This window comes from Paenibacillus plantiphilus (genome assembly GCF_927798095.1).
Taxonomy (GTDB): domain Bacteria; phylum Bacillota; class Bacilli; order Paenibacillales; family Paenibacillaceae; genus Paenibacillus_Z; species Paenibacillus_Z plantiphilus.
On the sequence record NZ_CAKMMF010000002.1, the window covers coordinates 182,786 to 240,456 of the forward strand.

General features: G+C 51.6%; 48 protein-coding genes, 1 pseudogene and 1 riboswitch (2 of these 50 running past the window's edge). Of the genes and pseudogenes, 10 read left to right on the plus strand and 39 right to left on the minus strand.

The window, feature by feature from the left end; all coding sequences use genetic code 11:
* The 19 genes from L6H65_RS02235 to L6H65_RS02325 form a co-directional block, all read right to left on the minus strand.
* Positions 1 to 51, minus strand: partial view of a TIGR01440 family protein gene (locus tag L6H65_RS02235; RefSeq protein ID WP_236338699.1) — the 5' portion only. 546 nt of this gene lie to the left of the window's left edge; only the first 51 of its 597 coding nucleotides appear in the window; the start codon lies at positions 49 to 51; its stop codon lies beyond the left edge, outside the window.
* A gap of 15 nt (positions 52 to 66) precedes the next feature.
* Positions 67 to 525, minus strand: a complete 459-nt coding sequence (rpiB, locus tag L6H65_RS02240; protein WP_236338701.1) for a ribose 5-phosphate isomerase B — start codon at positions 523 to 525, stop codon at positions 67 to 69.
* Between the two features lie 161 nt (positions 526 to 686).
* Positions 687 to 769: riboswitch (ZMP/ZTP riboswitch) on the minus strand.
* A 197-nt stretch (positions 770 to 966) separates the two neighbouring features.
* Entirely contained in the window at positions 967 to 1,545 is a 579-nt protein-coding gene (locus L6H65_RS02245) for a low molecular weight protein arginine phosphatase (RefSeq protein ID WP_236338703.1), read from the minus strand.
* A gap of 61 nt (positions 1,546 to 1,606) precedes the next feature.
* The gene (locus L6H65_RS02250) at positions 1,607 to 2,167 is read right to left on the minus strand and encodes a manganese efflux pump MntP (protein ID WP_236338705.1); all 561 of its coding nucleotides are present in this window, start codon (positions 2,165 to 2,167) and stop codon (positions 1,607 to 1,609) included.
* A gap of 101 nt (positions 2,168 to 2,268) precedes the next feature.
* The gene (locus L6H65_RS02255; protein WP_236338707.1) at positions 2,269 to 3,489 is read right to left on the minus strand and encodes an L-threonylcarbamoyladenylate synthase; all 1,221 of its coding nucleotides are present in this window, start codon (positions 3,487 to 3,489) and stop codon (positions 2,269 to 2,271) included.
* Between the two features lie 220 nt (positions 3,490 to 3,709).
* Positions 3,710 to 4,432, minus strand: a complete 723-nt coding sequence (gene spoIIR / locus L6H65_RS02260) for a stage II sporulation protein R (RefSeq protein ID WP_236338709.1) — start codon at positions 4,430 to 4,432, stop codon at positions 3,710 to 3,712.
* A gap of 599 nt (positions 4,433 to 5,031) precedes the next feature.
* Entirely contained in the window at positions 5,032 to 6,204 is a 1,173-nt protein-coding gene (locus tag L6H65_RS02265; protein ID WP_236338710.1) for a N5-glutamine methyltransferase family protein, read from the minus strand.
* A gap of 55 nt (positions 6,205 to 6,259) precedes the next feature.
* Positions 6,260 to 7,333: a peptide chain release factor 1 gene (gene prfA, locus L6H65_RS02270; RefSeq protein ID WP_236338712.1), complete on the minus strand. Its 1,074-nt coding sequence runs from the start codon at positions 7,331 to 7,333 to the stop codon at positions 6,260 to 6,262.
* A gap of 566 nt (positions 7,334 to 7,899) precedes the next feature.
* Entirely contained in the window at positions 7,900 to 9,000 is a 1,101-nt protein-coding gene (gene ychF / locus L6H65_RS02275; protein ID WP_236338714.1) for a redox-regulated ATPase YchF, read from the minus strand.
* Positions 9,001 to 9,320: 320 nt separating this feature from the next.
* The gene (locus tag L6H65_RS02280; protein ID WP_236338716.1) at positions 9,321 to 11,318 is read right to left on the minus strand and encodes a copper amine oxidase N-terminal domain-containing protein; all 1,998 of its coding nucleotides are present in this window, start codon (positions 11,316 to 11,318) and stop codon (positions 9,321 to 9,323) included.
* Entirely contained in the window at positions 11,315 to 12,067 is a 753-nt protein-coding gene (locus L6H65_RS02285; RefSeq protein WP_236338718.1) for a DUF2304 domain-containing protein, read from the minus strand. The genes L6H65_RS02280 and L6H65_RS02285 overlap by 4 nt, the downstream gene beginning before the upstream one ends.
* The gene (locus L6H65_RS02290) at positions 12,057 to 12,779 is read right to left on the minus strand and encodes a glycosyltransferase family 2 protein (protein WP_236338719.1); all 723 of its coding nucleotides are present in this window, start codon (positions 12,777 to 12,779) and stop codon (positions 12,057 to 12,059) included. The genes L6H65_RS02285 and L6H65_RS02290 overlap by 11 nt, the downstream gene beginning before the upstream one ends.
* On the minus strand, positions 12,742 to 14,013 hold the full coding sequence (locus L6H65_RS02295) for an ArnT family glycosyltransferase (protein ID WP_236338720.1): 1,272 nt from the start codon (positions 14,011 to 14,013) through the stop codon (positions 12,742 to 12,744). Before L6H65_RS02295 ends, L6H65_RS02290 begins: the two co-directional genes overlap by 38 nt.
* A 186-nt stretch (positions 14,014 to 14,199) precedes the next feature.
* Positions 14,200 to 15,423: a sensor histidine kinase gene (locus L6H65_RS02300; RefSeq protein WP_236338721.1), complete on the minus strand. Its 1,224-nt coding sequence runs from the start codon at positions 15,421 to 15,423 to the stop codon at positions 14,200 to 14,202.
* A 15-nt stretch (positions 15,424 to 15,438) separates the two neighbouring features.
* Entirely contained in the window at positions 15,439 to 16,131 is a 693-nt protein-coding gene (locus L6H65_RS02305; protein ID WP_236338722.1) for a response regulator transcription factor, read from the minus strand.
* A gap of 51 nt (positions 16,132 to 16,182) precedes the next feature.
* Entirely contained in the window at positions 16,183 to 16,656 is a 474-nt protein-coding gene (locus L6H65_RS02310; RefSeq protein ID WP_236338723.1) for a hypothetical protein, read from the minus strand.
* Positions 16,657 to 16,813: 157 nt separating this feature from the next.
* The gene (locus L6H65_RS02315; protein WP_236338724.1) at positions 16,814 to 17,626 is read right to left on the minus strand and encodes a zinc ribbon domain-containing protein; all 813 of its coding nucleotides are present in this window, start codon (positions 17,624 to 17,626) and stop codon (positions 16,814 to 16,816) included.
* 61 nt (positions 17,627 to 17,687) lie between these two features.
* Positions 17,688 to 19,199 carry a zinc ribbon domain-containing protein gene (locus tag L6H65_RS02320; protein ID WP_236338725.1) on the minus strand — a complete coding sequence of 504 codons (1,512 nt, stop codon included), beginning with the start codon at positions 19,197 to 19,199 and terminating at the stop codon, positions 17,688 to 17,690.
* Positions 19,200 to 19,230: 31 nt separating this feature from the next.
* A complete protein-coding gene (locus tag L6H65_RS02325) occupies positions 19,231 to 19,950 on the minus strand; it encodes a hypothetical protein (protein WP_236338726.1) in 720 nt (239 codons plus the stop codon).
* 325 nt (positions 19,951 to 20,275) lie between these two features.
* On the opposite strand from L6H65_RS02325, the gene L6H65_RS02330 reads away from it, so the two are divergent.
* Both L6H65_RS02330 and L6H65_RS02335 read left to right on the plus strand, forming a co-directional pair.
* A complete protein-coding gene (locus L6H65_RS02330; protein WP_236338727.1) occupies positions 20,276 to 20,422 on the plus strand; it encodes a hypothetical protein in 147 nt (48 codons plus the stop codon).
* 316 nt (positions 20,423 to 20,738) lie between these two features.
* On the plus strand, positions 20,739 to 21,650 hold the full coding sequence (locus tag L6H65_RS02335) for a stalk domain-containing protein (RefSeq protein WP_236338728.1): 912 nt from the start codon (positions 20,739 to 20,741) through the stop codon (positions 21,648 to 21,650).
* Between the two features lie 59 nt (positions 21,651 to 21,709).
* Here L6H65_RS02335 and L6H65_RS02340 read toward each other — a convergent pair whose 3' ends face one another.
* The 6 genes and pseudogenes from L6H65_RS02340 to L6H65_RS02365 all read right to left on the minus strand — a co-directional run.
* On the minus strand, positions 21,710 to 24,076 hold the full coding sequence (locus tag L6H65_RS02340) for an S-layer homology domain-containing protein (protein ID WP_236338730.1): 2,367 nt from the start codon (positions 24,074 to 24,076) through the stop codon (positions 21,710 to 21,712).
* 273 nt (positions 24,077 to 24,349) lie between these two features.
* Complete coding sequence (gene trxA / locus L6H65_RS02345; protein WP_236338731.1) at positions 24,350 to 24,661, minus strand: thioredoxin; 312 nt, start codon at positions 24,659 to 24,661, stop codon at positions 24,350 to 24,352.
* 205 nt (positions 24,662 to 24,866) lie between these two features.
* Positions 24,867 to 25,292 (minus strand): RrF2 family transcriptional regulator, encoded by a 426-nt coding sequence (locus L6H65_RS02350; protein WP_236338732.1) that lies wholly within the window; start codon positions 25,290 to 25,292, stop codon positions 24,867 to 24,869.
* 326 nt (positions 25,293 to 25,618) lie between these two features.
* A complete protein-coding gene (locus L6H65_RS02355; protein WP_236338733.1) occupies positions 25,619 to 26,506 on the minus strand; it encodes a DUF72 domain-containing protein in 888 nt (295 codons plus the stop codon).
* Between the two features lie 196 nt (positions 26,507 to 26,702).
* Positions 26,703 to 32,414: a HAMP domain-containing protein gene (locus L6H65_RS02360; protein ID WP_236338734.1), complete on the minus strand. Its 5,712-nt coding sequence runs from the start codon at positions 32,412 to 32,414 to the stop codon at positions 26,703 to 26,705.
* Positions 32,415 to 32,537: 123 nt separating this feature from the next.
* A pseudogene (locus L6H65_RS02365) lies at positions 32,538 to 33,710 on the minus strand (response regulator); the annotation flags it as partial.
* Between the two features lie 311 nt (positions 33,711 to 34,021).
* On the opposite strand from L6H65_RS02365, the gene L6H65_RS02370 reads away from it, so the two are divergent.
* Complete coding sequence (locus tag L6H65_RS02370; protein WP_236338736.1) at positions 34,022 to 34,663, plus strand: DsbA family oxidoreductase; 642 nt, start codon at positions 34,022 to 34,024, stop codon at positions 34,661 to 34,663.
* Positions 34,664 to 34,880: 217 nt separating this feature from the next.
* On the opposite strand, the gene L6H65_RS02375 is transcribed toward L6H65_RS02370, so the two are convergent.
* From L6H65_RS02375 to L6H65_RS02390, 4 genes are all read right to left on the minus strand, one after another.
* Positions 34,881 to 35,546, minus strand: coding sequence for a serine/threonine-protein kinase (locus L6H65_RS02375; protein ID WP_443093978.1), 666 nt, complete (start codon positions 35,544 to 35,546; stop codon positions 34,881 to 34,883).
* 102 nt (positions 35,547 to 35,648) lie between these two features.
* Positions 35,649 to 35,963, minus strand: coding sequence for a DMT family transporter (locus L6H65_RS02380; RefSeq protein WP_236338839.1), 315 nt, complete (start codon positions 35,961 to 35,963; stop codon positions 35,649 to 35,651).
* A gap of 113 nt (positions 35,964 to 36,076) precedes the next feature.
* On the minus strand, positions 36,077 to 36,427 hold the full coding sequence (locus L6H65_RS02385; protein ID WP_236338737.1) for a DMT family transporter: 351 nt from the start codon (positions 36,425 to 36,427) through the stop codon (positions 36,077 to 36,079).
* A gap of 6 nt (positions 36,428 to 36,433) precedes the next feature.
* On the minus strand, positions 36,434 to 37,024 hold the full coding sequence (locus tag L6H65_RS02390) for a TetR/AcrR family transcriptional regulator (protein ID WP_236338738.1): 591 nt from the start codon (positions 37,022 to 37,024) through the stop codon (positions 36,434 to 36,436).
* A gap of 401 nt (positions 37,025 to 37,425) precedes the next feature.
* Between L6H65_RS02390 and L6H65_RS02395 the strand changes: the two genes are divergently transcribed.
* Both L6H65_RS02395 and L6H65_RS02400 read left to right on the plus strand, forming a co-directional pair.
* Positions 37,426 to 39,195, plus strand: coding sequence for a glycoside hydrolase family 13 protein (locus L6H65_RS02395; protein ID WP_236338740.1), 1,770 nt, complete (start codon positions 37,426 to 37,428; stop codon positions 39,193 to 39,195).
* 275 nt (positions 39,196 to 39,470) lie between these two features.
* Positions 39,471 to 40,496 carry a LacI family DNA-binding transcriptional regulator gene (locus L6H65_RS02400; RefSeq protein WP_236338743.1) on the plus strand — a complete coding sequence of 342 codons (1,026 nt, stop codon included), beginning with the start codon at positions 39,471 to 39,473 and terminating at the stop codon, positions 40,494 to 40,496.
* Positions 40,497 to 41,090: 594 nt separating this feature from the next.
* On the opposite strand, the gene L6H65_RS02405 is transcribed toward L6H65_RS02400, so the two are convergent.
* The 9 genes from L6H65_RS02405 to nirB form a co-directional block, all read right to left on the minus strand.
* Positions 41,091 to 42,398 carry a glycoside hydrolase family 3 protein gene (locus L6H65_RS02405; protein ID WP_236338745.1) on the minus strand — a complete coding sequence of 436 codons (1,308 nt, stop codon included), beginning with the start codon at positions 42,396 to 42,398 and terminating at the stop codon, positions 41,091 to 41,093.
* 64 nt (positions 42,399 to 42,462) lie between these two features.
* Entirely contained in the window at positions 42,463 to 43,422 is a 960-nt protein-coding gene (locus L6H65_RS02410) for a cation diffusion facilitator family transporter (protein WP_236338746.1), read from the minus strand.
* A 258-nt stretch (positions 43,423 to 43,680) separates the two neighbouring features.
* Complete coding sequence (locus L6H65_RS02415) at positions 43,681 to 44,505, minus strand: alpha/beta hydrolase family protein (protein WP_236338747.1); 825 nt, start codon at positions 44,503 to 44,505, stop codon at positions 43,681 to 43,683.
* A gap of 97 nt (positions 44,506 to 44,602) precedes the next feature.
* Positions 44,603 to 45,079: a hypothetical protein gene (locus tag L6H65_RS02420; protein ID WP_236338748.1), complete on the minus strand. Its 477-nt coding sequence runs from the start codon at positions 45,077 to 45,079 to the stop codon at positions 44,603 to 44,605.
* Positions 45,080 to 45,140: 61 nt separating this feature from the next.
* A complete protein-coding gene (locus L6H65_RS02425) occupies positions 45,141 to 45,818 on the minus strand; it encodes a DNA alkylation repair protein (protein ID WP_236338749.1) in 678 nt (225 codons plus the stop codon).
* Between the two features lie 365 nt (positions 45,819 to 46,183).
* On the minus strand, positions 46,184 to 46,942 hold the full coding sequence (cobA, locus tag L6H65_RS02430; RefSeq protein ID WP_236338750.1) for a uroporphyrinogen-III C-methyltransferase: 759 nt from the start codon (positions 46,940 to 46,942) through the stop codon (positions 46,184 to 46,186).
* 114 nt (positions 46,943 to 47,056) lie between these two features.
* Positions 47,057 to 47,890 carry a uroporphyrinogen-III synthase gene (locus tag L6H65_RS02435; RefSeq protein WP_236338751.1) on the minus strand — a complete coding sequence of 278 codons (834 nt, stop codon included), beginning with the start codon at positions 47,888 to 47,890 and terminating at the stop codon, positions 47,057 to 47,059.
* 90 nt (positions 47,891 to 47,980) lie between these two features.
* Positions 47,981 to 48,313, minus strand: coding sequence for a nitrite reductase small subunit NirD (nirD, locus tag L6H65_RS02440; RefSeq protein ID WP_236338752.1), 333 nt, complete (start codon positions 48,311 to 48,313; stop codon positions 47,981 to 47,983).
* Positions 48,314 to 48,342: 29 nt separating this feature from the next.
* Positions 48,343 to 50,793 (minus strand): nitrite reductase large subunit NirB, encoded by a 2,451-nt coding sequence (nirB, locus tag L6H65_RS02445; RefSeq protein WP_236338754.1) that lies wholly within the window; start codon positions 50,791 to 50,793, stop codon positions 48,343 to 48,345.
* Positions 50,794 to 51,116: 323 nt separating this feature from the next.
* Here nirB and L6H65_RS02450 point away from each other — a divergent pair, with 323 nt between their 5' ends.
* From L6H65_RS02450 to L6H65_RS02465, 4 genes are all read left to right on the plus strand, one after another.
* A complete protein-coding gene (locus L6H65_RS02450) occupies positions 51,117 to 51,674 on the plus strand; it encodes an ANTAR domain-containing response regulator (protein ID WP_236338755.1) in 558 nt (185 codons plus the stop codon).
* Positions 51,675 to 51,950: 276 nt separating this feature from the next.
* Positions 51,951 to 53,186, plus strand: a complete 1,236-nt coding sequence (locus L6H65_RS02455; protein ID WP_236338840.1) for a nitrate/nitrite transporter — start codon at positions 51,951 to 51,953, stop codon at positions 53,184 to 53,186.
* Between the two features lie 11 nt (positions 53,187 to 53,197).
* On the plus strand, positions 53,198 to 53,356 hold the full coding sequence (locus L6H65_RS02460; RefSeq protein ID WP_236338756.1) for a hypothetical protein: 159 nt from the start codon (positions 53,198 to 53,200) through the stop codon (positions 53,354 to 53,356).
* A gap of 201 nt (positions 53,357 to 53,557) precedes the next feature.
* On the plus strand, positions 53,558 to 55,702 hold the full coding sequence (locus L6H65_RS02465) for a molybdopterin oxidoreductase family protein (RefSeq protein WP_236338758.1): 2,145 nt from the start codon (positions 53,558 to 53,560) through the stop codon (positions 55,700 to 55,702).
* Between the two features lie 679 nt (positions 55,703 to 56,381).
* Here L6H65_RS02465 and mobA read toward each other — a convergent pair.
* Positions 56,382 to 57,035 (minus strand): molybdenum cofactor guanylyltransferase, encoded by a 654-nt coding sequence (mobA, locus tag L6H65_RS02470; RefSeq protein WP_236338760.1) that lies wholly within the window; start codon positions 57,033 to 57,035, stop codon positions 56,382 to 56,384.
* Between the two features lie 119 nt (positions 57,036 to 57,154).
* Between mobA and rocD the strand changes: the two genes are divergently transcribed.
* On the plus strand, positions 57,155 to 57,671 hold the 5' end (the start) of the coding sequence (gene rocD, locus L6H65_RS02475; protein WP_236338761.1) for an ornithine--oxo-acid transaminase. The gene runs 746 nt beyond the window's last position; 517 of the gene's 1,263 nt are visible here — the first part of the coding sequence; it begins with the start codon at positions 57,155 to 57,157; the stop codon falls past the right edge of the window.

Below are 57,671 nucleotides of genomic sequence, written 5' to 3' on the forward strand. Positions count from 1 at the left end.
TTCCACGTCGATAGCAAGTGTTGAAAGCTTAAGTATTTGGTGTTCATTCATCGCAATCTCGCTCCTTTACGGGTGAGAGGCGTATTTCGATTCAATCTGCATCACTTTATTCAGACGGCCGACATGACGCTCGGCCTGAGAGAATGGCGTCTCCAGCCAGATTCGGACGATCTCCTGAGCTAGACCGGGACCAATAACACGTTCGCCCATTGCCAGCACATTGGTATCGTTATGCTCGCGCGTTGCCTTAGCCGAGAACATATCATGCACCAGCGCACAGCGGATGCCCGTGAATTTGTTGGCAGCTATCGACATTCCAATTCCCGTACCGCAGATGAGAATCCCGCGATCAGCCTTGCCCTGTGAAACCAGCTCGCAAACCGGAAGCGCATAATCGGGATAGTCCACCGATTGCTCGCAGCTGCAGCCTACATCTTCAACCTCATGTCCTAGCGACTGAATGAGCGGAACCAGCTCTTCCTTCAGACGGTATCCCCCGTGATCAGCGCCAATGGCGATTTTCATAACGTGCACCCTCCCAAAAGTTTGTGTGCGGCTTTCGCCTCCGTCCCCCCTGATAGCAGGATCGCAGTAAAAAGAAGAAACTTGTCGAATCACAACGCTCTTAGTATACCTGATTCCATGTGAAAAGACGAAAAAAGAGCAACGCGTGTAAGCTACACGCTGCTCTTTGCCCAGGCGACCGGCCGTATGATCCGATGCTCCACCGTGGTTTCATCCACTTTCGTCGCCAGTTACATCGGAAACCTTATTTGTGCTTCTATCATAACGGATTCCACATCAAAAATCAATGCACCACGCGCGGATTCATTCTTCGCATATGCGATGCTTCAGCCAGGCGATTATTCATGCTGTGCATAAATCAGATCAGGATACCACCAGGCGTCTGCTCATGCTGCGCCAAAATCACGATCTAGCCAGGCGTTTGCTCATGCTGCGCCGATGTCATGTTTCAGCCAGCTTATCCAGCAGTCTCAGCAGCATCTGCTCGATTTCGTTGGCGCTCCGCTCATACACTTGAATCGATCCTCCGAAAGGATCTGCGATATCAAAGCTCGGAATTCGCCTCTCCAGCTCCAGCAGCCGGCCTCTTTCCTTGCCATCCAGCTGTTGGCCTAAAGCCTGCTTCATCTGCCACTCCGAGTACAGCGTCTCCAGCTCAGCAATATCAGTAAGCGCAGATTCATCGTTTGCAACGTACTCCACGAGCGTATACACCTTGTCCACCGCTTGCGGGAACCGCTGCAGCAAATTGCGCTTATGTCCCGTTGTCATGGTCAGAATGAGATCTGCCCAGCCAATTGCACCGCCATCAAGCGCCATCGAGCTTCCTGAACAAGGATAATTGCGATTGCGCAATACCGTCTGTGCATGGGTCGATACGGGCAGGCCGTCCATAGTAGAAACGCCCGCTGAACGAACCTCCAGCTGCAGTCCCCGCTTATTTGCCATCTCTCTCAGCATCGCTTCGGCCATAGGTGAACGGCATGTATTGCCTGTGCATACGAATAAGATCCGTTTCAAAGCACTCGCACTCCTTTGATCATGTCATAGATACGAAATCCTTGAAGCACCTGGCTTCTGGTTAGAGAATAAACAGCAGACCAAAAGTAAACAGAATAACACCGCCGCAAGCCTCGCCATATTCGCCAAGACTGGCGCTAATTCTCGTTCCAATCGTTAAACCTATAATAGACATAAGGCCGCCGACAAATCCAATCAGCAGCACAGTCAGTATCACATCAGTGGCAAACATGCCAAGCGAGATGCCCGTTGAGAACGAATCAATACTAACACTCAGCGCAAAAAGCATAACACCGAAACCCGAGCGGGGGTCAATAGCAAGCTCATTCCCACCGCGAAGGGAGCTATAAATCATATGCCCGCCGAGCAGCAGCAGCAGCCCTCCAGCGGCTGCGGTCGTCACATTGCCCAGCAGTGAGCTTACATACTTGCCTGTGAACATTCCCATCAACGGCATCAGAATATGAAACAACGCGATAATGGCACTTAATTTGATGCGATCACGGAACAGAATCCCTCTAAGTCCAATGCCGATGCCGAGTGAAAAAGCATCCATCCCGAGAGCCAATGCAATGATGAAAAGCGTCAGCATCTGCCCAGACTCTATGCCCGCCTCAATCATCCTTACTCCCCCTGTACGTATACTTCTCAACAATCATATGCGGACAAGGGTTGAAAGATGACGGCTTGAAGAGCCTGGAAAGTCATGGCGCACACAGTAACTTAAACGTTGACGACACGGTGCCCTGCAGCTTTGGAGAGCCTATTCATGAGCGCATGGCCGATTCCCGTTTCCGGGCATGTCTCCGCCCAGATGGACTGCACATCGCGGTCGTCGAAGTCGCGGAGCGCGGCATAAAGCCCTTGCGCGGCCTCCTCAAGCCTCAATAAGCTGCCGAGAACAACGATATGCTCCTCGCCCTCGTACAGGGCGGCATGCTCTGCAAATACGAGCACGCCAGTACGTTCGCCGCGAGAGTGCGCTTGACGAACAGCCCTTTGGATATAGCCGGCTACGTCCACGGCATTGGGTCCTTGAACCAGCTCCATTGTCCCACGAGGGGCGTAGTGCGCGTATTTCATCCCTGGCGAACGCGGAGCCTGCCCTGCGTCCGATTGGACGGGCGCCCCACTTTGCAAGGCCGATGAGAGAACCGCAGCGTTTGCGGCCTCGCTATGAGCAGCAATCTGACTCCCGCCGGGAGCAATGATCGGATCGCCGTCAGGAACAGTGATCGTATCCCCGTCGGTAGCGCCTATCGCCCCCCCGCTAGGTATAGCAGTGGAGTCATACTCTACCTTCGCGGCTACCTGCCGCAGCTCTTCGGCGGTCACCCCTCCAGGGCGCAAAATCCTCACCGTATCATCGCCTTCAAGCTGTATGACAGTCGATTCAAGACCTACTCCGGCTGCGCCGCCATCGAGGACCGCATCTATTCGTCCGTTGAGATCATCCATCACATGCCTTGCGGTAGTGGGACTTGGCCGACCAGAGCGATTGGCGCTAGGCGCAGCTATCGGACAGCGCGATGCGGCGATAAGCTGTCTTGCTACTGGATGTGCCGGCATGCGTACCGCTACAGTGTCCAGCCCAGCGGTAACGCGCGGCGACACAGCTCCGGGCTTCACCGGCAGCACAATCGTGAGCGGTCCCGGCCAGAAACGCTCCATCAGCTTATGGGCCAATGGTCCATAGGGCATGATGAGCGCATCCAGTTGATTAATATCAGCTATGTGAACAATTAGCGGATTGTCTGACGGTCTACCTTTGGCGGCAAAAATCCGTCCTACCGCATTCGTATTGCGAGCATCTGCACCAAGACCATACACAGTCTCCGTCGGAAAAGCGACAATACCGCCCTCTCGCAGCAAACGAGCAGCTTCATCATAATGCTCCTCATCCAGCTTATTCGCATCTACTTTCCATAGTTGTGTAACGCTCATCTGTCATTCAATCCTTCATATCATAGAATTACGTCAATTACCACTTATTATACCATACCCGCAGCCCCCACAGCTTCACACAAAAAGATGACGGCAGCTCCGCTAAAATCGGTTATAAACCGTTCATAAACGATCGGAAGATCATTCTGCCTGAGAAGCGGCTTCTGATCCTAGCATCAGAATGAGAAAATGAGAAAAGGCCGCTTATCGCGGCCTGTGCCTATCCGAACAAACTGCCGAAGAAATCTCCAATCGATTCAAAGATTTCCACGAGAAAAAACTTAACTTCCGGCGTTTCTTCTACTTCTGCGGTCCCTTCTGTCACTGCTGTTTCCGGATTAGACGCAGCCTGATCAGCAAATGCGGTCTCTGCAGGTGTTTCCCCGTTGTCGTCCGTTTCCGAGCTTGCAGCAGCGGATGCTTCACCGCTAACCGCATCAACGAAGCATAGCGGCGGGAACAGGACACACCACCAATTCTGTCCTGCGCCACTGCCCAGTGTAATTCTGAGCGCTTCATAATTGCCTGCTGGATACACCTTGCTCCCATAAATTTTTGTCGGAAAAGCAACGACATCCAGCTCTGCTTTAAAGCTGTATGTAAAACCGCGTTCACGCAATTGAGCGGCCACTACCGCTTCAATATCCTTCATATGTCCACGGATGGACTGGCGCGCTTCCTCGATAGTTTGCGTACTTGAGGATTGAATCCAGCTATTAATTTCAGCAACTACAGCCTCACGAACATGGCGCTTGACTGCCTGATCCGAAGCAGAGTCGGAGTTTGCAAGAATACGAAGGCGGATGGATTCCTGGGGAATATCGCCACCGGCGATGGCTGCATCAGCCTTTTGACTCTCCCAGCTCAGAACGAGCAGAATAAGTGCAAGAAACAAGTAGCCATAAGAAGAGCGATAAGGAAAACGGGAATAAGTGCGGATCATATCAACAAGCTCCTTTGCGGCACCCGTCGGTGCACCAGCTTGCGTCCCGGAACGACTATATTTCCAGTATGTCCGACATGACATCTCTCTAAACCTATCGACTCTACTAAAATATCACTACTACTAGAATGTCATTACTACTAAAATGTGTTACTACTAAAATGTCGTTACTACTAAATTCCACACTTGATAAGAGCCGCACCAGTCCATGTATCCGCAACACAGCAAGCCAGCAGCACCCTTTTGTTTCCGCTATACAGCACGTCAGCACCTGCACTTTTTTTATCCGCAGTTCAGCATGTCAGCACCTGCACCTTTTTTATCCGAAATTCAGCATGTCAGTACCTGTGAATGGCTGCAAAAATACAGTTAAATCAACAAAAAGAGGCCCTTTAAGATGATGTTGATGCAAAAATGCAGCAACATTCAAGAGTTGGCCTCAATTTCTCCGAATCAGGTAATAACGACTGTATTTTTGCAGCAAAGTCGATCATAACTACCTTTATATGGATATTCAAATGTATTATTGCAGCAACCACACACGATGCATCGCAAAAATACTGTAGTCAATCCTTATTATCCTACGGAAATCATCGCCTCTACAGATCTACAGCCAGCACATGGCGTTCGATCCCTGCATAGTCGCGAATGATTCGAATATCGCGCCAAACACCGCAGGCGCGAAGCATCTCTGCGACGGCCTCAGCTTGCCCGAGGCCAAGCTCGAACGCTACAATGCGCGGCATCACGGCAAGCTGTGACAGCTGCGCGATCATGCTTCGGTATGGCGCGAGGCCATCCGCGCCACCATCCAGCGCGAGCCGCGGCTCATGCTCGCGCACCTCGCGCTGTAAGCCAGCGATGTCTCCAGCCGGAATATACGGCGGATTGGAGACGAGCACATCGATGCGCAGCCCAGCGGGGCCTTCGGCACCCGCTGCGGCTGCGCCACACTCGCGCCGCTCCGCGAATGGCGCGAGCAGGTCGCCCTGCACGAACGCCATGCGAGCCGCCGCCTCATGGCTGGCGGCGTTCGTGCGGGCGACTGCCAGCGCGTCCGGCGACAGATCGGACGCGCACACACGCCATAGCGGACGCTGCACAGCAAGCGTCACGCCAATGGCGCCACTGCCAGTGCCGACGTCAACGACTGTCGGCACGCAAACGCCAAGCGGGGCGCGGCGAGCTCCCGCCCCGCCATCGAAGACATCGCCATCTCTCTCGACGCCATCGCCACCGCGCATACCATTGCCGCTCTCACCATCACTCTCGGCGATATCACCGACACTCTCGCTGCTATCGCCACCGCGCATATCATTGCCGCTCTCATCAACACGTCCGCAGCGGCTCTCGCCTTCACTTGTGGCCGCTTCCGGCCACAGCAAGTCTGCGGCCGCAATTACGGCCTCGACGAGCAGCTCGGTCTCCGGCCGTGGAATAAGCACGGCTGGCGTCACTGCAAATGGCAAGCCATAGAACCATTGCTCGCCAGTAATGTACTGCACGGGTTCCCCGTCAGCCTTTCGCTCTAGCAGGCGCTCCCACTCAGCTTCCAGATCAGCGGGAAACTCATCCCGCCAATCCCTCAGCAGCTCCGCCCGCTCCAACCGAAGCAAATGCATGAGCAGACGCTCAGCATTTGCACGCGGCTCGCCGACCCCGCTCCCCTCCAAAAACAAAGAAGCCTGCACGCAGGCTTCCCCAATCGTCAACGGCTGCCGGTCTGGACTTCCGTCGCCACCAATACCGTCGCCATTCAACATGCGCTCCATGATCAGCGCCCCTCTCTATATCACGGCTTCTCATCTCAACTTGGCAGCTGGCTCCTTACGCCAAATTCTCCTGCTCCATCAGCTCCGCTTGAGCGGTAAGCGTCAGCGCGTTGATGATCTCTTCCATATCGCCGTTCATAACAGAATCCAGCTTGTGCAGCGTCAAACCGATACGGTGGTCCGTTACCCGGCTTTGTGGATAGTTGTACGTGCGAATCCGCTCACTGCGGTCGCCTGTGCCGACCTTGCTTTTGCGCTCACCGGCATATTTCGCCTCTTCCTCTTGACGGCGAATATCCGATATACGCGCACGAAGCACCTGCAGCGCCTTCGCCTTGTTCTCATTCTGCGACTTCCCGTCCTGACATTGTGCCATAATACCCGTAGGTACATGGAGTACACGTACTGCCGATTTCGTCGTGTTGACCGATTGTCCGCCAGCGCCGCTGGAACAGAAAGTATCTACCCGAATATCTTTATCGAGAATTTCGATCTCAACCTCTTCAACCTCCGGCATAACAGCAACCGTCGATGTAGACGTATGAATCCTTCCGCCCGACTCCGTTACCGGTATACGTTGAACACGGTGCGCACCGCTTTCGAATTTCATTTTGCTATATGCGCCTTTGCCAGTAATCATGAAGATGACCTCTTTGAAGCCGCCCAGATCACTTTCATTGGCTTCCATCAGCTCTATGCGCCACCCTTGGGAATCCGCAAACTTCATGTACATCCGATACAGATCCGATGCGAATAATGCAGCCTCGTCTCCGCCTGCCGCGCCGCGAATCTCCACAATAACATTCTTGTCGTCATTGGGGTCCTTAGGAAGCAGCAGCAGGTGAATCTCCTGCTCCAATTCGTCCCTGCGGCTCGTCAACTCATCCATCTCCATCTTAACCATCTCGCGCATTTCATCATCGAGCTTCTCGCCCTGCATCGCCTTGGCGTCCTCAAGCTGATCAATGACCTGCTTATATTCCGTATATGCCTCATAAACAGGCTGCAAATCCGATTGTTCCTTGGACAAATCGCGCAGCCGCTTAGGATCACTTGCCACATCCGGATCGCACAACAGCTCACTCAACTTATCATACCGATCAGCGAGCGCTTGCAAACGGTCCAACACTGTCATTCACCTCTATAGTCATTAATTTTGTTATCATATCATTCCTATTATTATAACATAACGCAGCACATTCCATAAACGGGACTTTCGGAAAAATAAAGCGAAGCACCACCCAGCCCTCTTAAGGCCATTATCCCCTTCGCTCAGCACCGGCGAGATGCACCCACCATAGAAAAATAGCTTATGAGACACTCAGCTACATCGTTCTTATCCCCATTATCCCCATCGCTCAGTTAGCGATCGACAACTAGTTAGTCGCAGAAGGCACACCCTTAACCCATGCGTCAGCCAGGAGAATGCACCGGATCAATCGAGCAGTCGAGCAGTCGAGCAGTCGAATCAATTCAATCTGAGCGGTGGGGATAGTGGGCAAAAGAAAGAACAGCCCCCTGTCCCTGTCTTGCCCTGTCTTGCCCTGTCTTGCCCTGTCTTGCCCTGTCTTGCCCTGTCTTGTCTTGCCTTGCCTTATCCTGTCCTTGCCCTGTCCTTGCCCTGCTCGGCTTCCCAAGCCTCGCCTTTACGCGCAAAAGAACCCGGTCTCCCGGGTCCTCTTGCAACAACTGCTTCTATACGTTGAAGCGGAAATGCATAACATCGCCGTCTTTCACGACATATTCCTTGCCCTCAAGACGCAGTTGTCCCTTCTCCTTGGCAGCATTCATCGAGCCCGCTGCGACCAGATCATCGTAGGAAACAACCTCGGCGCGTATGAAGCCCCGTTCGAAGTCTGTATGAATAACTCCAGCCGCTTGCGGCGCTTTCATTCCTTTGCGAATGGTCCACGCCCGCACCTCCTGCACACCCGCCGTAAAATATGTGTACAGACCGAGCAGCTTGTATGCAGCGCGGATCAATCGGTTAAGACCAGATTCCGCAAGCCCGAGCTCTTCAAGGAACATATCCTTGTCTTCGCCCTCCAGCTCGGAAATTTCTGCTTCCACTTTCGCGCTGATGGGCACCACTTCCGCGCCTTCCTCCGCAGCGAACTCACGAACCAACTGAACGAAAGGATTTCCGTCTGAATTAGCCGCTTCCGCCTCGCTCACGTTGGCGGCATACAGCACAGGCTTCATCGTCAGCAAATGTAAGTCACGGACGAGCACCCGCTCATCCTCGCTAAGCTCTAAACTGCGAGCCGGCTTATCCGCGTAGAGCGCTTCCTTGATCCGCTCCAGCACTTCAATCTCCTGCACATACTTCTTGTCGCCGCCCTTTAAGTTCTTCCGCGAGCGGTCGATACGCTTCTCGACAGAGTCAAGATCGGCCAGAACAAGCTCCAGATTGATCGTCTGGATATCTCCGATAGGGTCAACTTTACCGGAGACATGTGTAATATTCTCATCCTGGAAGCAGCGCACAACATGCACGATCGCATCCACCTCGCGGATATGGGCCAGAAACTTGTTGCCCAAACCTTCGCCTTTGCTGGCGCCCTTCACAATACCGGCAATGTCGATAAATTCAAACGCTGTCGGCACCGTTTTGTTCGGCGTTACAAGCTCGGTCAATTTATCAAGCCGTTCATCGGGAACCTCTACTACACCGACATTCGGGTCAATTGTACAGAACGGATAGTTTGCGGATTCCGCACCCGCTTGCGTAATTGCATTAAACAAAGTCGATTTGCCTACGTTCGGCAATCCGACGATACCACAGGAGAGTGGCATAGCTATACAACTCCTCTAATTAAATAGTCTCCCGCCATTATAGACGAAGACAACAAACATTGAAAGACCCAGTGTCACCGCCAACCATTCAAGCATCCGTCCGAAAAGGCAGCACCAGCACGAAAAGGACTGTTGCCTGCTAACGTCATTGCACAAATCATCCACGACCTTCTAAGCTAATCTGCACGTGTGGTTCGCACATGCATCGCCGTCCTTCATACCAAAGAATCCGCGAGTCAGACTCACGGATTCTTTGGCGGTCGGCACTTCTTACTTACAGCTGCATCTGGAACATTCCTTCTTCGCGTTTACCGTCCGCCTCACATCTTCTCTTCCGGCAGCGGCATGAACAGCAGACAGAACGGCATATTGCTTCCTGCCGAAGGAGTGATCCAGATTTCGACCGTCTCCACATTATCCCTCGTTCGGTACAGCACGCTCGCCTGATTGGTCGAAATCTCCGTACCGAGATGAGCAAAGCTGACCATATTCCCATTAACGAGCGCAGCTCCCGTATAGGAACCTCCACGCGGGTTGAAAGCAATCAATGTTCTCGGAGCGACATTGCGCAGCACAACCTTGTACAGCATCCCGTAATTGCCCGAATTAGTAGCTGGCGTGCCATTCAAACCGTCCGTCCCTGACATGAACGGATCCGCCGAATTGTCGGTCAACGAGAGCTTCGTCGTCCGATCACCAATGATGCCGGTGTAATCGAATACGCGCGTCGCATCCGCAAAGGTTCCTCTCACAATCGATTGGCGGGGGTCAAGTGCCGGCAGCAGCGGCGCAGCGGCGAGCGGCTCACGCTCAGCGCCTATGAGAAAGGCCGTATAACGAATGCGCGAGCTGCTGTAGACATCCCCGTGAAAAGTTATAATATCATCCTGCAGCATAGCCTTACTGCTTATTTCCTCGAACAGCACCTTGCTCTCCCCCGGCGCCAATACAAGCTCTCTGGAATTGTCGCCCGATGCTGTCGCTTCATAATACCGCGCAAGAGACATACGTCCCGCGAATTCCGGCATCGGCGTTGGCCCGGCTGAACCGCTGGCTCCTACCCATAGACTGGCCGGAGCATCGTCTAAATTTTGCGCGATGAGGTATAGCTTGGCCTTGGCCCCCAGCTTGTTCTTATGATGCAGCATGAAACGGACATCGCCGACTATATCGTCACGATACAATACCCCTTCGGAGTAGACAGATTCGGGACCGCTGCTGCGGAACAGGGTGACAGGCTCCGTTGTGTATGTAAAGGGTATCGCCTCCATATTTTTAACGGACGCGCTGTTAATGCTGAAGTTTTTGCCAATATCCGCGAACAGCTTGTAAAAGTCGTCCTCCGCGTACAGCTTCTCTTCCGTAATGCGGATTGTCCGACTGGATTCCGACGAGGCCCCCCGACCGTCTGTAATGGTAAGACCAATCGTCACCTCGCCCGGTTCAAAATATGCCGGCAACTGATTACTCCACTTCCGATCCACTATATTGTCGTCCGCATCCGTGCTTTCATCCTTCACGATAACAGGCTCGCCCATCCTGTATACCTCTTTATCCGTCGAAAATGAAGCGACAGGAGGCGTATTCGGTGACACGACATGGATCGTCAGCTCATACGGCTCGCTCCATTGTCCGCCGGCATCCGCTGCGTAATATCGCACGGTATAGTCGCCAGGCTCCACGAAGATCTCCTCCCGTCCTTCCCATCGCTCGGAGATTATGGGAAGGCCTCTCGGGGAGTAATTGTTGGTCGTATAGCTTACTATGGTCTCTCCGGCGATAATTTCATCCGACTGAACAGTGAATGAAACGACAGGCTTGATTGCTGCTAGCTTGAGCACTATCGCTTTACCAGTTCCGGACATCGCATAAGGAATGTTCAATGCCTTCGCTATATCGGTGACCGGTATCATCAGCACGTTTCGGTCGGCATACAGAGCTCCCCGCAGCTTCCTCGCTTTGCCATTCACATGCATTACGCTGCTCCCGACTTTCACAACCAGCTCAGTGCCGCCAATCCGCACAACCGTCTCCTTCGTTTTGGCATTGGCGGAGATGCTGCTTCCCTGCAAACGTTCCGCGAACGCGCGCAAGCTAACATACGCAACGCCCTTCTTAACTGTCAGGGGCCGGGCCGCATTATATTTGCGCCCATCCAGTTCTATTACAGTACTGTTTATGTATAAGATCAATTCTCCTGCATGCACAGCACCAGCCAGATCCTGCCCCTGCATCGACTGAGCCAAGAGAGGCGACGGCGATATAGCAATTGCCAATGCCAAGACTGTGATCAAGATAACTTGCCGAATAACGTTCATAGTTCCTCCTGAATGAATGTTTTGTCAGAGGGGACAGCCCCTCCCTTTTCCACCAAGCTACGTCCACTTTCTTGTGTCCGTTCTTCCACCTGAGCCTGCACTTGAGCTTGCATCGTAGCCTCCATCAGCGCTTGTACTTGAGCCTGCATTTGAGTCTCCACCTGCGCCTGTACTTGGGCTTCCACCAGCGCTTCCACTTGCGCCTGCACTTGAGCCCGCATTTGAGCCTCCACCAGCGCTTCCACCTGCGCCTGCACTTGCGCCTGCACTTGAGCCCGCATTTGAGCCTCCACCAGCGCTTCCACTTGCGCCTGCACTTGAGCCCGCACTTGAGCCTCCACCAGCGCTTCCACTTGCGCCTGCACCTGGGCCTGTACTTGAGCTTCCACTCGGGCTTGCAGCTGGACATCGCGTTCCAGCAGCATTTGCTCTTGCAGGGCAACTGTCTGCGTGAGCACAATCGCCTTATTCGTCAATGACGAAACAGCCATCGTCAAATGAAGGAGAATAAACAGAATACCCGCAAGTCCCAACAGATACAGCAGCGAAGGCGCATAGGCAACATGGAATTGCAGCGCGAGCCAGTCAATCATGCCGGGGAATAACGATAGAATCATCATGATAAAGCTGAGCAGCAGCCACAGCAGCGAGTACTGCTCCCTGAGCTTGCGGCCTCTAATGAAGTAGAGAATCGTGCCCATAAAACTGATGCTAATGAGAAAATTAATGAAGAATACGTCAATTTTCATAGCCCATCCGCCACTTTCTTTTTTTCGTTCTAGTAATGAGCACCGCCAGAATCACTTTAACCATGTAATAAACCGATTTAAGGGACGTAATGCTCGACGTTCCAGAGGAACGCTCGTTCATAACCACCGGAACCTCAAGAAAGGAGTACCGGAAATTATCGAGCAGCACAAGCGCCTCCACCTCCGGATAGTCTGTCGGATATTCACATGCGAACAAGGTGATGGCCCTCCTGTTGCAGATGCGGTAACCCGAGGTCGGGTCCGTCACCTTCCGGCCCAGCAGCCCGGTCAGCAGTCCCGATAACAGTCTGATCCCGACCTTCCGTATCGCCGTGGACTGGAAGCCCTGCTTTTCTACGAAACGGGAGCCCACCACCATATCCGCATTCTTCATCCGTGCGGCCTCCAGCATGCGGGCGAAATCCGCCGGATTATGCTGCCCATCCCCGTCCATCTGCGCGGCAAAATTATACCCTCGTGCCGCCGCGTAACGGTAGCCTGTCTGAACCGCTCCCCCGATACCAAGGTTGCAGCTCAGGTTAGCAACCAGCGCGCCTTCGAGCTTGGCCAATGCACCGGTGTTGTCGCTCGAACCATCATTTACGACGAGGATATCCGCATATGGTATAGCCTCTTGAATGTCTGCAATGACCCGGCGAATACCCACCGCTTCGTTATATGCCGGTATGATGATCAAAATCTCTTTGTTCATTTCTTCTTCCTCCCGGTAAGTAGTTCCGCCATTTCATTCGGTACGTGTCTGCAATCCAGCGCAGAAACATCATGCCGCCCAGGCTGCCGATAATGATAAGCAGCGGCATCGCCGTGAAGTTATAACGATATTCCGGCACAAAGGCGAGTCGCGTAACCGTCAAAACCCCCAGCAGCACAACAATCAGCGCAGCGGGCTGTCTCCATTTGCGAAGCAGCACGAGGCAAGAGACGATCCCCATTCCGAGAAGAGCCATATGGAACCATCTGCCGTAAGGGATAACGGGATAATAGGGCTGGTGTCCGCTGCCATAAAACATTTTCGAATAAATATAGTTCAGCTTGCCGACGGTGTACCATTTGGCAAATTCCCAAGGCTTAGTGGAGAATCCGACCTTCAGGCGCTCCATCGCCACCTCCATTTGGGTTTTGCCGTGCCGATCCACCAGCCCGTCTTCGTAATTTTTGTCGGGATACGTGCCCGCTGCAAAAGGATTCACCTGCGTTGACGCGACCACTACCTCATGCAGGGTCACTATATTTCGGATCACCCATGGTGACAGGACGAGCGCTGTCCCTAATAACGCGAACAGCAGCAGCTTGGCGGCGGCACGCGCCGCTTCTCTGCTCCACAGCCAGTAGAACAGATAGCTCACTCCGATCAGGAGAAGAAATTCAGGCCTCGTCAGAACCGTCAGCCCCATTGCTGCTCCGGCAAGCATGGCATGCACTGCTTTCTTCCCATCAAATGCGATCAATTGTAAGTAAAGGTAAAGTGTGAACAATAATGCGGCTTGCGTTTCCGTTAGAATCGCGCCTGTCGTCCATATAAACGATGGATATACAGCGGCAGCCATTGCCGCGATCAACCCTGTCCACAGGCCGCCCAAGCGCCGGGCGATCAGATAGACAATCACGACCATGGCAGTTCCCATCAATACCTGGGCATAACGGATATAAGGAAATGGATCATGCTCTCTGTAATCAACCAGCTTATAGACAGCCGCCATAAAGAGCGGATACCCCGGTGTCACCTGCGCATTCGGCTTTGTATCCTTATAGGCGTAAATTCCTTCCTCCAGCAACTGCCGAACCATAATATCGTAATGAACTGTATCGTGCGAAACACGGTGGTCCACTGAAGCCACGAAATCGACTCTTAACCATGCGGCTAAAACCACAACGACAAACAGCAGCGCCACTGCGGGCCAAGGTCGGATCTTCCAATTGCGCATATATCAGCGGTCTCCTCTCCACCACCTGGCACAGGCGGCTGTTAAGCATATCAATATCAGGAAACGCGAAACAGGGCTGTCCAAGTCTCTCCCCATCTCCCATCACCTGATAGAAGTATAGTAGAGAAATCTTAACAGCCCTGTTCGTGAGTTCTTAACAAACGCTTAAGTTTGTCTTATTAATCATTAAGCCGTATAGAGGGGCAAGGCGGCCTCGAACACCGTCTGCTCCCGGCCGCTCTCCGCTCTGATGACGCCGCCATGCGCCTCAATAATACTCTTGGTGATGGCAAGTCCAAGACCTGTGCCGCCGGTTTCCTTGGACCTGGACTGCTCGACCCGGTAGAAGCGGTCGAACAAGTATGGCAGATCATGCTGCGGGATCGGCTCGCCGTAGTTGATGAAGCGAATCACCGCCTTATTCGCCATGCGGGCAATAACAATATCGACATAACGTCCCTCGTGCCCGTAACGTATTGCATTGGTCAGCAGGTTCTCGAAGCTGCGGACCAGCATATCGCCATCCGCCAATATAATAAGAGATTCCGGCGCTTCCTTGATCCGGCAGGTCATAGAGGCCTTCTCGAAGGTCAGCGAGTATTCCTCCGCCAGCTGACTGACGAAATCGGAGATATCGAGCTCCACTTTGTTGAGCGGAAGACCGCCGGCAATCCGTGTGTATTCGAACAAATCCTCGACAAGCTTCAGTAAGCTTTTCGATTTCTCATACGCAATATTCACATAATGCCTTAGCTCTACTTCATCCTTATAACGATCCTGATCAATAACTTCGAGGAAACCCAATACCGAAGTAAGAGGCGTTCGCAGATCATGCGATACACCTGTAATCAGATCATTTTTAGTTTTCTCCGCATTGCGTTCATCCTCGATGGAACGGCTCAGCTGTGCGGACATCAGATTAATGCTCTTCGCCACCCTGGCCAGCTCACCCGTCCTCACCGGAATCTGGTAATCAAACTGGCCGCCAGCGAGCGCTTCCAGGCCGGAGGTAATCTCTTCAAGAGATTGCTGAAGCTCACTGGAAACGCGGTTAATGCTGCCCGCGATCCGCCCCAGCTCGTCGCCCGAACGGACAGATAGCTTATTGTCCAGCTTTCCTTCGCCCATCTCGTGCAACGTTTCATGAATCTCCTCCATATACCGGATTGTGCTTCCGCTCATCATGAAGAACATTGTGATGAAGCCTGCAATACCGCCCACGACCATTACGGGAGTTGACCCGATCGTGTTGACGATCCAGCTCAGCGGCCGGATAAACGGTGGGTAAGCGATCAGGTAGCGTGCAAGTGTATCGCCTAGATAGAGCGCCAGAGCGGTGGCGGCCGCGCTCGTCATGCCGAAGAAAATAAATTTCCACCGGATTGTATGCAGCCATTTCTGATTCAACATGCCGTCTCCCGTCCGTTACTCATTTTCCATCCTGTACCCGATGCCCCAAACCGTCTTGATATAGCGGGGATTCTGTGAATCCTTCTCGATTTTCTCGCGGAGCTTGCGAATATGAACCATCACCGTGTTCTTGGACACCATGAATGGCTCATTCCATACCTCCTGATAGATCTTATCCATACTGAGAACGATGCCGCGGTTCACGGCAAGCAGCTTCAGAATTCCGAATTCTCTCGGAGTCAGCTTGACTTCCTGACGGTCTACTGTAACCCGGTGGGTGGCGAAGTTAATGACAAGATCATCAATTTCGATCTCATTGTCGGTTCGGGCGCTGCCAAGCCGCTTATGCCGGCGAAGCTGGGATTTGATTCGCGCCATCAGCTCCAACGGATTGAAGGGCTTGGTGACATAATCGTCCGCACCGATGCTGAGGCCGGTAATTTTATCGATATCCTGGCTTTTGGCGGACAACATAATAATGGGAGTATCGTTTTCCTCGCGTATTTTCATGCAAGTCTCAAACCCATCCATGAATGGCATCATGCCATCGAGTATAATCAGGTCCACCTGGTTGGCATTCAGTTGGCTTAACGCTTCAAGACCATTGGAGGCCGTAAGAAGCTGATACCCCTCGTTATTCAAATAAATTTCAATCAGCTTAATAATTTCCGGCTCATCATCGACAAGCAGTATCGTTTCTCTGGGCATTGAAGCCTCCTCCAATCATCCAATCATCCAATTGTTGTCAGAATAACCGCATCAGGGATTATCCAGCATATAATCCGTCTCCCACAGCTCGTACTGGGCTATTAATAATTTGGACACAGCGATTCTTTTCTTCTGCGCCAACGAATAAAACAAAGGCTGCTTATTCTGCTCCATGAGCATGCCGCTAAGCTGTTCCTTCGCATCGTTTAGCATGTACTGGATTTGATATAAAGAAAATTTTTTCGGACGCTCGCCATGGAAAGTGTTGTTCTGGGAGAACACTATTTTCCGGCTGTCCAATGTGAAGTTCACACCAAAATAGCCATCCATTGCCCGCACGGGCATAAAGGTCTGTCCGTCAATGATCACCGCTGTTCCAATCTTTTCCCCGTTCAAATACATCTCCCGTTCGCCCTGTATCCCTTTGCCGATCAGGCTGTCCAGCCTGCCCCCGCTTGCTCCGATCCCGAAGCTGATCAGAACGCCGATCATAATCCCGATGATGACATATACGACTCTCTTCATTTTCCCATCCCTCTTCAAACCATACTTCAACATTAGATTAGACGGGAAAATACAGGAAAAGTTACTCGCCCTATGGTATATTATTCCACGAAAAAAAAACGACCAAGACCGCTTTCCATACAGAAAGCAATCTCAGCCGTTCAACTCCCCATCCTGCCTATTCAGTTGCCGATTCTGAGGAGCCTTTCTTATACTTAAGCGGCATGTCCTTTAACGTTTTTTCGAAGTCCTCTCCCGACAGACGCTCAAGAGTATCTTTTGCTACTCCCTGTATCTCGGCAATAACGTCTTCCTCGAAAAACCCTTCCCCATAGGAATCGATCTCGAAGCCAATTATGAGATCCTTTCCTAGATAGAAGATCATTGCATCCTCATCAGGGATATGTCTCAGGTTGCCTTCCCCATATTTCTTAATGATATCCTTGATCGTGGAGCGGCCGACAACAATCCCATTATCCAGTCGTTGTCCTTCTCCCTCCAGCATAAGCCCTTGAACCTCGTCATTCTGCACGAGAACTTCCACTTCGCCATCTTCAAACGTATACGTTTTCACACCGAAGGGTCCATCGGAATCTTCCATTTCTGAAGCACCAAGCTTCTCCTTCGCTTTATCGAAGCTATCCCCAATCTTAACCCCTTGATAGGCAAAGCTTGTACCGGAATTATTTTGGACAAAATAATAAACGATGGCTGCAATAATGATCACCGCTACTACAGCAACGATAGTCTTGTTCTTGCCTCCTCCACTAATGGGGGCAGGCCCTGGAACAGGGATAGGCGCCGGTGCTGCTTCTAGAGTTGGCGCTGACGTTGGTGCTGGTGGTGACATTGCAGGCGGTGTCCCTTGGATCCCGTCAGTTGCCCGGGCCGGAGCCTGCTTCTCTGGAGCAGAGCCTTGCAGAGAATGACCGCAGCTGCTGCAAAATTTGGACGTTTCCTCATTCTTCGTTCCGCATGCTGTACAATACATGATGATATGCCTCCGCGATTATAATGTTGCGCTTTATGTCGAAGTTTGATTCGTTGTTCACTTATGTTTGTGCTTCTTCTGTGGTTGCTGCTTCTTCTGTGGCCGGAGCTTCTTCTGTAGCTGCCGCTTCTTCTCCAGCCGGCGCTTCCGGAGCAACTACAGCTTCAGCCGGCGGCTTCTCGGCATTCTCCACGATAATGCTCGCCTCATTCTCAAACTGATTGCTGGCAAACCATGATTCATGCAGAGATACGATCCACCACTCATCGCTATTGGGCTGCTTCTGAATGGAGTAGCCATTGTTGCTGACTGCACTCGCTTTGCCCCCGGCATACGTGTATTCCTCAGATCCATCAAACCGAATTTCATCGCCTGATAGAACTATATTCTCAGGATTAACTGCCACTCTTGCCAGATACAGCTTTTCTTCCGATGGCCCTGTTATATTGGCAACAAGCTGCTTATAGGTCCACTCGTCAGGATCGAATCCTGTAATCAAGGAAGCATCCCCCGTATTAGTCGCTTTCGTCCACGACACATTCGCCTTTAGCACTATATCTGCAACAATTTGAGCCACTTCTTTATTAACCACAAGCTTGATCGTATCCGTATCAATGGATGCAGGATCAAGACTTTCCGTCGTCTCGATTGTCTTGCCTAGATAAGATCCGCTAACCTCCAGCTTCATCTCTTTAGGCGCAGGCGAGATATCGATCCACTGCATCGATGAATCCTGATCCTGTCCAAGCTCAACCCCATTCAGCTTGAATGTAATGTCTTTGAACGTAGGAACAGGCACTGAAACATTGCTTTGCACCAAATACTCCAGATTTAGTGTTTCGGCACTGTTATTGATCAGGCTCACTGTGCCTTCCAGCTGCTCTGTGCCGCCATAGGCGTTGGATACCCCAATGCTGTACTTATAAATGGCAGGCCATAGCTCTGAATAGCTTCCTGTATCATTCTTCAACGTGCCCAGGGCGCTCTCAATTTTCCAATTCTCCGGCTTCTCAACCTTAAGCGAGGATACGTTGACCTTGAAGCTCCACTTCGTGCCCCGCCAGCTGCTTTCTTTCACCAGAATGAACGGTCCGTAGAAGCTATTCGGCTCTGCTGCATGGTCATTATCACTGCCAGCATGCCCTGATAGAATAGTTAAATTGGCCGCTTGTTTGAAATAACGTGCATACTCCGCAGCAGTTTCCTCGGTGAAGGCCTGCTTGAACGCCTCCATGGAGGCCGCTTCCTTCAAGCTGTCTTGTGAAGGATCCAGATAGCTTGCCAGTTCATCCACATTGCGTTCCGTAATTGCCTGCTGCACCAATTCATTCAATTTCTCCGGCGTAGCCGGCCCATATGTATAATGGGCAATTCCATATGCGATAGCTGCCAAGCCAACAACACCGATTATGACGCTCGCAAGCACCTTCGCCCTCTTGCTCATCGCAATCTTCGGTACGGTTATCTTTGGCGAGGAGGGCTCTTGAAGCTCTTCTCCGCCCACGGGATTGCCGCAGCCGCCGCAGAAACGAGTTCCTGCGGCGACTTGTGTTCCACATGTTCCACAATACACGCTGTCATCCTCCTAGTCTTTCATTGACAAGCTACATAATAAGAGAAGATAACAGCATAACAACAACCAGATACAGCGCTATGCTCAGACCTACGAATGACAATCGGCGTTCCTTTGACACTTCGAACAAATCAGACGAAGTCATCAGCGCAATAACAAGAGCTGTCAGCAGGTTGATAAACAGCAGCAGAAATCCAAAGCGAAGACTGACTAACGTACACAGGCCTGCCAGAATAAAGCCCGCACCGAACGTGTATTGCAAACCGCCCAAGTAAGTAACAACATCCTTGAACGACAGCGTACGGGCTCCCCGCCAATTGCCGATCAGCCAGATCGTGCCGAATAGCGCTGCCAGCGAGATAAGTCCCAGAAGGAACATTTGCCCGAACATGGAAGACGTCGAAGAGCCTCCGTCAAAGTCGGTGAAATCACTCATCCCGCCGAATCCAAACAGTCCCAGAATGGTATCCTCCAGCTTCTTAGCCATAAGCCAGGCACCGATCATAAATCCGATAAGAGATGCAACAATACCAAGAATACCGTAGATCAAATCCTTGCCCGTATTAAGATTAAGCGCATTCTGCGGATTTTTGAGCAATGCCAGAATGGTATTGCCGTCCACCTGCTTAAGTGTAGATGCAAAATCATTTCCAGCCGATCCTGCAGGGCTTCCTGCTCCCGCCGGGACCGCAGGGCAATGATGTACTTCGCCTTCCGTCATGCGTTGGCCGCATTTTGTGCAAAAAGACATTTTTATTCCTCCTCGATGTTGTTAATCTGTATTCAAGTGCCGTTTCGACATCTTCACCCATCCAAGACACTGATACGTGATGGTAGTTATAAACCGTGGGCACAATTGCTATCATACCAAATTGTCATGTCGAAGTAAGTCGAAATTTGTCATGATAATAAATAAAAAGGGTGAATACTACTATTTTTTAAGGAAATTTTAGAAAGGAAAATAACATTCCACGCCTTTATTATCCTTTATATTCAAACCTTGAGCGCGCATGGAAATACCCTGATACGCGCACACTATTTGCTGGTCTAACTAACTGTCAGTGGAGGTGAATCATTTGGAGAACAATACGCATAGGGGCAATTACAAAGGGAGCACGACGATGAAGGCGGAGAATCAGGATATGGCGTTCGTGAACGATACGATCGAAGACGCAAAGTCCGTCAGCAACTACTCCGAGAAGAAGAAGCGGACAGATAAATAAAGAGCATATTGACGCTATAGTCCATTAGGCTGTCTCGAAGTAGCTAAATTGCGGAGAGACAGCTACTTTGTATTTCTTTATCGCTCAAAACCAAATCAAGCGGTTGACGTGCATCGATGAATATGCCGCCGCTGCGCGGGTTCGGAGGATTCTTCCGACCCTCCGCTGTGTTCACACTTATTCAACCTCTTATTTTGAAACAAGTAACTTTCTCATAATTAATCAAAAATGATATTGATATACTATTTTTGATAGTATAGTATTTATAATTGTTAAATATTTTTTCCATATATATCATTCTAAGGGGCGCAAGGCGATGACAATGAAAAATTTATTCAACAAAAAAGTTTTAACAGTTATTACAGTCGCATCATTATTAACAGCAATCGGAAGCGTTGTTTATGCTGACTCCGCGATCAAGAAAATCAGTGCATTCCAAAACGGCAACATCGCAATCGAAGTAGATGGTCAGAAGATTAATCTCTCTAGCGAGGATGGCATGCTGTACCCAATCGTCTATCAGGGTCGCAGTTATGTACCTGCAAAGTATGTAGCAGAATCGTTAGGCGCCCGTGTAGACTGGGATAACAAAAGACAAGTCATAACAATTGCTAGCGGTACAGGCGACAACAGTGCGGCGCTTCCTCTTAAAGATGGGAATAGCAGCACAACAGGTTCAAATCAACCGAGTTCGAACTCAAATAAAAACGCTAGTTCAAGCTCAACTACTACCTCAAAACCATCAACTTCAACATCTGCAAGTGTGAATGCGAAGAGCTTTTATCCTAAGAATACAACAGCCCAGACCATGTTCAATGATAATAAAGCTGCTGCAAAGGCACTTATCGGCCTATACGCCAAAGCATTGAAGAGCAAGGATTTAACTGAAGTTAATGCTTGGCTTAAAGCCAATATCCAAAAGGATAGATACGATAACGATGCCTATGATCATAGCTCTTCCAGTTTTAAAGATTCTATTGATGATTATAGAAAGTACTATGAGGACGAATATATCTCCTTTGCCGACAATGCTCTTGCAGCTCTCGCAGCCAATAATCTCTCTTCAAAATCCAAAGTAAATATGGATGAAGAACGCACCAAATGGTTTGAATATTATGTAGAAGTTTCAGATAAATATGTAAGCCCTGTTACAATAGGCGTTGATTTTCTCTATAGTATCAATGAGGATACCAATCAATATTATTTTTCCCAAGTCATATTTCACTAAATAAGCAGAAAAAAGATCAGCCAATTCCCGATAAGGAATTCGGCTGATCTTTTTTAAAATCAGTTTCTAAGCGATTCTCCCTGCAGCTCCGCACGAACACTCAGAAAACGGAAGAATGCCGTGGCCGCTTCAGCTCGCGTTACCTCACGATCCGGCACGAAGCTGCCGTTCGTCAGGCTCATAATGCCCAGTCCTACAGCAATCGCAGCCTGGCCCTTCTGCTCCATATTCCCTGCATCCTTGAACGTGATCGCGAACAGCGAGTCATGCTCGGCAAGCGTATTGTAGCCAAGTGCCCGAACAATCAGCTCCGCCATTTCCTCGCGATTCACCTTGCCCTCCGGATTGAACGTTCCGTCGCCGCGGTCAATCAAATTCTGGTCCAGCGCATTTTGAATGTATGGATAGTAATTGGAGCCCGTCCCCACATCATCAAAGGCTGCACTCTCTTTCGTCTGAGCGCTATACATAATCGGCTGTCGGCCGCTGTTCATGGCAAGCACCAGCATCTTGATCAGCTCGCCCCGCGTAACAACCTGATTCGGCCGCACCTTGCCATCCACAATATCGAGCGCCTTGTACGCTGCCATCAGCTCCAGCTCCCGCTGCGCCCAGTGCCCCTCTATGTCTGCCGCCTTCGGTTTCTCCAGTTGGGTCTTGTCTCCGGTTTCACTGTTCCGCCATTCTCCTGTCCCGGCGTCCAGATACACCGATTCATCCAACAATCGCGGCACAAGGCGATAGACCAGCTTGGTCGTCATCTCTTGCTTGCTCTCGCCGGGTTGGATCTCCCCGGCTGCCATCATAACATTATATTTCTCAACAGGAATTGGTGCCCCATTATAGATGTAGGAGGCCTCCACAATATAAGTAAGCTCCATTTTGTAGACCTTCATCCACGCAGCCGCCGCTTCATCACGCGAGATAATCGGAGGTGTTTTCTCCGGGTATTCAAAGGATGACAACTCGCTGTTGTAATTACGTATTTCACCCGTAACCGCATCAATGGCTATATGCACCTGTGTATTCTCCACACGGGCCCCGTCCACTTTGCGCTGGAACGAGAAATTATACTGCCCGCGTTCCGCTTCCTTGCTGATTTGTTCGATTTCCGTGGCACCAGGCTGAACAATATAAAGCTGATGGGTCAGCCAAGGCAGCTGCTGCTCCACGAACTTGACCGCTTTGCTCTTGATCTCCTCATAGGGCAGCTGCTTCGCTGTCGCAGCATCTCTATTTTGCATATCCGTATACGAATAATAGCTGCGAATCTCGCCTGTGCTGCTGTCCACATAAGCGCTGATTGCGCCTTCCTCTCTTCCATTCTTCGTGGACCGCCAGTTCAGCATCCATGCTGCCCTGGTCTCACCTGTAAATTCATCCACATACTCCTGATAATTCGCTTCTTCCTGAATCGCATCCGCTGGAATGGTGAAGGCATCCTTCACAACCTGCACCGCTTGTTCACGACTTAAGCTTTTGCCGCCCTTCGACCTGCTTCCGAGCGGCTTCTCCGTTAACGGTGTCGCTGACGGCATACGTGAATCTCTATAAGAATCCCTCACAACCTCGCCTGTTATCGCATCAATCGCGATCGGACTCATCATATAGACAAGGAGGGGGTCCTTAGCATTCCTCGCCCCATAGGGGGTGTAATAAACCAGCTCAGGATTGGATGCCTCAAGCAGCTTCGCCTCGGCTCCCTCTGTGCTTAACGCCGGCTTCAACCCTTTAAAGTTAACACCCTCCGCCCAGCTCACATCATAAAAGAGAATGATCCCTTCGCTATCCACCTCTACGTCGATATAGTTGTCCATGAACGGAATATCGCCAACGAGCCGATTGAATCGCAGCGTATGCCGGACCTGACCGTTCAGCGGCGGCTTCAATTCTGCGCCGTAATCGGCGTTGAACTGAAGCTGATCCTTATAGGCAGACGCCATAGAGGAGACAAAGGTGAGCGCGATTTCGCGCGCCTTGTCACGATTCACCTTCAATGGATAAGCAGGCTTCGCGTTAGGATTGTCTATATAGGATTTGTATCCTAGCAATACCCCGCTGTCCGCGTCAATCGATGCCTCAATACTCCCCCTTTGCTTTCCGTTGAGCTTGTATATGAACGATAAATTCCACATATTGCGCTGCTGATTCCAGTCCGAACGTGTATACAAATTCACACTTTGCAGCTTATATTCATCGGGTATCTTCACATAGCCGCGAACGAGCGCCTCCGCCTTCTCCTTCGTTATCGTCGTTTTCACCGCCGCTCCCTCCGTCTTGCCGACATTCGAACCGCTATCTATCACTGCACGGCCGGAATTGGCCTTATCTGCTTGAACAACGCTCGGCACCGCAGCTGTCAAAGCTACAGCGGCTGACAATGCCAGCAGCCAATGCTTCTTTCTTTTGTTCCGTTTGCTCATCATTATTATTACCCTCCCAAGGTGCTCTCTAACATTCAATTTCCTATCTATGCCATACCAATTAATAAAACGCTTACATGTATGTAAAAGTTGCACCTTCCCCTGAAAAAATAGAATAGTAGTTGAACCTGCTCAAGAACCGCTTTTCCGCTTACAGCCACCGATCCATGATCACGCCCATGTAGTGCAGCGGGTCCCACTTTCTTATATATAGAAAAAAGACAGCGAGATCCGCTGCCTTCATCTTCTTTCTTAATAAGCCCCGATAGCTCGATCTTACAGTTGACCGGAGATTTTCGTTTTGAGAGCGTCCTTGGATTGCAGACCCACCATTTTATCGACAGGCTGACCATCTTTGAACAGAATCAGTGTTGGAATGCTCATAACGCCGAATTGGGATGCCAGCTCAGGCTCCTCGTCAACGTTGATTTTTCCAATTACCGCTTGGCCTTGAAGTTCTGTTGAAAGCTCCTCTACGATTGGAAGCTGCATTTTGCAAGGTCCGCACCATGGCGCCCAGAAGTCTACCAATGAAACGCCGCTCTCGATGCTTTTGTTGAAATTGTCTTTCGTCAATGCTACTGCCATATGAAATCATCCTCTCAATATTATTACTGACTCCTTGTATGATAAGGGAGTTCCCGTCACACCTTGCTAATCGAAACGCATTTCTATGCCGATTCACGTGCTGCATTACGTAATTGGTTCACGCAGTTGTTTCACGTAATGATTACGTACTGCTTTCTGCTTGCTGTACTTAGCTTCTGCTGTACTTGTTTCTGCTTGCACGGCATCAGCAATCTTTGCATTCATGAATCTGAACCAGCACATCTGAGATGGTTATTCCGTCAAAATAGATTTCCATCTGCTTCTCGGCCTTGCAGAATATGCTGTCCATCACTTCGTGCATGTTGGAGCCTACGACGCAATCCATATCGGGATCGCCGGAGCACCAGCTTGGAATGACTGAGCCCTGCGCCATCAAGCGGTAAACATCGGCCAAAGTAACCACCGCTGGGTCCAGTGTCAGCCGATACCCGCCACCGGCACCTTCCCGCGTGTCAACATATCCTCCACGCCGCAGACAGCTCATCACCTTGCGTATTCTAGCCGGATTCGTGGACACATTGTCCGCAATCGATTCGCTCGAAGCCATCCGATCACTCTTGTGAGCCAGGAAGACCAGACTGTGTACGGCAATCGTAAATTCGCTGTTCATGCTTTACGGCACCCCGCTTTGTACTGTAATCATATCAGTTACAGTTGGTATTGTCAACGGACGGGAGGCAGTCCTGCTATTATGTGATTGACACGTCAGTTCTATACGATTACAAAGTCGGAGCCGGAGTCTCTGTATTGATATCTGTATCGTATCTGTATTGATATCTGTATCGTATCTGTATTGATATCTGTATCGATCAATGATGAAGAAACACGATGCCTCCGCCGACTAACGGGGACATCTATACATTACCACTTCACCATTATTTGAACCTTGGCCTCGTGCTGTCTCCACCCGCTCCTGTAATGTCAGGCATAACAACTTCAACTGAACAAATCCAATTGTTCCACCTGCTCGCCCTCGGCTTTTGACACAAATGAGCCGCGCGGAGGCAGTTGGCCCAGCATCTCCATCAGCTGCAGCGCATTATCTGCCGCATCGCCTCCGGAATTGTTGTTGAACAGCACACATACCGTTGCAGAGAGAGATTCCAGCCGCTTCAGACGTTCGGCCCACTCCTCCAGCTCCTGCTGGCTATAACGGTATAAATAGCGGACATCCCGCCAATTGGGCTGACCGGCGGCGGATACCCAGCCTTCCTTGTTCCGCCCATGCAGCCGGACGATTGTAAGTGCTTCATCGGATGCGGCTTCAACGATCGGAACCGACCCTTCTCCTGCCTGCGGCTCATCGCAGACCACATGCAGCCAGCCCTCTCGTCTTGCAAAATCAAGCGTCTTATCCCGCATATCATCCCTATACCAGCTCTGATGTCGAAACTCCAATGCGCAGGGCACATCGCCCATTCGCGCCTTCGCCACCCGCAGTGTTTCAACATTGGGCCGGGTACAATCGAACCAAGGCGGGTACTGGAACAGAACGGCCAGCAGCTTGCCCGTCTCCCTAAGCGGCGCGATGGAAGTCAGGAACGCGTTATACATGACTTCCTCATTATCAAAAGATCCGTACGGGCTGCCACGGGAATGTCCAGTCATCCCTTGGTACGCCTTAACGACAAAACGGAAGTCCGCAGGCGTCGCCTCGCCCCATCTTTGCATAAGCGCAGGAGCTTGTACCGCATAGAAAGAGCTGTCGACCTCCACGGTCGACAGCCACTGGGCATAGGCTGGCAGTTTATTGCGGGCCGCCGCTCGAACATCCTTGTACAAGCGGTCATGGTCTCCCCATCCGCACAATCCGATACGGATCATCTACTCAGCAGCCCCTTTCATCGGGTTCTCATCATTATCCTATCAATCCAGCCTGACTTGGTCACCAGCCCCTTAATCCACCAGGCTTCCTCACTGGATCATCCATACACCCAGGCTTGGTCACTCGCCGTCAATCCACGAGCCCTCATCACTAACCCTCATCACTAGCCCGTCGATCATTCAGGCTTCCTCGCTCTTACTCCTCATGGCGGTCCAGCCACTGGCGGATCATCGACAGCAGCTGCGCGCTGTTGACCGGCTTCGTGATGTAATCGGAAGCTCCTGCTTCCAGGCACAGCTCGCGGTCCCCCTTCATTGCCTTTGCCGTTAGCGCAATGATGGGCAAATCCTTGAATCTTTCCTTCTCGCGAATTGCGCGAGTCGTCTCGTAGCCGTCCATTACAGGCATCATAATATCCATCAGCACAATATCGATATCAGACGTATTCTCCAGTATGGAGATAGCATCATGCCCATTCTCTGCTGGAATTACTTTCATATTATGCCGTTCCAATATTGTCGTCAACGCAAAAATATTCCGAATATCATCATCAACGACAAGCACCTTCTTATATTCGATCATCTCATCCGATTGATGCTTCAGCAGCTTCTCCCGCGCCCCTTCCGGCAGATTCTCCGCCAGTCGATGCAGGAACAATGTCGTCTCATCCATCATTTGCACCTGTGATCGCACTTCCTTCACCACAGCCGACTTCAACAGCTCCTCCAATTCGCGCTCTTCTTCACCGGTGAGCTTCCTGCTTGGATAGAACACAACAGGGATATGCTTATTCTTCCCATTGAGCCCCATCTCTCGCACGAACTTCGGAAAGTTCATATCCGGCAGATCATTATCGGCCAGCACGCATTCGAACTCCTTGGACTTCAATTGATTCAACGCTTTTCTGGCCGTATCAACAGCGACAATTTTCAGATCCGAATTATTGATCAGCTCCACATAATGCTTGCGGCGCTGCGCATCATTGGCAACGACAAGCAACTGATGCACCCGCTTGTCCGCGAAGCTGTTCAGCTTGTCCAGCGCATTATCCAGCTCCTCATTATTGACCGGCTTGCAAATATAATCTTTGACCCCCTTGCACATCAGGTCGATTTCATCCTCTTCAACCGATATGACAAGAACCGGAATATGCCGAACCTTCAAATCATTCTTCAAATGCTCGATCACCAGCCAGCCGTCGGTATCCTTTAATCGCAAATCCAACGTAATCGCAACAGGCATATATTTGTGCGCCAGCTCCAGCGCATTGGAGCCCTTGTTCGTGATCACAACCTTGATTCCCTTCTTGCGCAGCATGTCCAATAAAATCTCATTGAATTTCAGATCGTCTTCAATGACCAGGAAGACCCGATCCCCCTCCCGGATATGCTCCCTGTCATCCTCAATCTCCACATCCGGCAGCAAGCTGAAGCTCCGTCCCTGCTTAGGCGGCGTCACATCAATCACTTCGGGCACATATCTGGGCTTGGGATCTGCTTCGATAATTTCTGTGTCCAGCGGCAAATACAGGTTGAACGTGCTTCCCACATTCTCCGCGCTGTGCAGCGTAAGCTCTCCCCCCAGCATGGCGGCAATCTCACGCGAGATTGCAAGCCCCAGTCCTGTGCCTCCATACTCGCGATTGGTGCTTCCGTCCGCCTGCTGGAAAGCTTCGAAAATAATTCCCTGCTTCTCTTCCGGAATGCCGATGCCGGTATCGCTTACGGAGAAGCATAGAACCATTTTCGCCCGGTTCAATAGCTCATTATCGGGACTCCACCCATTCATAGCTCTGCGAATATAGAGCATGATCTGCCCTTTCTGCGTGAATTTGAACGCGTTGGACAGCAGGTTCTTCAGAATCTGCTGAAGCCGCTTCGTATCCGTTACGATAACGCCAGGAACATCAGTGTCTATCTTGATCCGGTAATCCAGCTCCTTATGCTCGACAAGATGGCGGAACGTCCGGTCCAGACCGTCTGTCAGAACGGCTATCGACAATTCATTGTAATCCGGTGATACAGTACCCGACTCAATCTTGGACAGATCAAGGATATCATTGATGAGATTGAGCAGGTCAAGCCCGGAGTCCTGGATCGTCTTGGCGAATTTCACCTGATAGTCGGACAGGTTGGCATCCGGATTCTCAGCCAGTTGCTCGGCCAACAGCAGCAAGGAATTAAGCGGTGTCCGAAGCTCATGCGACATGTTCGCCAAAAACTCGGATTTATATCTGGAGGTCAGCGCCAACTGCTCGGCTTTTTCTTCCAAGAAACGCTTGGCAAGCTCTACCTCGTTATTCTTGCTCTCGACCTCTGCCTTCTGGATGACCAGCAGCTTCGCCTTGTCTTCCAGCTCCTCATTCGTGTTCTGCAGCTCCATCTGCTGCTTCTGCAGCTCCTCCGTAAGCGATTGGGACTGCATGAGCAGTTCCTCCGTCCGCTGGTTCGCCTGCATCGTATTGATCACAATACCGATCGACTCTGTCAGCTGATCCAGGAATGCGATATCGATCGCGCTGAAGGGACGGAAAGAGGCAAGCTCCAGCACAGCCAGCACCTGATCTTCGAAAATAATCGGGAGCAGCACAATATTAAGCGGCGGCGATTCACCAAGACCCGACGAAATAACGACATAATCGCTTGGCACGTTCGTCAGTAGAATACGCTGCTTCTCAATCAGGCATTGCCCCACCAAGCCTTCTCCGGCCCGGAACTGGCTGGAGAGATGCTTGCGCTGCTGATAGGCATAGCTCGCGAACAATGCGAGCGATTGCTCGCCTTTCATTGGCTCGTTGATATAGAATACGCCATGCTGCATCGACACAAGCGGAGCCAGCTCCGACAAAATCATGCGGCATACCGCATTGAGATCCCGTTGTCCCTGGAGCAGCCTGGAGAACTTCGCCAGATTCGTCTTAAGCCAATCCTGCTCCATATTAATCCGCGTCGTTTCCTTCAGATTCCGGATCATCTCATTAATATTGTCCTTGAGCGTAGCGACTTCGCCTGCTGTCGCAACGTCAATCGTGCGCGACAGGTCTCCCTTCGTCACTGCAGTCGCCACATTCGTAATTGCGCGCACCTGAGTCGTCAGCGTGCTCGCCATATAGTTAACATTATCGGTCAGATCACGCCATGTGCCCGCTGCTCCCGGAACATTCGCCTGCCCGCCCAGCTTTCCTTCGGCGCCTACCTCACGGGCTACCGTTGTAACCTGATCCGCGAAGGTTGCCAGCGTGTCGATCATATTATTGATCGTATCCGTCAGCTCCGCGATCTCGCCCTTCGCATCGACCGTCAGCTTCTGCTTCATATTCCCGTTCGCAACAGCAGTAACGACCTTGGCGATGCCTCGCACCTGATCGGTCAGGTTGGTCGCCATAATATTAACGTTGTCGGTCAGATCCTTCCAGATACCCCCGACACCGCGAACCTGAGCCTGACCGCCCAGCTTGCCGTCCGTTCCTACCTCACGCGCCACACGCGTAACCTCAGAGGCGAAGGAATTGAGCTGATCCACCATCGTATTGATCGTATTCTTCAGCTCGAACAGCTCGCCCTTCACATCGACCGTAATTTTCTTGGACAGGTCGCCATTGGCAACAGCGGTCGTTACGCCTGCAATATTGCGCATCTGGATCGTCAGATTGCTCGCCATGTAGTTGACCGTATCCGTCAAGTCCTTCCATGTGCCGGATACGTCCTTCACCTCGGCTTGCGCGCCCAGCTTGCCCTCTGTTCCTACTTCACGGGCCACGCGCGTAACCTCTGCAGCGAAGTTGCTGAGCTGGTCCACCATCGTGTTCATCGTATTCTTGAGCTCCAGAATTTCGCCCTTCACATCAACCGTAATCTTCTTGGACAGATCGCCCTTAGCGACAGCCGTCGTCACCTCGGCGATATTGCGTACCTGGTCCGTCAGATTGCGCGCCATATTATTAACGCCCTCGGTCAAGTCCTTCCATGTGCCGCCGACACCCTTAACCTGCGCTTGTCCGCCCAGCTTGCCGTCGGTTCCTACCTCTCGCGCCACACGCGTAACCTCGGAGGCGAAGGTTGACAGCTGATCCACCATCGTATTGATCGTGTTTTTCAGCTCCAGAATTTCTCCCTGAACGTCCGCAGTAATTTTTTTGCTCAGATCCCCGTTGGCGACCGCTGTTGTGACGACCGCGATATTGCGCACCTGATTCGTCAGATTGGAGGCCATATAATTCACGCTTTCGGTCAAATCGTACCAGGTTCCCGCCACGCCTCGCACCTGTGCCTGTCCGCCGAGAATACCGAGCGTACCTACCTCCCGCGCCACGCGCGTAACCTCGGAGGAGAAGGTCGAGAGCTGGTCCACCATCGTATTGATCGTGTTCTTCAGCTCCATAATCTCGCCCTTGGCATTGACCGTAATCTGCTTGGACAGATCGCCCTTGGCGACCGCTGTCGTCACCTCTGCGATGTTCCGCACCTGATCGGTCAGCGTGCTTGCCATGAAGTTAACGCTGTCGGTCAAATCCTTCCACGTTCCCGATACATCCTTAACATCCGCCTGTCCGCCCAATATCCCCTCATTGGACACTTCCCGCGCCACGCGGGTAACCTCGGAGGCGAAATTGCTAAGCTGGTCCACCATCGTATTGATCGTGCTCTTCAGCTCCAGAATCTCACCCTTGGCATCGACGGTTATCGTCTTCGACAGATCTCCCTTGGCGACCGCTGTCGTTACCTCGGCAATATTGCGCACTTGATTCGTCAGATTGCTCGCCATATAGTTAACGCTCTCCGTCAAATCCCGCCATGTCCCCGCAACGCCGCTAACCTCGGCTTGTCCGCCGAGCCTGCCCTCCGTGCCGACCTCGCGCGCCATACGGGTGACCTCAGAAGCGAAGGTCGAGAGCTGGTCTACCATCGTATTGATCGTATTTTTCAGCTCCAGAATTTCACCTTGAACATCAGCCGTAATTTTTTTGCTCAAATCCCCATTGGCGACCGCCGTTGTAACGACCGCGATATTGCGAACCTGATTCGTCAGGTTGCTCGCCATATAGTTAACGCTCTCGGTCAAATCCCGCCATGTTCCCGAGACGCCCTTAACATCCGCCTGTCCGCCCAGCTTGCCCTCCGTGCCGACCTCGCGCGCCACCCGGGTTACCTCAGAGGAGAACATCGAGAGCTGATCCACCATCGTATTGATCGTATTCTTCAGCTCCATAATCTCACCCTTGGCATTAACCGTAATCTGCTTCGAAAGGTCGCCGTTAGCTACCGCAGTCGTTACCGCCGCGATATTGCGAACCTGATCCGTCAGATTGCTCGCCATATTATTCACACTATCCGTCAGATCCTTCCAAGTGCCGGAGACGCCCTTGACGTCCGCTTGTCCGCCCAGCTTGCCATCGGTTCCGACCTCTCGCGCAACGCGCGTCACCTCGGAGGCAAAGGTGCTGAGCTGGTTCACCATCCTGTTGATATTGTTAGCGGTCCGCAGAAACTCCCCTGTCAGCGCCCGGCCTTCGAACTCCAGCTCCACCTTCTGCGATAGATCCCCTTGAGCTACCGCATTAATAACACGAACCATCTCGCTGGTCGGCTGGATCAGATCGATTACGAGGCCATTGAGCGATCCAACCGCCGTTTCCCACGAGCCTCCCGTATTCTTATGTACGAACCTGCGTGTGAGCTTGCCCTCCTTGCCCACAACTCTGGCGACCGTCTGCACCTCAGACACCATGCTTTCCTGCATCTCCATAATTTCATTGAAGGTGTCCGCCACCTTGCCAGCGATTCCTGTATGATCATAGGGCATGCGATGGGTGAAATCACCCTTCTTGAACGCCATCAACGCATTCAATAACAATCCGGTATCTAATTGTCCATTGCTTGATTCTGATTTCAGGTGCTGATCCGCCATTTTATCCACTCCATATACCGGTTTAGTATATTCTCATATTTCGATGAACGTATAATGCCGCGTCGGGCGGGCTCCTCAGAGATAATGTGCCGCCGCCTGATCAGCATCCGGGTTCCGCTTCGTCTTAATTGTGAACACAATCGTCGCGCCGGCTTCCTTCTCAGGCGCATTTACCCGGATCGCACCACCCATTAGCTCCACTAATGTTTTGCATATGGAGAGCCCCAGTCCCGTTCCGCCGAATTTGCGTCCCGTCGAGGCATCCAATTGGGAGAATGGCTGGAATAGCTGATTCACCTTATCCTCAGGTATGCCAATGCCCGTATCCTTGATAATAAATTCAATCTCAAGCAAATCCTCGGACTCCTCCAGCTTATTGACAATGATGTACACACCGCCTTCATGCGTAAACTTCACTGCATTGCCGACCAGATTGACGAGCACCTGACGAAGGCGGGTCATGTCCCCATAGATAATGACAGGGAGAGACGGGTCCATCGCTACGACCATCTCAAGCTTGCGCTCCCGGGATTCCGCCGTGAACAGATCAACGGTTTCCTCCACGCAATGCTTAAGAACAAATGGCTGCTCCTCCAGCTCCATCTTGCCTGACTCCATCTTGGAGAAGTCCAATATATGATTAATGACCGACAGCAGCGCATTGCTGCTCTTATGAATGATTTCCACCATCTCGGCGTGCTCATCGGCCAGCTTCAACGTCATCAACAGGTCCGACATTCCAATAATCCCGTTCAAAGGCGTGCGGATCTCATGGCTCATCATCGCCAGAAACTCCGATTTCACCCGAGAGGCTACCTCTGCCGCTTCCTTGGCCTGAATCAGCTCATGGTTCGTCTTCTCCAGCTCCTTAGTCTGCTTCTGGAGCAGCTCGCTCTGCCGCTGGAGCGCCTTATTGGTTTCATAGATGCTGACATAGCCCTCAATCTTGGATTTTAAAATTTGTGGAATGAACGGTTTCTTTATATAATCAACTGCGCCAATCGAATAGCCTCTGAAGTCTTGCTCAGCATGATTGGTCGCCGATAAGAAAATAATGGGCACATGCTTCAATTTATCTCTTGTTTTAATAATTCGCGCTGTCTCAAACCCGTCCATATCCGGCATTTGCACGTCCATAACAATAACGGCAAACTCGTCCTCCAGCAGGAAGCGAAGCGCCTCCAATCCAGAATAGGCCCGGAATATCCGGTAAGGCTCGCCAACAAGCACTGCCTCAACGGCAACCAGATTCTCCGGATGGTCGTCCACGAGCAGAATATTGACAGGGTAATCCACATCATCCCTCCTTGCCGCTCACAATTGACACGCTTAATAGTGGACCTTGGATGCGTATACATTCGAACAGCGATAGTCTGCGAGCTTTCGGTCCTCAGGACAAATACGGTATAATGATCGCATTGCGCTCAGGCAGTGCTCTCACGACCACATGCCTGCATACAGAAGTAGCGAAGCCCCTCGGAGTCAAGTGCTTCTCCGCAAGCTTCGTTCTGTAATAGAGTCCTATTATTTGTAACCTGTTGTGGACATATTGAAACAAACAAGCAAAACTTTGCAAACAAATGATGAATGAAGCGAGGCGTTTACTTATGCATATTGATCTCTATTCCGATATGGTTTGCCCTTGGTGCAGAATCGGCAAACAAAATCTGCGTCGTGCTCTGGAATTATGGGAGGAGGCGGGCGGTGAGCCGGTAACCGTGCGCTATCACGCTTATCAGTTGGACCCAAGCTTGCCAGAGGAAGGCAAGCCGTTCGCGGAGGCGATGCGGCGTAAAGTGGGGGACCCTGCCCAACTGCAAGGCATGCTGGAGCAGGTAACAAAGGCAGGAGCCGCGGCAGGCGTCAACTTCCGCTTCGAGCTGGTGACGCGAATGCCCCATACTCGTCTGGCCCATCGCATGGTTGCGCTGCTGCCCCAAGAGAAGCAGGGAGCTGCCATTGACGCTTTATTCCGCGCCTATTTCGAAGAGGGCCGCGATATTGCGAAGTGGAACGAGCTAAGTGTTATTGCATCCGAGCTCGGCGAAGACGCCAGCTCCTTGTCCGCACAGCTTCAAGCGGGCGAAGGCAATGAACCCGTCGATGCAGATTTGGAAGCGGCTGCCGGGATCGGCATCACAGGCGTGCCCTTCTTCGTCTTTAATGATCGTTATGCACTATCCGGCGCTTACCCTGCGGAGAAGCTGGTAGAGCTGCTGGAACGTGTAGCCAAGGACGAGCAGCCCTAGCCCTGCGCGCGGCTCGTCCTGCACGCAAACTGCTGCACTCGGCGGTTCGCCCTGCACGCACTACACATACTGCACCTGCACCAGACTCGCCATGCTCGACGGATCGTCCTGCGCGTACCGCACGCACGGCTTCCCGCGCGGACAAACTGTCTCTGCATACGACGCTATCCACGATGGAGCAGGGACAGCCTGTCCGCCTTTGTCGGGCGGAGCAGCATTATGAATGGGCGGATCGGAAGAAGCGATAGCCCTTGCGCACGCTATTCATCACCCAGTCCGGCATAGGCACAGGAGCTTTGGACAAGAACGGCACATAGAAGCGGTTGTATGCCTTCTTCAGATCATCCCACATGTGGCAGGGCTCCTTCTTCAGAAAGTCCGATATGTCAACGACGATGCCTTTGCCATCCGCCATCATTACATTTTTGCCGTGAACATCATGCGGATGCAGCCCTCTCTCTCTTGCGTAATCGAGCGCTGCATCAATATCATCAATGACTTCTTGGGGAATTCGGATGCCCTTCTTTATACATTCATATAATGTAGTTCCTTGCAGCCGTTTCATAATCAAATATTTGCGGCCTTCCCATTCGCCTGCATGATAGCACTTCGAGTAAGCAGGATGCTCGCCAAGGCGGCGGTATACCTCTACCTCCTCCTCCCAGCCTTCGCGGCCCGGAGCATAGACCTTAATAACAACCCCCTCTGCATCTGGATGAGCGAAGACAGCGGCATAATTGCCAGCCCCTAGCTTCTCCCAGCCCTGAGGCTGATTCCGCACGACAATTGGCTCGCCATCATGCACGCTTTCGATCACAAGCGCAGGGAGAAGCGTCTCCTCCATCCATACTGCCAAAGATTCTATATTGCGTTCCGTTGTCACGATTATTCGTTCCCTCTTCCATGGAGATGTCGTCTATAATTTACATTTTAATGCGATCCTCCATAAAAAGAAAGACCGTCAAAGGTCCAGGCTCTCATGCCCTTATCCGACGATCTTCAGCCCCGCCACACCCGTTATGATCATCGCTATAAACAGCAGCTTCCTGCGATCACGCGATTCCCCGAAAGCAATCATCCCCAGCAGCACGCTGCCGGCCGCTCCGATCCCTGTCCAAACTCCATACGCCGTACTGATCGGAATAGATTGCAGCGCTTTGGATAAGAAATAGAAGCTGAATCCGCCGAGCAGCACCGTACCAACCGTCGCCTTCCATTTCTTGAACCCGTCCGACAATTTCATAAACGTTACGAAGCCAATCTCACCCAGCCCCGACAACAGCAGGAACACCCATGCCATCATTCTCTCCCCCTTGTAAGCTCACGTTGTCTTTCTCGTTGTCTTTCTCGTTGTCTGTTCCGCTGATTCTTTCTCTATGATTCTTTCTCTATGATCCTTTCTCGATCCTTTCACTATTCCGCTGTTGCTTCCTCCTCTTTATTCGGGTCCGCAGAGATCATCTTAAGACCGACAATACCGCCGATCAGCAGAGCGACGAACAGCAGCTTAAGCAGTTCAGCCGGCTCGTCAAGCACCAGCATGCCCACGATGACCGTTCCTGCGGTGCCGATTCCAGTAAATACGGCATAAGCGGTGCCGATCTCAATGCTCTTCATCGATTTGGCGAAGCATATGAAGCTGGCGATCATTGCCAGCACGGTAAGCACACTTGGCAGCAGCAATGTAAAGCCTTGCGATTCCTTTAACCCGAATGCCCATCCAATCTCCAATAATCCGCCTATAATTAAGTACAGCCACGCCATGATGTGTCATCCCCTCGTTTTCCCAGATTGCACAGCTTCCCGAATCCAATCCCATATGATCGACTGGCGCTCCCGATAAATATCCGGTTCATAGAACTTATGCTCCACCAGCAAGCCATCAATCAAGGCATAGAATAAAGCAAGGAACCGATTGCCGACCGACTCGCTGTAGTTGCCTTCCGCCAGACATTGCTGAAACAGCTTTAGAAAATACGGGCTGTAAGCCCCCTCATAATCCATAAATCGCGCACGAAGCTGCTCCTGCAGATGCTTGGGCGGTACAATCAGCGTCCGCTTCATAAATGCCTGACCGTTGGTCAAATGATCCAGGTCCGTGAAAAATTTAAATGCCGCATATAATTGCTCCAACGGCTCCAAGGCCGCAGCTTCCTTCATTAGCGCAGTGAATCGATCATGCTCTGCTTCCATCTCGTCTGCCATAATAGACAGAAACAGCTGCTCCTTCGACTCAAAATGCGCATAGATGGACGGTGTCTTAATACCGACCTCTCTGGCAATCTCTGATAAAGAGACACCATCATAACCAGAGGCAGAAAATAATGCCATTGCGGCCTGCTTCAAACGATTCGCAGTCATTGCTGTTCCCTCCACCTTTATCATGTTCCCATCACCTAACGAACGTTAGTTTCCTATGAGACTATCCCTTTCGACCATCCATGTCAAGGATTCTATTAGGAGAAATCAGGGCTGTCATGTATAATTACCACATCCTACATTTGTCACGTTTATTTGTTTAATTTTATAGGTCTTTTGAATCATAATTAATTATTATGAAATTGTTAATTTACAGTCTATTACATACAGTATTTCCCTTGGTTTCTCTAACCTTTCACTACCTAAACAGAGCCTTCCATGCTATAATTGGCGTACACAATTTAAAGGCCCTGCTACCTACAAGGTACAACCTCGTCAGCTTGATAACGAGGTTGTACTTTTTTTTGTATGGACCTATTTTACTAAACGGGAGTGACCAGAAAATGCTGCTCGAAGCTATCTATCATCGTCCGAAGCACAATTGGGCTTACGCCTATGACCGAGAGACGCTGCATTTACGGATACGCACAAAAAAAGGTGATATCGACGCGGTTAAGGCTGTTGTCGGTGACAAATACGCTTGGGAGGGCACGGTGAATAAGCTGCCGATGCGCCTCTTTATCTCAGATACGCTATTCGACTATTGGGAAGTAGCTGTGAAGCCCCCTTACCGGAGACTTCGCTATTCCTTCCAGCTGGAGAAAGGCCGCAAGAAGCTGTGGATGACGGAGAAAGGCTTCGTTCCCAAGCTGCCAGGGAATGCCGACACCTTCTTCGACTTCCCCTTCATTAATCCAATCGATGTGTTCGAACCGCCTGCATGGGTGAAGGAAGCTGTCTTCTATCAGATCTTCCCTGAGCGATTCGCCAACGGCGATCCATCCATCAGCCCGGCAAACATTGAGCCATGGGGAGCTACGCCTACGCCCGATAATTTCTTCGGCGGCGATCTTCAGGGCGTGATAGATCATCTCGACCATTTGACCGATCTCGGCGTCAATGCAATCTACTTCACACCATTATTCGAGGCCGTGACCAATCACAAATATGACACGCAGGATTACTTGAAGGTAGACCCGCATTTCGGAACTAACGAGAAGCTCAAGGAGCTTGTAGACGAATGCCACAAGCGCGGTATCCGCGTTCTGCTGGATGCTGTATTCAATCACGCTGGCAAGACCTTCCCGCCTTTCATCGACGCGCTGGAGAAGGGCTCTGCCTCCAAGTATGCCGACTGGTTCCATGTGCGGGAGTGGCCGCTCCGAGTAGAGAATGGCTTCCCAACCTACGATGCCTTCTCATTCGAGCCAACGATGCCCAAGCTGAATACCGAGAACGCCGATGTAAAGGAATACCTGCTTAAGGTAGCCAAATATTGGATCGAAGAAATCGGAATCGACGGCTGGCGGCTGGATGTAGCCAATGAGGTAGATCATCACTTTTGGCGCTTGTTCAGGCAAACAGTGAAGGGTGTTAATCCAGAGGCATATATCCTTGGCGAAATCTGGCATGATTCGTTGATGTGGCTGGACGGCGACCAGTTCGACGCCGTCATGAACTACCCGTTCACGAATGCGGTGCTGGATTATACAGCAAACGGTACGCTCGACGGCTTGCAGTTCACCCAAGCAATCGGGGCACAGCTCGCCGCTTATTCCCAGCAGGTTACCGAGACTGCGTTCAACCTGCTCGACAGCCATGATACCGCAAGACTCTTGACCCTTTGCGGCGGAGATGAGCGCCGGATGAAGCTGGCTTCGCTGTTCCAGCTCACCTTCCCGGGCACGCCATGTATTTATTATGGCGATGAGGTTGGCATGTCCGGCGGCGGCGATCCTGAATGCCGTCAATGCATGGTATGGGACGAGAGCGCCCAGAACAGCGAGCTGTTCCACTTTTACAGCACGCTGATCGCGCTTCGTAAGGAGAATCCTGCGCTGAGGTCTATCGACATTCGCTTCTTACACGCAGCTGCCAAGGATGCTGCTATCGTCTATGAGCGCAGAAGCGCCGACAGCAACCGCTTTATTATTGCCATCAATGCAGGAGAACGCTCCCGGAAGCTCGTTGTTCCCGTAGTCAATGGCAGCTGGAGCAATGTCTTCACCAATGAAGCGGTGAAGGTCAAGGACAAGACAATAACGCTCAATCTGCCGCCCTACAGCTTTATTATGCTGGAACAAGCGGTGAATAAACCACGGATCAAGCAATAATACACCCGTGAACCACACGCAGCTTCTGGCACGCGCGTGGCAATGCATAACGCAATCTACCACAACTAAGGCTGTCTGCAATCATCCCGCTGATGATTGCAGACAGCCTTTCCCCTTTTTTTACGGATTCGGATGATTATGACATCGCTTTCATTTTCGTTTCCTTACGTGCATAATCAGTGTATACTTTATTGCACAAGCATCGCATGGCGCACAATAATGAAGGAACAGCGTGCATACGTTTGCACCTGACTGTGTACACGGAGGGTATAGCTATGGTTACAATAAAGGACATCGCGAAGATCGCCGGTGTCTCCCCATCAACCGTTTCCCGAGTTGTCTCTAATCATCCAAGAATTAGCCACGAAACGTCGCGCAAAGTAAAGGCGATTATGGAGCAGGAAGGCTATCACCCCAACATTATGGCGAAGAGCTTGGTTTCCAAGACGACGCAAACACTCGGTATATTATTGCCTCGTCCGGCTGAAGAGTTGTTTCAGAATGACTTTTTTGGCGAGCTGCTTCGCGGAATTGTAACGCAAGCAACAAGCGCCGGCTATGATACGCTAATTACGACTGTCACGAAGGATACGGACGAGCTCATGGCGATTTCGCGTTTAGTTCGGGGCCAGAGGGTTGACGGCATCCTGCTGCTGTCCTCAAGGACGAGCGATCCCGTTATCGGATTCCTGCAGGAGAACGAATTCCCGTTCGTGCTTATTGGAAGAAGCGATGATTATCAGGATGTACTCTCAATAGACAACAACAATGTTCAAGCCGCGCAAGATGCTACCAATCATCTTATCTCACAGGGTCATACACGAATCGGATTTATTAACGGACCTACGAATCTGGTCGTGTCCCAGGATCGGCTCGCCGGCTATCACAAAGCGCTTTGTGAAGCTAATATCGTTGCAAGGCCTGAGTGGGCGATAGCCGTTGATATGATGCAGCAAAGCGGATTTCGCGCCATTTCCGGCTATATGAGCATGCCGGATCGTCCGAGCGCGCTGGTCGTATTTGACGATGCGATTGCTTTCGGTGTGCTTCGCGGATTAACAGAGCTGGGCTACAGCGTCCCTGAAGACATCAGCTTGGTCAGCTTCAACAACATTCCTCTGTCTGGGGTGGCATCGACGCCAATCAGTTCCGTGGATATCGGAATCTACCATCTTGGCTATACAGCTAGCCAGTTTCTGCTCCGTTCCGCGCAAGGCAAGCCATTGCCAGAGGATCAGATTATTATTCCGCACCGTCTCATCGTGCGCAAATCATCGATCAATCAAATTTCATCGGAGTAGTGAACCAGACTCGTCCTATTGCTTATCCGGGTATTACAGAGCTGCTCTCCGCGCTTGGGCAGCCGTACTGCTCAAACAAAGGCTAGCAGTCGCTTGCATCTCGAATATCCAGTGCGCCGCCTCATTCCACTTTTCCGTGCTGTAACGCGGTTTTTCCGCCTTATGGAGATAGCCAAAGCGGATTCTGCGATGCCTTGCCATCTGTAAGAGGGTTTCTCAGCGTTACAGCGCAGATATGTACGATTGATAGCAGATATAGGTGGAGTTTGCATGTGCGCGAATTAATCAGATACGGGGAGATTTGCAGCTTAATATCTTATCCATCGGGTTTTCTCTATATTGCATTGCCGAATTACCCGTGTCAGGAGACCTAAGCTGCAACCATGCCTTTATTTCTTGAGATTGAGCGAAGAAAAAGCTTTCGAGGGAAGTGATGGGATTGATATATTTTTACAATAGATAATCAGCAATGGTTGATAATAGTAAAACAACTTTATAATCGGCAACCGGTTGAATTGCAAGCTAGGTTGGTTGGTTGGTTGGTTGGTTTTTCGAGCGGATTTGAATGAAGCGTGCTTGAGCCTGCTAACCTAACTATTGGCCCGCCGCAGCAGCTGGCGCAAGCCCCATAGCAGCAAGCCTCTTGCCAATCTCTTCATTCAGCGCAGCAAGCTTCTGGTCGGGGTACTCAATAGGCGTCTCGTCACTCAGCTTATATTTGTTCTTCAGCTCCAGAATTCTGCTGACGCTCTCATCAATGCGTTGCTCTGTTAGTTCTCCACTCTGAATACTTTGTTTCAGCGCATCCAATACCTTGGTCACATTCTCATACTCATGCGCGACCATCACAAGATCACCGCCAGCCTTGATCGTCAGAACAGCTGCTTCTCCCATTCCGTACTGCTTGGAGATAGCGCCCATCGTCATATCATCGCTCACAACTACACCCTTGAAGCCTAATGCTCCTCTTAACTGCTCTGTAATCAGCACTTTCGAAAGTGAAGCTGGCAGCTCAGGGTCAAGCTCAGGCAGCAGCAAATGCCCGACCATCACAACATCGACGTCTTGACGAATCGCCTCTACGAATGGGAGCCATTCCATCGCCTGCAGCGCCTTCAAGTCCTTCCCAATGACGGGAAGGTCCAGATGGGAATCTACCGCTGTATCTCCATGGCCTGGAAAATGCTTCACGACCGGGATAACCCCTTCCTCTCGAATCCCCTTCAAAGCGCTCATCCCCATCCGCGTCACAAGCTCTGCAGTCGTTCCGAAGGATCGACTTCCGATGACAGGATTATCGGGATTGCTATGAATGTCGAGTACAGGGGCAAAGTCCATATTCATACCCATAAGTCTGCACATCTCTCCCAAGCTGCTCCCGACCCACGCCGCGAATTCAGCATCATTGGTTTTGCCAATTGCGCGAGCTGTAGGCAGCGCATGAACTCCCGGCAGACGGCTTACTCGCCCTCCTTCCTGATCAACAGAGAAGAACAGCGGCGGCGCTTGTCCACTCGTTCTATTCCATGCTTTGAGCTGGTTGACCAGGTCTGCGACATCCTTAGGCTTGGCAGATAAATTGTTTTTGAAAAAAATAATTCCGCCCACATACTGACTAAGAAGCATTTCCTTCATCTCTACTGTAGGCGCATCCCCCTTCACCCCCGCGATAATGAGCTGGCCCAGCTTCTCCTCCAGCGTCATACCATCCAGCTGGCTCGGCGCTTCCTCTTCCGGGTCGCTGCCTGTTGCTGGCGGAGAATGGGCCGATGTCTCTTCTGGCTGGGCGGTTTCTTCAGGAGCCTTCACAGGCGGAGCAGCAGGGGACTCCTTCGAGCACCCCGCCGCAAAGCAGACGATGAACAGCGCCACTAGCATAATACTCGACCATCGCAATTGCATGCTGCATTATCCTCTCACACGTTGTAGCAATTATAATCGCACCGGCATAGTATCCATCATGCTCTTACACGCGCAGCTCCGAATGTTGAATCCTCGACGTCTCGATCTGAATGGTGACATGATCCATATGGAACAGCTTCTTAAGCTGGTGTATCGCTTCCTGTAAAATCACGCCCTGATCGCTCTCATCCTCAACGAGCAAATGGCAGGTCAAGGAATCCAAACCGGATGTAATTGTCCATATGTGCAGGTCATGCACATTTTTGACACCTGCGATATTCTCCAGCACACGCTTTACTTCCTCAGGGTTAACGGCGGGCGGAGCGCCTTCCATCAGAATGTGGAAGGTGTGCTTAATGACCCCCCATGCGCCCCTCAGAATTAACAGCGCCACGATCACACTAATAATAGGATCGGCAATATACCAGCCAAATATGAGCATGACCAATCCAGCCAGGATCGCTCCGAGCGAGCCAAGCGCATCCCCGATAATGTGCAAGTATGCACTGCGCAGATTAATGTTGTTTTTAACATCCCCTTTTCTCATTAACGACCAGGCGCTCACTACATTTGCAGCAAGTCCGATCGACGCGATGAGCATCATCGAACCGCTCGCTACGGTCGGCGGAGCGAACAACCGCCCATAGGCTTCCCATATAATAAAGCCAGCAATAACGAACAATGTTGCCCCGTTGAACAGCGCAGCCAAAATCTCAAACCTGTAGTAGCCGTATGTTTTGCGGGGAGAGGCTGCTTTTGCAGCGAATGCTATCGCAATTAGGCTTAGGAGAAGGGCGCTGGCATCACTTAGCATATGACCCGAATCAGACAGCAGCGCAAGGCTGTTCGTTATCAAACCTCCAAAAAACTCAAGCAGCATGATGCCCGCAGTAATAATTAAAGCGATCAAAAGCCCTTTCTTATTCCCCTCTCTTGTATGACCATGATGATGATCGTGATCATTATGGCCGTGACTATGACTGTGGCCGTGGTGATCATGGTTATGACCGTGATGGTGGTGCATATATACCCTCTCCCTTTAAGTTAAATCTGTTCCTCTGGCAATAGACAAATCAGCATTTCTCGTGGGGCTTCAATCGATACCCAACAACATATGAGTAATTGTTCATATGTTTATTTTATGCTAAAGTGAAAATTTGTCAAGCGCTCGATCAATAAAGGGGCAGTTATCCCTGCGGCGGCGGCTGCACGGAGAAAACCCTCCTCTATAGAGACCGAAGGGCGGCCTCTCATAAAGAAGGGTTGTTGGTGCTTTTATAAGCTATATCGTCCATAGGCTCCAATCATTGCGGCGTTTGCCAATGGCATCAATCCAGCGGAATGTGATGTCGAACAGATGGTCCCGCTCGGCCTTGGAGGAGAAAGTATGATCCGCTTGCATAATAACTTCTTTATCGCAGTTGCCTTCCTTCCGCAGCCAGAACATTTTCTGATATAAAAAGCAATAGTCCACAGGGATGACCGTATCCGCCGTACCATGCACAATCAGCACATCGCCATTGTAACCCCGTAGCTCTGTCAGCGGCTGAAACTGCGCCAGCGAATCCGTGAACTGCTTCGTCAGCTCATAGTGCATATAATCGCTTTTGCCGGTCCGCTCGATCTCCTCTATTGCTTTGACGCCAATAATATTGCGAATATCCATGAAAGGATGGGCCACAGGCGACCACAGCACCAGCGACTTCACACGACTGTCCCGCGATGCCGTCAGCACGGCTACTGCCCCGCCAAGACTGTGCCCCACCAGAATAATTCGTTCGAGATCAACCAGATCAAGACCAGCCGCATAATCAAGCACCGTTCTTGTCTGCTCAATGAGAGCATCCAAGCCGCCGCTGCCATAATCACCCGTACTCTCACCGCAGCCGCCGTAATCGAAACGGAGCACCAAATAACCTCTCTTCGTCAATCGGTCGGCAGCCTCGACAAACAGCCTGTCAGTGCCCATTCGATTGCCGATAAAACCGTGGCATATAATAATAAGCGGGTATTTGTCCGCTCTCTGTTCATCGCTATTAAGTGGGGGGTATTGCAATACACCGGACAATTCCAATTGCCCGCTTTTTATAGTAATGGGATGATTCATCGTCACGGCACCGCCTTATTCCTATTAATCCTACCTATTTGCTTGGAATTAAGAATACCATGAACAATTCCCCTCGTCAACCGTAATTTCACACATTTTAATTCAGTGCCGCAATCGCCGCCGCTATCTTAACTCCATACTTAGTTTGTTCTATCTCCGCAGGTATTGGCGGGCCTGTAGAAATCGCGTCATTGTAGTATAGAACTAAATAACTGCCCTCTTGAAGCACAGTAGGTGGATAAGAACTGAGAAATAACTGCCTCTGCTGAAACTTATCATGCCCCAACTCCCGCTTCTCTATCGTACCGAAATCATAGATATACAGTTGATTCGTATCATCAAGCTTGTATTTTTGCGGCTGAACGCCTTCCAATTCTCTATCCGCGGCCGTTCCCAATTCCACAAATGCAACCCCTTCATGCTTCAAAGCCTCTGCAATGGATTGCGGCGGAGCCCCATCCGAGCAGGCTGACAGCAGCAGCAATCCGAGCAACGCTATCGCTCCAATGAACCGCTTCATTACTATCCAAGCCACAGCCTTCTTCAATGTTACTCGTTCGATGAACCTCTCCATTGTTATTCCCCCATGAAACTCATTTTTTAAATTCTTTCCATCCGAAAGCATGCCGAGAAGCTTATGCGCCGATCCGCTTTAATGCTTCACGGACACTAAGCGTGGATAACGGAGTTTCCTTAACGAACGCACGCACCGACTGTTCATCTGTCTTCGCATACTCCCGCAGCGCCCAGCCGATTGCCTTGCGGATGAAGAAATCCTCCTCGTCTGCGCATTGACGGATGAACGCAAACAGCAGCTCTTTATCCGTCTTTTCCTTGTAGCCCAATTGGAATAGAATCGCGCTGCGGCGCAGCCAAAGATTGTCGGATTCTATCCATTTGCCCGCATACGCCGGAATAAGCTCGGGATAACGCGCGAACAAGGAGCCCACAAGCCTGCCGGCAATAATATCAACCGTATCCCACCATGACGAGGTAATAATCATCATCTCCAGCAGCCCGATCCATGCTGCATCCAGCCCTTTCAAGCGCTTATCCAGCAGCATTATAGCCGTGTACTGGTATTCCCGCTCCGGGAGCTTCCACAGTGCTCGGATAACAGCTTCCAGCTCTTCTAACGCCGGCGTTCCCTTCTCCTTCAGAAACTGCCTTGTCAGCGCGACCCGCTCCGGTGATTTGATACCTAGAAAAGGGAACTGATCCCGCATATAAGCAGCCATCGCAGCTGCTTTCTCTTTATTCGAATGACTGCGCAGCCACAGCTCCAGCTCCAGTTCATACGGCGCTTGTCCCATTCCATATTCCTCCCCTTCTGTCAGCTCAGTTCAGCTCTTCTCAGCATAACAGTCCATTGTCCACATGCACAACGCATATCGTTTATCCACACACCATCCTTATCAACCACTATATACCAGTTTAAGAAAAAAACGAAAAGATGAAATCAAGAGGATGCCCCAATAGGGAAGCCCAAGCGACCGAGTGGATCAATCAATTCCAGCACATGCGCAAAAACGATACAGACCATAAAAAAAGGCCAACCAGCAATCACTGGCTAACCTGATCATACGAAGAACCTTCAGCATCACTGTCAAAGTGGAGATGAAGGTTCCTTCGCAACTCCATATTACGTGCAATCCGACTTCAAACCATCTCTATCTCACTATGCGATAACAGCTTCGATCTTGCGCCATTGCAGCCGCTCCCGCATAGCGACCACAGGGCCAATTACAATAGCAACAGGACTAGACAGCTCCGATACCTGCGGATTAGCCACAATATTGCCGAGCGTGCCGACCACCGTCTGCTGCTCCTCGCGTGTCCCGCTTTGAACAAGCGCAATCGGCGTATCTGCCGCTTTGCCATTCATTAGCAGTTGATCAACAATGACTGGCAGCTGCTGCAAGCCCATCAGCACGACCAGCGTCTCAGCGCCGGCGGCCCATGCCCAATCGACACAAGCAGTATCCTTGCCTACACATTCATGCCCGGTAATGACCGTGAAGGATGCCGCCAAAGTACGATGTGTAACAGGAATGCCTGCATAAGCAGGCGCGGCGATACAAGACGAAATGCCTGGCACAAGCTCAAATTCGATTCCCCGGTCCGCCAAATAAGCAGCCTCTTCGCCGCCCCGTCCGAATACGAACGGATCTCCGCCCTTGAGCCTCGTCACCGTAAGGCCGCGCATCGCGCGATCTGCGATCAAGGCGTTAATATCCTCCTGCTTCATCGTATGATGGCCTGATGCTTTGCCTGCATACAATAGCTCTGCATGGGATTGCGCTTCCTTCACAAGCTCCTTGGATACGAGCCGATCATAAATGATGACGTCCGCAAGCCGGATCGTTTCCAATCCGCGCAGCGTTATCAGCTTCGGGTCCCCCGGTCCAGCGCCGGTCAAATACACTTTACCGTACATATATACCCACGCTCCTTGATCGCTAGTGTAGTTTGACTGCCGCCATGCAGCTCTGCAGCTCCGCAGTTCCCGATTGCGAGAGCACTTCTCCAATCGGATTACAGGTACAGAATGTTAGATCCCGTCGGGCTCGCTCTCATCAGAGCCGCCCCCGAAAAACTTGCTCATCGCAACGACCATGCTGCCCATCCGCTCTTCCTCCGGGAACAGCACCCTTTCGACACCTTCCTCATAAACTGCTTCTGCCGTCACCTTGCCAACAGCAACAGCCAGCACGCGGCTTGCGAATGCCTCGCGAACGCTGTCCAGCTTGCCCAGCTGCGCCGCGCAGCCCATTACGTATCTCACCTGAACCGTACTCGTCAGCGTTACCGCATCTACCTTGCCCGTTATGATCTCATCGATAAGCCGCTCTACAACATCGCCCTCAGGCGGAATATGACGATAGGGCAGCAATTCCTCGCACAATGCGCCCCTCTCGGCAAGCGCACCGGTCAGCCTTGGAGCGGGATCGCCATATAGCTGCAGCGCAATACGGCTTCCCTGCAAATCATAGCTCTCCAATGCACGAAGAAGCCCCCTTGTCGTACCATCGTCATCACGAACCTCCGGCGTCAGACCCAGCTTGCGCAGCACATTGACGGTCTTGTAGCCTCTGGCTCCAAGCTTCATCGATTGAAGCGCGCCATGGAAGCTCTCTGCCAGATCCAGCTTCTCAGCGGTTTGCAGGAGCGCCTCGGTTCCTACACCCGTCGTAAGAATAAGCCACTCCGCCGGATTGTCTATTAACGCCCTCAATTGGCCTTCTATTAAACTGTCATCGAGAAAGACAGTCCCTTGTGCCGGCCTTAATACGGCCTCTCCCCCGAACTTTTGAAGCATGCGGCTCAAATCATCCGCTTTGCGCGGTCCGGTCACGGCAATAACCTTGCCTTCCAATCGACCCATGCCCGGATCCCCCCTTGAAGTCCAATCTTCTATCTACCTATTCCCGTTCCATACACCTTTATATCCGCACCCGATACAAGCTCTGTTAAACTAGGATACCTTGGAATGCGCAGTATTGATCTGCAGCACCACATTGCCGCCCGCATCAACATGAACCGGATAAGTGGCGACACAGCCGTCATCGGGCGCCTGTACAATTCCATCCTGCAGGTCGATCTTCCAATCATGCAGCGGGCAATACACATGATGATCACATACAATGCCCTCCGACAGCTTGCCCTGCTTATGCGGACAGCTGTTCTCAACCGCTTTGACCTCCCCGTCCGACAGCTTGAACAGCGCAAGCTCCAGCTCGCCGTAACGGAAAACACGTCCGCGCCGTTCAGGAAACTCTGAAATATGTCCAACGATCACTTCATTCATGCTCTTATGCCCCTCTCGTTCTTTCTCTACTACTCTCTTCCGCTGCTTGCGGCTTGCGGGTCTGCCGGCGCAATTAGAGCATCAAAGGCTCTGCTCAGCTCGTCGTTCTCAATAATTTGCTGCCAAGGGTCCTTCATCAGATCAAGTGTTTTATCAATTCGGCTGTTATAGCCGTCACGGTCTTCTTTGCTTTCCAGCGCTTGCTTGATTGTATCCAGGCCGATGCGCTGCGCCCACTCGCTCGTCCGCTCGCCGAAGTTAGCCGTCTCCCGGTAGTACTGCAAATAGGCTCCCGTCCAATCGAGCACTTCCTCTTCCGTCTTCACCTTCACAAGAAGATCGGCCGCGCGCACTCTCGTACCGCCATTGCCAGCGATATAGAGCTCCCATCCGCCGTCAATCGCGACGACGCCAAGATCCTTGATCGTCGCCTCTGCACAGTTGCGCGGGCAGCCCGATACGGCAAGCTTCACCTTGTGAGGGGTGTTCAAACGCTCGAATTTCTTCTCCAAATCGATACCCATCTTAATGGAGTCCTGTGTTCCGAAGCGACAGAAAGTGGAGCCTACGCAGGTCTTGACCGTACGCAGCGCCTTGCCGTATGCATAGCCGGAGGGCATATCGAGATCCTTCCACATGCCGGGCAAATCCTCTTTCTTCACGCCCAGCAAGTCGATGCGCTGCCCTCCCGTAATCTTCACGAGCGGCACATGATATTTCTCCGCGACAACCGCTATTTTCTTGAGATCCTCCGGCGTAGTGACACCGCCGTATATGCGAGGGACGACCGAGAAGGTGCCGTCCTTTTGAATATTTGCATGGTTGCGTTCATTGACGAAGCGCGATTCCAATTCATCCTCGTGCTCCTCAGGAAACGCCATCCCCAAATAGTAATTCAGCGCTGGACGGCATTTCGAGCAGCCCTCTGGATTGTTCCATTCCAGGACATGCATCACTTCCTTGGTTGTCGTAAGCCGCATCCGCGTGATAGCGTCAACCACCTCGTCGCGCGACATCGCCGTACAGCCGCAGATGCCTTCCTTGACCGCTGCCACATTATCTGCGCCAAGCGTCGTGGTTAGAATCGCTTCCACTAATGGCTTGCAGCCGCCGCAGCCGCCGGATGCCTTCGTGCAGGCTTTAATCTCCGCAATGCTGACACAGCCCTTCTCCATGATCGCTTCCGTAATCGTGTCCTTCGTAACCCCATTGCAGCCGCACACGATTTCGTCGCCGCTCATGGCCATGACGAGATCGGTTGTGCTGGCAGGCTTGCCGCCTCCGCCAGATGGGCCGAACAGCACTTCCTTCTCTCTTCCCGAGAAATCCTCACCGCTTCGAATGAGCGAGAACAATCGCGAGCTGTCGCTTGTATCGCCGAATAGTACAGCGCCTACCACTTTGCCCTTCTCGAAAACAACCTTCTTATAAACGCCATCCAGACCGTCTTGAATGCGCAGCGCCTGGGTTCCCGGCTCATCTGTGAATCGTCCAGCCGAGAATACATTAACGCCTGATACTTTAAGCTTCGTAGAGACGACCGAGCCTTGATACCCCTCGCTCTCAACGCCAGCAAGCTTCTTCGCCAGAATCGCGCCCTGCTCATACAATGGAGCCACTAGCCCGTAAGCAATGCCACGGTGCTCCGCGCATTCGCCAACGGCATAAATATTAGGAATGTTCGTCTGCAAGTAATCATTGACGACGATGCCCCGGTTCACTTCAATGCCGCAGTCCTTGGCAAGCTGAACATTCGGCTTAATGCCGACCGCCATAACAATCAGATCCGCATCGACATGCGTGCCGTCCTTGAATTTCAATCCTGCCACGCGCTTCTTGCCGATAATGGAATCAGATTGCTTCTCAAGCAGGAAGTTCATGCCTTGCGACTCCAGCTCCCCCTGCAGCAGCTTGGAGGCCGTCGGATCGAGCTGACGCTCCATCAAGCAGTCAAAAATATGCACGACGCTGACATCCATCTTCAAATTGACCAGTCCTCGCGCTGCCTCAAGACCGAGCAGACCGCCGCCGATAACGACTGCTTTGCGGTAATTTTTGGACGCATCAATCATCGTTTCACAATCTTTAATATCACGGAACGCAATAACGCCTTCCTTATCCGCTCCCGGGAGCGGCAGCATGAACGGAAGCGAGCCGGTTGCGAGCACAAGCTCATCGTACTTCACTTCAATCCCTTTATCAGTGGTCACAAGCTGATTCACGGCGTCAATACGCTCAGCCGCTTGCCCATAATGGAGTGTAATATCGTTATCCCGGTACCAATCCCAGTCATTCAGAATAATATCCTGCATACTGGCATCGCCAGCAAGCACAGAGGACAGCATGATACGGTTATAGTTGGGGTGCGGCTCCGCGCCAATAATCGTCACTTCATACCGATGGGGGTTAAGTTTCAACAGCTGTTCCACGAACGAAACACCGGCCATGCCGTTGCCGATCATGACTAATTTTCTCTTCATTCGAATATCTCTCCTTTATAAAAACATAAAAGCCCATCCCACTGTTGTTAGAACGAGTGAGATAGGCTCCATTGCCGGGTAATCGACACGCCTTTGTGTCGTTAAGTTGACCTTCATAGAATCAAGTATATATGAAGTTAAGTATTGATGTCAATATAGTTGACATAAAAAAGAGCGGTTTCCGCATACGATGTCATGTTTGCTCGTTTAGATCAATTTTACATCGACATCCCCTTGAATTTTATGTTATATTTTATTACACATTTAGCAGGAATAAGACCGCATAATGAGAAGTTCCCCCTTATAAGAGGTGATCGATTAACATGTTGAAATCCGTACTGCTTGTCGAAGAAAACAACCGCACGATATCCATGCACAGTCTACAGCAAAATTGCCGCACGCTGCACCGGGCCAACACCCTTTCCGAGTCCAAAGAATTCATTAGTGTCGTTGATGCTGCGGTCCTCCATGTTCCCCTGTCCAAAATGAATGCATGGCAATCCAACCTGTCAGGTATGCGTAAGCTTCCTATCATCTGGCTATGCTCTGAGAACGCAGCGCCCAAAGAGATGGACTGGGGCTTCGCGCTCGACGGCATCCTGTACAGCTCGATGAATTCCATTGAGATGCAATATGCGCTCAATTGGAGTCTCCGCGTCTTTCAGCAGCGCAAAAGATGGGCGGACGAACGGGATCAGCTGCTGCAGCGGCTGGAGGAACGCAAGTGGATCGACCAGGCGAAGACTGTTCTCTGTGAAATCAAAGGCATTTCGGAGGCCGAGGCCTATGATTTCTTGCGCAAGCAGGCCATGAATGAACGCAAGCGCATCGGCGATATCGCTGCATCTATCGTCAAAGTATACCAACTCATTCACGGCTAGCCTGTTCATATTGCATATCGATCAGCATGCGAAAAAAGTTCATGTTAGATATATTGACATGACGTTTCGGAGTCGCATATAATGCAACTATGTTCACAAAGATGTGAATCGTCTAAGAAGATACTCAGTCTGCACACCGAAGTGCAGCTGATGGCAAAGAGGCCGGATTGCAGGAAAGACGTCTGCAGTGCGGCCTTTTCTTATTACAGAAGAGAAACCAGAGAGACTAAAGAGAGAGAAAAGAGAGCTTAATTCGGAGAGGAGTTTTTGAGAATGATGGATCGGAAAAGCTTTTTAAAAAGTGGTCATAGTCCTTCGTTATTAAGTGCATTTCTATATTTTGATGTCAGCTTTATGGTATGGGTGCTGCTTGGCCCGTTGGCGGTAGTCGTCATGAGCGATTACCCGATGGATGCCGCGCAAAAGGCGAATCTGGTGGCGCTCCCGATTCTTGGCGGCTCCATACTCCGCTTGGTGCTTGGTTATTTGACCGATGTGATCGGACCTAAACGGACTGGGCAGCTGGGGATGATACTCACAATGGTCCCGTTGATTTGGGGCTGGAAATTCGTTGACTCCCTTGGCGAGCTCTACATCGTCGCCTTGCTGCTCGGTGTAGCCGGTGCTTCGTTCGCAGCTGCGCTTCCGCTTGCCAGCCGCTGGTATCCACCGCAATATCAAGGATTGGCTATGGGCATCGCCGGGGCCGGCAACAGCGGTACTGTGTTTACTACCCTGTTCGCGAATCGGATCGCCCAGCATTACGGCTCGTGGGAGGTCGTGTTCGGTCTTGCGCTCATTCCAATCGTTGTCGTCTTTATATTCTTCTCGATATTCGCCAAAGACAGCCCGACACAGCCTTCACCGCGTAAGCTTTCGGATTATGGAGCTGTATTAAAGCAGCGTGATACATGGTTGTTCTGTATCCTGTACAGCGTCACATTCGGCGGATTCGTCGGCATGTCCAACTACTTAACGATTTTTTTCAATACGCAATACGGTCTCAGTCCGGTCCGTGCTGCCGACTTTACAACCATCTGTGTTATTGCGGGAAGCTTCTTCCGGCCTGTGGGCGGATGGCTGGCCGATAAGATCGGCGGCATCCGAATGCTGATGGTGCTCTACGCGGTAGTCGGCATTATGCTCGCTTGCGTATCTGCGCTGCCATCACTGTCGGTCATCACCGTTCTGTTATTCGTCGGCATGATGGCGCTGGGGATGGGCAACGGCTCCGTGTTCCAGCTCGTGCCGCAGCGGTTTCAGAAGGAGATTGGCATCATTACCGGAATCGTTGGCGCAGCAGGCGGCCTCGGCGGCTACTTCCTGCCGAAGATTCTCGGCAATCTCAAGCAATCGACAGGCTCATACACGCCGGGCTTTCTCATTCTTAGCGGTATTGCCCTTGCCTGCATCGCACTGATCTTCGTCGTCCAGAACTCATGGAAGCGGACCTGGATTGGCAGCGGCGGCAAAGCGCTTGATCCAGCCATTCAGAACTCGGCTGTATCTTAGCGGGGGCTCTCATGGATGCCCTTGATCCGTTCGACATGTTTGAGCTGCTGGATGTCATGGACTGGTGGGGAACAGGCCCGAACCGTTCCTCTAACGAATATGCAAGCCCTTCGGAAGCCCACGAGCAGCATAATGCGCACGAATGCGCACGAAGCTTCCTGGTGAAATGATGGATAAGCAATACGCAGAAAATCATGTCGTCAGACCCTATAAAGTGAAATGAATGCCATTCTATGGGGATTGAAGGAATACCGCAGTGAAATCAAAGTGAACACCAAAGTGACATCTAAATGAATCCAAAGATATCACACCAAGTGAATTGAAGGATTTTAATCAAGTGAATCGAAAGAACACCAAACGGAGGGATTTCTATGGCTGCAGCGCCCATCGCCGCTGATTCGAACCAGGACCGACTGCACTCGCATTGCTGCTATTGCAGCATGCAATGCGGGATAGACCTCATTCGCACCGAGACAGAACTCGGCTGGGAGGTCAAGCCAAGCCAGAATTTCCCCGTGGCGACTGGACGGCTTTGCCAGAAGGGGCTGAATTCACTCGGTCATGTTCTACATCCCGAACGTCTTCAGCTGCCTCAGCGCCGGATCGCTGCCGCTCGGCCAGGGGAGGCTTGGCAGCAGTCCGGCTGGGAGGATGCGCTTGACGAAATCTCTTCCCGCATCACATCCATACAACAGCGCTATGGGAATGATGCGGTATCGGTGTTCGGAGGCGGTTCATTAACGAATGAAATGAGCTATCTGCTCGGCAAATTCACAAGAGTCGCGCTGCGTTCGAAATATATCGATTATAACGGCAGATACTGCATGTCTTCCGCAGCAGCCGCTCAAATCCGCGCCTTCGGCATTGACCGCGGGATGAACGTGCCTCTGGACGACATACCGATGGCAAAATATATTATTTTGGCCGGAACGAACATCGCGGAATGCCAGCCGACAATGGTCCCGTACCTGATGGCCGCGAAGAAGCAGAAGGCGATCATCGTCACCATTGATCCACGCCAGACGATGACCTCCAAGCTCGCTGATATTCATGTCAATCTGCAGCCCGGCTTCGATTCCGTATTCGTGAACAGCCTGCTGCATGTCATTGTGAATGAAGGCTTGTATGACAAAGCATTCGTAGAATCCTACACAACGGGCTTCGAAGAAATTGCCGAAGCGGTGCAGCATTTCTCCCCCGATACCGTGTCCGTCTATACCGGTATTCCGAAGGAGGTTATTCGCACAATCGCCCGGGGCTTTGCCAATGCGGAGACTGGCATCGTGCTTACCGCGCGCGGGCTCGAACAACAGGTTAACGGCGTTGAGCATACCCTCAATTATATTAATCTCTGTCTCTTGACTGGCAAAATGGGGAAGCCCGGCAGCGGCTTTGGCGCTGTTACTGGCCAGGCGAACGGTCAAGGCGGCCGGGAGCATGGACAGAAGGCCGACCAGCTCCCAGGCTATCGGATGATCGATGATCCGGCGGCGCGCCAGCATGTCGCCGAGGTGTGGGGCATCCATCCAGATGAGCTGCCCGGCAAGGGCGTGTCCGCCTACGAGCTGTTCGGCAAAATTCATGACGGCGAGATTAAAGCGATGATTGTCCTTGGCTCCAATCCGCTTGTATCAAGCCCCAACAGCGCCAACGTGGCCGAAGCGCTCAAGAAGCTGGAGCTGCTCGTCGTCGTCGATATGTTCGAGACCGAAACAGCTGGATATGCCCACTGGCTGCTGCCCGGGTCTTCCTTTCTGGAGGCCGAGGGCACACTTACCAATCTGGAAGGACGGGTCTTTCACCGTCCCCGCGCATTCCATACACCCGGCGAGGCGATGGAGGATTACAAGCTGATTCGCAAGCTGGCGGAGAAGCTTGGACGGGGAGCGTATTTTCAGTACGATTCGCCAGAGGAGGTTTTCGATGAGCTGTGTCGCGCATCGAAGGGCGGCAAGGCAGATTATAGCGGGATGTCCTACGATCGCATCAAAGCCAGCAAGGGCGTATTCTGGCCATGTCCGTCCGAGCAGCACCCTGGCACGCCTCGGATGTTCGAGAATAATAGCTACTACCTGCCGGACGGACGCGCGAAGCTGCACGGGATAACGCCCAAGAAGCCAGCGGAAACGACTGATCGCGACTACCCGTATATTTTGACCACTGGACGCCTTGGCAACCATTACTTGAGCGGAGCCCAGACACGCCGAACACCGGCGTTGATGAAGAAAGCGATGGTTCCAGTGGCGGAAATCCATCCTTCCGTGGCCGAGCGAATTAAACTCCGCTTCGGTGACCGAATACGGCTCACGACACGGCGCGGCTCGCTCGTATTCGATGTCAAAATCTCGCAGGAAATCCACCCTACGACGGTCTTCGTGCCGTTCCACTGGGGCGGCGAGCATTCCATCAACGTGCTGACCAATGATGCGCTGCATCCCATTAGCCGGATGCCCGAGTTCAAAGTATGCGCCACGAGAATCGAGCGAGAGGACCGCGAGGAGCTTGCCCGCCATTAAGGGGTGATGACGAAGGAATCACCTCCTTAATCGGCCCGCATGCGAGAAACATTATGGAACTGCCAGCCACACAAATGTACACCCGATAGGATAAAGAAGATGCTTCCAAGCCCACATTTATAGTGGTTTTGGAAGCATCTTTTCACATCATTTGGGAATGGCTCATTGGATATTAGACTTTTCGGACAATCCCTTTGTGGGACGAATCAGACTGTTGAAAAAGTCGGCGGTAGATTTCTTGATGAGATTGCATCGGCCCTCGCCTGCATCCGCGTTGCTACGTTGATGCAAAAACCCCCATGACGTCGATAGATGACAGCCCCCTAAATGCAAAAATACAGGTGATAGAACCAAAAGGGACCATTTCCAGCCACTTACCTGCAAAAGTACATCAATACAGCAGAAAAGTACGGTATTCGCTGGTTTTCACGATATTTTGATGTATTTTCGCAGTTGTTCCGGCTGCGTGCAGTTATTTTTGATGCAAGAGATGTACTTTCGCAGGTCTGCTGATTGATAGCAGGCAGCGTTAAGGTCAAGAAGGTTTGCGCTAGTGAATAGGATGTTTCCATCGGAGATGGATGCTGTTGTCGGCCGGGGGAGGAGGCCCCTCCCATATAGCAGTTATAGTTTGATGTTTGATGGGTTTGCGGTCTGTCACCTGTCAGCATACGTCAGCCTATCCCCCGCCCAGAAATCGAGCATACGCCTCCGGCGTATTGAGATTCTGGAACGCTCGCTCTTCGTCAGCTTCAACTGGAACAGCTTCCACCCTCATATGTGCCAGCATGTTCATAACACGATACTCCCCATTCTGAAGCAGCTGCTCAAGCCTGTCCGCTATTCGTGTATGATAGAGAGCATGGAACGGTTGATTGGGCGCTGTAATAACATCTGGCTGATCACACGCTGCCACGATCTCCGACTTGCTGCAGACGGTTTTCGGTTTGGCTATCGGTCTCAGTTTCGTTTGCGCAATCATTCGTCTCAGCAGCGTTTCCGACAGGATGGGCATATCACATGCAAGGACAAATGCGTACCCCTCCGGCAGCACAGACAATGATGCGTGGAGTCCGGCCAGCGGCCCGCTGCCCGGGTAGACATCGCTGACAAATAACATATGATCCGCCAACTCTCCCACCGCATCGCGATAGCGAGCCTTGCGAGCCTCATCCCCCACAGCGATAACCAATGGTCCGCACAACTGTGCCATCTCCTGAGCGATATGCCACAGCAATGGCTTGCCATTCCTATCGAGCAGCGCCTTGTCCTCTCCCATTCGCGAGCTCCGGCCTCCCGCTAATAAAATACCGCTTATCGATACTCCGTCCATCGCCATTCAACTCCTTGTCCAAGCTCATTTTATTGCAGTTCTGCGTTCGTTTGCCGTACCGGGCTATTAATCATGGGCCGAGCCGCCTGCGGCATATGCTCTGGAAGGGAGGAGATGCCATGACTGCTCAATTTCCTGACGGCAACGGCAACAGCAGCACCCGACCATCTGCCGAGACGATATTGCGAGCAAAGCAATTCAGCGCGAGCAACTACCTGCCATTGCCCATAGTTGTAGAAGAAGCCGGTGGAGTATGGGTGAGAGACGCTGAGGGCAATCGCTACATGGATATGCTGAGCGCGTACTCCGCCCTGAACGCGGGACATCGCCATCCTCGCATCATTGCTGCCTTGAAGTCGCAGGTCGACAAAGTTACGCTTACCTCGCGCGCCTTTCACAACGAGCCCTTCGCAGCGCTCTGCGAGCGGCTCTCCGCCTATACCGGCAAACCGCTCTCACTGCTGATGAATACAGGAGCAGAGGCTGTGGAGACGGCTGTAAAAGCAGCCCGCCGATGGGCTTACCGCAGCAAGGGCGTGCCTTCGGGGCAGGCGGAGATCATCGTCTGCGAAGGAAACTTCCACGGGCGTACACTAACAGCGACGTCCTGCTCGTCAACAGCAGACTACCGAGCCG

Excerpts from the sequence above, each read along its gene's own strand:
- L6H65_RS02315 (WP_236338724.1), bottom strand. The coding sequence starts at position 17,626 with ATGTATTGTACAGCATGCGGAACGAAGAATGAGGAAACGTCCAAATTT.
- L6H65_RS02455 (WP_236338840.1), top strand. The coding sequence starts at position 51,951 with ATGGATCGGAAAAGCTTTTTAAAAAGTGGTCATAGTCCTTCGTTATTA.
- L6H65_RS02355 (WP_236338733.1), bottom strand. The coding sequence starts at position 26,506 with ATGATCCGTATCGGATTGTGCGGATGGGGAGACCATGACCGCTTGTAC.
- L6H65_RS02305 (WP_236338722.1), bottom strand. The coding sequence starts at position 16,131 with ATGCCCAGAGAAACGATACTGCTTGTCGATGATGAGCCGGAAATTATT.
- L6H65_RS02255 (WP_236338707.1), bottom strand. The coding sequence starts at position 3,489 with ATGAGCGTTACACAACTATGGAAAGTAGATGCGAATAAGCTGGATGAG.
- L6H65_RS02310 (WP_236338723.1), bottom strand. The coding sequence starts at position 16,656 with ATGAAGAGAGTCGTATATGTCATCATCGGGATTATGATCGGCGTTCTG.
- L6H65_RS02285 (WP_236338718.1), bottom strand. The coding sequence starts at position 12,067 with ATGAAAATTGACGTATTCTTCATTAATTTTCTCATTAGCATCAGTTTT.
- L6H65_RS02450 (WP_236338755.1), top strand. The coding sequence starts at position 51,117 with ATGTTGAAATCCGTACTGCTTGTCGAAGAAAACAACCGCACGATATCC.
- L6H65_RS02380 (WP_236338839.1), bottom strand. The coding sequence starts at position 35,963 with ATGGCATGGGTGTTCCTGCTGTTGTCGGGGCTGGGTGAGATTGGCTTC.
- nirD (WP_236338752.1), bottom strand. The coding sequence starts at position 48,313 with ATGAATGAAGTGATCGTTGGACATATTTCAGAGTTTCCTGAACGGCGC.
- L6H65_RS02390 (WP_236338738.1), bottom strand. The coding sequence starts at position 37,024 with ATGACTGCGAATCGTTTGAAGCAGGCCGCAATGGCATTATTTTCTGCC.
- L6H65_RS02360 (WP_236338734.1), bottom strand. The coding sequence starts at position 32,414 with ATGGCGGATCAGCACCTGAAATCAGAATCAAGCAATGGACAATTAGAT.
- L6H65_RS02265 (WP_236338710.1), bottom strand. The coding sequence starts at position 6,204 with ATGGAGCGCATGTTGAATGGCGACGGTATTGGTGGCGACGGAAGTCCA.
- L6H65_RS02435 (WP_236338751.1), bottom strand. The coding sequence starts at position 47,890 with ATGGGTCGATTGGAAGGCAAGGTTATTGCCGTGACCGGACCGCGCAAA.
- L6H65_RS02370 (WP_236338736.1), top strand. The coding sequence starts at position 34,022 with ATGCATATTGATCTCTATTCCGATATGGTTTGCCCTTGGTGCAGAATC.
- L6H65_RS02335 (WP_236338728.1), top strand. The coding sequence starts at position 20,739 with ATGACAATGAAAAATTTATTCAACAAAAAAGTTTTAACAGTTATTACA.
- rpiB (WP_236338701.1), bottom strand. The coding sequence starts at position 525 with ATGAAAATCGCCATTGGCGCTGATCACGGGGGATACCGTCTGAAGGAA.
- L6H65_RS02350 (WP_236338732.1), bottom strand. The coding sequence starts at position 25,292 with ATGAACAGCGAATTTACGATTGCCGTACACAGTCTGGTCTTCCTGGCT.
- nirB (WP_236338754.1), bottom strand. The coding sequence starts at position 50,793 with ATGAAGAGAAAATTAGTCATGATCGGCAACGGCATGGCCGGTGTTTCG.
- L6H65_RS02465 (WP_236338758.1), top strand. The coding sequence starts at position 53,558 with ATGGCTGCAGCGCCCATCGCCGCTGATTCGAACCAGGACCGACTGCAC.
- ychF (WP_236338714.1), bottom strand. The coding sequence starts at position 9,000 with ATGCCACTCTCCTGTGGTATCGTCGGATTGCCGAACGTAGGCAAATCG.
- L6H65_RS02295 (WP_236338720.1), bottom strand. The coding sequence starts at position 14,013 with ATGCGCAATTGGAAGATCCGACCTTGGCCCGCAGTGGCGCTGCTGTTT.
- L6H65_RS02460 (WP_236338756.1), top strand. The coding sequence starts at position 53,198 with ATGGATGCCCTTGATCCGTTCGACATGTTTGAGCTGCTGGATGTCATG.
- L6H65_RS02340 (WP_236338730.1), bottom strand. The coding sequence starts at position 24,076 with ATGATGAGCAAACGGAACAAAAGAAAGAAGCATTGGCTGCTGGCATTG.
- L6H65_RS02395 (WP_236338740.1), top strand. The coding sequence starts at position 37,426 with ATGCTGCTCGAAGCTATCTATCATCGTCCGAAGCACAATTGGGCTTAC.
- L6H65_RS02405 (WP_236338745.1), bottom strand. The coding sequence starts at position 42,398 with ATGCAATTGCGATGGTCGAGTATTATGCTAGTGGCGCTGTTCATCGTC.
- L6H65_RS02290 (WP_236338719.1), bottom strand. The coding sequence starts at position 12,779 with ATGAACAAAGAGATTTTGATCATCATACCGGCATATAACGAAGCGGTG.
- L6H65_RS02410 (WP_236338746.1), bottom strand. The coding sequence starts at position 43,422 with ATGCACCACCATCACGGTCATAACCATGATCACCACGGCCACAGTCAT.
- L6H65_RS02325 (WP_236338726.1), bottom strand. The coding sequence starts at position 19,950 with ATGTCTTTTTGCACAAAATGCGGCCAACGCATGACGGAAGGCGAAGTA.
- cobA (WP_236338750.1), bottom strand. The coding sequence starts at position 46,942 with ATGTACGGTAAAGTGTATTTGACCGGCGCTGGACCGGGGGACCCGAAG.
- L6H65_RS02400 (WP_236338743.1), top strand. The coding sequence starts at position 39,471 with ATGGTTACAATAAAGGACATCGCGAAGATCGCCGGTGTCTCCCCATCA.
- L6H65_RS02250 (WP_236338705.1), bottom strand. The coding sequence starts at position 2,167 with ATGATTGAGGCGGGCATAGAGTCTGGGCAGATGCTGACGCTTTTCATC.
- L6H65_RS02385 (WP_236338737.1), bottom strand. The coding sequence starts at position 36,427 with ATGGCGTGGCTGTACTTAATTATAGGCGGATTATTGGAGATTGGATGG.
- mobA (WP_236338760.1), bottom strand. The coding sequence starts at position 57,035 with ATGGACGGAGTATCGATAAGCGGTATTTTATTAGCGGGAGGCCGGAGC.
- L6H65_RS02280 (WP_236338716.1), bottom strand. The coding sequence starts at position 11,318 with ATGAACGTTATTCGGCAAGTTATCTTGATCACAGTCTTGGCATTGGCA.
- L6H65_RS02415 (WP_236338747.1), bottom strand. The coding sequence starts at position 44,505 with ATGAATCATCCCATTACTATAAAAAGCGGGCAATTGGAATTGTCCGGT.
- spoIIR (WP_236338709.1), bottom strand. The coding sequence starts at position 4,432 with ATGATCCGCACTTATTCCCGTTTTCCTTATCGCTCTTCTTATGGCTAC.
- L6H65_RS02300 (WP_236338721.1), bottom strand. The coding sequence starts at position 15,423 with ATGTTGAATCAGAAATGGCTGCATACAATCCGGTGGAAATTTATTTTC.
- L6H65_RS02425 (WP_236338749.1), bottom strand. The coding sequence starts at position 45,818 with ATGGGACAAGCGCCGTATGAACTGGAGCTGGAGCTGTGGCTGCGCAGT.
- trxA (WP_236338731.1), bottom strand. The coding sequence starts at position 24,661 with ATGGCAGTAGCATTGACGAAAGACAATTTCAACAAAAGCATCGAGAGC.
- L6H65_RS02420 (WP_236338748.1), bottom strand. The coding sequence starts at position 45,079 with ATGGAGAGGTTCATCGAACGAGTAACATTGAAGAAGGCTGTGGCTTGG.